Below are 55,768 nucleotides of genomic sequence, written 5' to 3' on the forward strand. Positions count from 1 at the left end.
CGCCCTCGGTGAACTCGCCCTTGAGTAGATGGGGGATGCCGATGGCGAACTCGATGACCTCGATACCGCGCTGGATGTCGCCTTTGGAGTCCGCGACGGTCTTGCCGTGCTCGAGGGACAGCAGTTCGGCGAGTTCGTCGGTGTGGGCGTTGACCAGCTCGATGAACTTCATCATCACCCGCGCTCGGCGTTGCGGGTTCCACGCCGCCCATTCCTTCTGCGCCTGCACGGCCGAGGCGACGGCGGTGTCGACATCAGCTGTGGAGGCGAGTAGCACCTGGGCTTGGACCTCGCCGGTGCTGGGGTTCATCACATCCGCGGTCCGAGTGGACGCGAGCTCGTTGCGCTTACCGTCGATGAAATGGGGGATACGCGTGATCATGAGGAGCCTTCCGCCTGGTCGATACTTGGATATCCTAGTAATGCTGGGCGGGGGTGACAAGGGTCCTGTTGTTGTCGGTGGTTCGAACTAGTGTTCGATATATGGATGTGGTTGCCGACGCGATAGGGGTGATGCGGGCTCAGTTGGCGATCCTGCGCGACGCCTCTGACGTGTTGTCGCATCGCGAGTTGGTGGCGTTGATGGCCGAGGTGACGACGCTGGTTCGCAGCGTGCCGGTCTTGGAGCATCACATCCTGGCGCGGTTTACGGCAGAGACGGAGCCGCGGCGGCTCGGGGAGGCGTCGTGGAAGAAGGTGCTGACCACTGCACTGCGAGTGTCGGAGACGGACGCGAAACGCCGCCTGGCCGAGGCGGCCGCGTTGGGTCCGCGGCAGGCCCTGACAGGGGAGGCGTTGCCACCGGTATGGGAGGCCACCGCTAGTGCGCAGGCTGCGGGCGCTCTGGATGCCGACCACGTCGCCGTCATCGCGAAATTCCACGAAAAGTTGCCGGTGTGGGTGGATGTCGACACCCGCGCCGCCGCCGACCGCCAGTTGGCGGAGTTGGGTGCGGGACTCACCCCGGAGGATCTGAAGAAGGCGGCGGATCGGTTGGCGGCGATGATCGACCAAGACGGCCCCGAACCCACCGACGCCGACCGCGCCCGCCGGCGCGGCATCCAGCTCGGTGCCCAGCAGGCCGACGGAATGAGCCGACTATCTGGGTGGCTCACCCCCGAAGCCCGCGCCCACTACGAAGCCATCCAAGCCAAACTGGCGGCGCCGGGGATGTGCAACCCCGACGACGAAACCCCCTGCGTCGAGGGCGAACCCGATGAGGAGCAAGCCCGCACTGACTCCAGGAGCGCGGCGCAGCGCAACCACGATGCATGGCTGGCGGTCGGACGGATGGCACTGTCCTCCGGAGACCTCGGTTCGCACAACGGGTTACCGGTCACCGTCATCGTCTCGACCACGCTGCAAGAACTGGAGAAGGGTGCGGGGGTGGCGGTCACCGGCGGCGGGTCGCTGTTGCCGATGGCCGATCTGATCCGCATGGCCTCCCACGCCCACCACTATTTGGCGGTGTTCGATCAGCACACCAACCAGCCGCTGTATCTGGGGCGTACCAAGAGATTGGCGAGTCCGGCGCAGCGGATCATGCTGCACTCCGCGGCCCGCGGCTGCACCCGACCCGGCTGCAGCGCGCCCGGCTACTGGACCCAGGTTCACCACGTCGAGGGCTGGAAAAGCGGCGGCGCCACCGACATCACCAACCTCACCTTGGCGTGTGGACCTGATAATCGAATGGTCGAGCAGACCGGCTGGACCACCCGCATCAACCAGCGGGGCCAGGTCGAATGGCTCCCCCCACCCGACCTCGACACCGGCCAACGACGCACGAACGGCTATCACCATCCCGAACGCCACCTCCTGCCCGAAGACGACCAGGGGCCTTAGCCGCGCTGGGTTTCGGCGAACGCCAGGCACTCCTCCCAGGTGGGAAGCAGGCCGCGATCACGCATGTCGCCAAGGCTCGGTGCCGCGCGGTCCCGGTCGGACAGGTTCAGCTCGGCCGCGGGAAGCCAGGCAGCCCAGTCGATGCCGATCTCCGGATCCAGCGGATCGATGGTGTGCTCGCGGGTGGGATCGTAGCCGGCCGAGCACAGGTAGGTGACGATCGAGTTGTCCTGCAGCGCAAGGAAAGCGTGGCCCAGCCCCTCGGACAGGTACACAGCCCGATGGGTTTCGTCGTCGAGCGTCACCGCATCCCAGGTGCCATAGGTCGGCGAACCGACCCTGATGTCGACGACGGCATCGACGACGGCGCCGCGCATGCAGGTCACGTACTTGGCCTGGCTCGGTGGCAACTGTGCGAAGTGCACGCCGCGCAGCACCCCGGCCGAAGACACCGAGCAGTTCGCCTGCCGCAGATCGAGCGAGTGCCCCGTCATCGCAGTGAAGGACGTGTCCGTGAACCACTCGAAGAACGCGCCCCTCGAGTCACCGTGCACGGTCGGCGTCAGCTCCCACGCGCCGGGAACCGCGAGCTCGCGAACCTTCATCCTTCGCGCACCAAATAGCGCGCTTCGACGGCGTCCTTCAGCGGCGCCCACCAGGATTCGTTGTCGCGGTACCACGCGATCGTCTCGCGCAGCCCCTCCTCGAAGTCGGTGTGCCGTGGCGCCCAATTCAGTTCGTCGCGCAGCGGTCCCGGATCGATGGCGTACCGGAGATCGTGTCCCGCACGGTCGACGACGTGGTCGAAATCGTCGGGGGAGCGGTCCATCAACAGCAGGATCGTGCGCAGCACCGTGAGGTTGTCACGCTCGCCGTTCGCCCCGATCAGATAGGTGCGGCCGATGTCCCCGTCGGTCAGGATGCGCCACACCGCGCTGTTGTGGTCCTCGACGTGAATCCAGTCCCGCACATTGGCCCCGGCGCCGTACAGTCGCGGCCGCCGCCCGGTGAGGATGTTGGTGATCTGGCGTGGAATGAACTTCTCCACGTGCTGGTACGGGCCGTAGTTGTTCGAGCAGTTCGACAGTGTCGCGGCCACGTTGTACGACCGCACCCAGGCGCGCACCAGCATGTCCGAGGCGGCCTTGGTCGACGAGTACGGGCTCGACGGGTTGTACGGCGTGTCCTCGGTGAACCGCACCGGATCACCCAACGGCAGGTCGCCGTACACCTCGTCGGTCGAGATGTGGTGCAGCCGAACATCATTGGCGCGCACCGCTTCGAGCACCGTGAAGGTCCCCAGCACGTTGGTGTGCACGAACGGCGTCGGATCGGCCAGCGCGTTGTCGACGTGGGTTTCGGCGGCGAAGTGCACCACCGCATCGGACTCGGCCACCAGCCGGCCGACCAGGTCGGCATCGGTGATGTCGCCCTCGACCAGGCGGATGTCGCCGGCCACCGGGTCGAGTGACTCGCGGCTGCCCGCGTAGGTGAAGGCGTCGAGCACGGTGACGCTCACGTCGTCGCGCTCACGCACGGTGGCGTGGACGAAGTTTGCGCCGATGAAGCCGGCTCCCCCGGTGACCAGCAATCGCATAGTTGCCGACTCTATCCGCCGTAATGGATCTTGACCTGCCGGCTGGTGTGCTTCCCTGATGCGCAGGACGAAGGAGGATCGCCATGCGGATACCAGCCCTGATCTGCGCCTGCGCGGCGGTGATGATCGGTTTCACCGGCTGCGGTTCGAAGGACACCTCGGACAACGTCGACCCGCCGCCAACACCGGCTCAGGCGTCAATACAGACATCAGCACAGGCAGCGCCCTCGTCGCCAGCCCCGACCATCGCCGAATACCTCAAGCAGAACAACATCACCCAGACGATGGTCACCCGCGGCGAGCCCGGCGTGCCCCAACTGAACCTGCCGATGCCGCCCGGGTGGGCGGACGTCGGCGCCGACACCCCCAAGGACGCCTACGGCGCGATCTACCTCGAAGCCGCCAAACAGGCGCCCAATCCGCCGGCGATCATCGCGCGGATGGCCCGCGTCAACGGCAGCGTCGACACGGCCAAGCTGCTCGAATACGCACCCAACGCCGTGACGCGGGCCCCCGGCTGGGACGGCCCCACCACTGGCCAGCCCAGCACCCTGGGCGGATTCGACGCCGTGCAGGTCGCGGGCACCGCCACCCTGAACGGGCAACCGACGTTCGTCGCCCGCAAAACCGTCGTGATCACCGCGCCGCAGGGCCTGTACCTGCTGGCCCTCGACGCGCAAGGACCGCTGGATCAGCAGCCCGCACTGATGGACGCGATGCGCATCATCGACGAGCAGACCACGATCAACGCCTAGCTCTGAGTGAGGCCCAGCGGGCGGGCCAACTCCTCCAGCGTCGACATCAGCTCGTCGCCGCCGCCGAGCACCTGGATCGCCACGTGGTCCGCACCGGCCTGCAGGTGCTCGTCGAGCCGCGCCGCGATCTGGTCCGGCGAGCCGTAGGCGACCACCGCGTCGATCAAGCGGTCGCTGCCCGGCCGTTCCAGGTCCTCGTCGGTGAATCCCAGCCGCTTCAAGTTCGTGACGTAGTTGGACAGCCCCAGGTAGAAGTCCACGGTCTGCCGGCCGACCTCGCGGGCGGTGGCCGCATCGTCGGTCAGGACGACCTTGTGCTCGGGCGCAATACACACCGTCGGACCGAGCAACTCGCGGGCCTGCCCGGTGTGCACCGGGGTGGTCAGATACGGGTGCGCGCCGGCGCTGCGCTGTGCGGACAACTTCAGCACCTTCGGTCCGAGCGCGGCGAGCAGGCGGCGGCTCGTGGGAACCTTCGCGGCGTCCAGCACGTCGAGATAGTCGACCAGCGCCTGATACGGCTTGGCGTACTGATCCTGGTGCTCGGGATGCCCGACACCCACGCCCAGCACGAACCGGCCGGGGAACGCCTTCTCGATGCGGTGGTACGACTCGGCCACCTCGTTCGCGTCGGCCGTCCAGATGTTGACGATGCCGGTCGCCACCTGCAGGGTCTCGGTCTTCTCCAGGATTGGCTCGACGAAGTCCAGAGCGGCAGCCGGTGAGGCGCCCACCCAGACGGTGCCGTAGCCGAGCTTCTCGATGTCGACCGCCTGCTCGGGGGTGACCGGTTGACCGGTCCACACCCCGTATCGACCCAGTGCGGGCTTCAGCGACGGGCCTTCGCTGTTGGTCATGAGTCCCCTTCAGTCGTGGTCAGCGCAATCCCAACGGGCCTGCCAGGTCGGTCAGCGCTGCCACCACCCTGTCGGGTGAGGCCAGCACCTGGACGGGCACGTGGTCGGCGCCGGCGTCGAGGTGTTCGTTCAGACGTGCGGCGATCTGGTCGGGGGTGCCGTAGGCGACCACGGCATCCACCAGTCGGTCACTACCCGGTTTGGCGACATCTTCATCGCCGAATCCGAGTCGCTTCCAGTTGTTGACGTAATTCGCCAGGTCGAGATAGATCGCCAACGCCTTGCGACCGACCTCCCGCGCGCGCTCGGCGTCCGTCGTCAGGACCACCTTGTGTTCTGGAGCCAGCAGAGCCTCGGGTCCGATCAGTTCCCGCGCGCGGGCGGTGTGCTCCGGCGTGGTCAGGTACGGGTGGGCACCCGCCGAGCGGGCAGCCGACAGCTGCAGCACCTTCGGCCCCAGCGCGGCGACAACACGGCGATCACGCGGCACGCCGTACTCGTCCAGCTTGTCCAGGTAGTCGGTCAGCGCGTCGATCGGCTTGCGGTACTCCTGGTGCGCCTCGGGGTGTCCGACGCCGATTCCGAGCACGAAGCGGTCCGGATGCGCGGCCTGGATGCGGTGGAAGGACTCGGCGACCGGGCCGGGCGCGGCCGTCCAGATGTTGACGATGCCGGTCGCGATCTGAAGCGAAGTGGTGGCGTCGAGCAGGGGCTCGACCCACTCGAGCTCGGCAGGTGGTGAGCCACCCACCCACACGGCGCCGTAGCCGAGCGCCTCGATCTCGGCTGCCTGGGCGGGGCTGACGCCGCGGCCGAACGATCCGAACCGGCCCAGCTGCGGCGTCATGCGGTGGTGGCGGTTTCGGCCGGCGCCGGTGCCTCCAGCGGCAGGCACACGATGAACCGCGTATCGCCGGGCTGCGATTGAACCGACAGGTTGCCGTGGTGCTTCTCGACAACGATCCGCCAGGCCAGGTCCAGTCCCAGACCGGTCCCTTCGCCGAACGGCTTGGTGGTGAAGAACGGGGTGAAGATCCGGTCGACGATGTCCTCGGGGATGCCGGGCCCGTCGTCGCAGATCTCCACGCGCACCATCGACTCGTTCTCGCGCATCGTCCGGATCGTCAGGTTGCCGTGGCCGTTCATGGCCTGGATCGCGTTGTCGATGATGTTCGTCCACACCTGGTTCAGATCGCCCGGATAGCACAGCAGCTCGGGCAGGGTCTTGTCCTTCTCCCAATGCAGCTCGACGGGCTTGTCTTTGCCGCCCAGCTTGTCGCCGAAGATCGTCTTGACCGTGCTGAACAGCAGCTCGTGGACGTTGGCGCTCTGGTACTCGGCCCGGTCCATCTGCGAGTACTGCTTGGCGCCGGCCAGCAGCGCGGAGATGCGCTTGCTCGCCTCGGCGATCTGGTTCATCAGCAACTCGGTGTCGATCGTGTACTTCAGCCAGCCGATCGCACCGGGCAACGTCGCCGAGCAGTCGACATCGTCGATGGTGGCCTCGACCCGCTCCAGCCAGTCGACGTCCAGACCGGCCTCCACGAACGTCGGGGCGTAATCCCAAGCGCTCGCGATGCCGTGCTCGTCGAGCCAGTCACCGATCTGGTCCTCGCGGTCGGAGGTCTCCAGCGCCGTCAGCTCCTGGGACTTCGACTTGGCCACCTGCTCAGCGACCTCGTCCTGGATGCTGACCAGCACCTTGAGCGCGGCCGGCGTGAATTTGCCGTCGGCGAGCATCGCCAGCTTGTGCCGCATCTTGCCGACGCCCTCACGTAGATCGGCGACCGCGCGCGCCGTCGCGCCCGCCGGATTGTTGAGCTGATGGGTCAGCCCCGCCGACAGCTGGCCCAGCGCCAGCAGCTTCTCCCGCTGCCCGAGGATCTGGCGCTGCCGCAAACCACCGACCATGTGCCCTTCGAGCAGATGCACGGCCATCGGGAATTCCTTCTGCATGAACTCCGCGAACGCGTTGGCGTCGAGCACGAAGAACTTCGACGGGCGGGTGACCCGCACCGACGCCTGGTAGACGTGCTCCTCGCCGGGGATGTAGGCCGACCACGCGCCGCAGTACACGCCGCGCTGCGAGGTCCGGTTGGTCTCGATGTCGACCCCACCCGAGCGTTTCGACATCACCAGTTCGCCCTCGATGAGGACGTAGAAGCAGGTCGCGGGGTCACCCTCGGCGTGGATCGGCCCAGGCTCGAAGGTGGCGATGTGGCCGTTGGCGCACAGCGTGGCGAGTTGCTCGTCGTTGAGCGCCTCGAACAGAAACAGGGTGCGCAACTCGTCGGGAAGGCACTTTTCGCCCATGTCAGGTTCCTCCTGGTGTCCCGATCGGCAGTGAAGTAATAAAACGCGTGTTGCCCGGAGTTGATTCCGCCCACAGGCTCCCGGAATGCCCGTCGACGATCCTGGCGGCGATGTCGAGGCTCAACCCCGTGCCTTCGCCGAACGGTTTGGTCGTGAAGAAGGGGTCGAAGATGCGGGCGAGCACGTCGTTGGACATGCCGGGGCCGGTGTCGCAGATCTCGACGCGGACGCGGTCGAGGTCGCGTTGTGTGCGCAGCGTCAGCGTGCCGGGGGAGACGCCGATCGCGTCGAGCGCGTTGTCGATCAGGTGCGTCCACACCTGATTCAGTTCGGCCGGGTAGCACGGCAGCGGGGGCAGGCTCGTGTCGAACTCCCGCACCACGGTGATGTGCGGGGCCAGCCGGTGCGCGCGCATCGCGAGGGTCGACTCCAGCAGCCCGTGCACATCGACGACGTCGGACGGCGCGCGGTCCAGTTGGGTGAACTGCTTGGCCTGGTCGACGAGCGTGGAGATCCGGGTGGTCGCATCGGTGATCTCGGTCAGCAGCAGCTCGGTCTCCGCGGTGCTGGCCAGCCAGCGGATCACCGGTGTCAATGAGTCCGGCGTGCCGCAGCACGGCGCCGCCGAGATGCGTTCCATCCAATCGATGTCCAGGCCGGCCTCGGCGAAGATCGCGGCATACGCCCACGCGTCGGGCACGAGGCGGCGTTCCAGCCAGTCGCCGAGCGCCTCCTCCAGATCGGCCTTCTGCACCGAGGTCAGGTCGTGCGGCTTGCCCGCGACCTCGGCGACCCGGTCCTGCAGCTCGACCAGCGATGCCATGGCCTCCGGTGGCAGGGAGCGCTCGGGCAGTTCGGCCCTGCGGTGCCGCATCCCCGCGATCTGGGTGCGCAACCCGCGCGCGGCGCGCACCGCGGCGGCGGCGGGGTTGTTCAGCTCGTGGGTCAGCCCGGCCGTCATCTGCACCAGCTGCACGAGCCGATCGTGCGGGCCGAGGATGCGGTGCTGGTGGTAACGACCGTGCGAATGACCGACCAGCAGATGGGTGGCCATCGGGAAATGCGACGTCAGGAAGGTGCCGAGGGTGGTGGCGTCGAGTTCGAAGAGCCGCGACGGTCGGGTCAGCGTCGCGGTGTTCTCGTAGGTGGTCTCTTCGTCGAGCAGGAACGCCGACCACGCGCCGCAGTACGAGCCGGGGGTGCAGGCCCGCCAGATGGGGATGTCGCGCGCACCGGATCGTTTCGACAGCGCGATCTCGCCGTCGAGCAGCACGTAGAAGAACTCGGCAGGGTCCCCCTCGCGGCACAGTTCACCGGCCGGGAACGTCGCGATCCGGCCGCCGGCGCACAGCGTCGCCAACTGCTCGTCGGTGAGGCCCTCGAAGATGAACAGATCCCGGAGTTCGCCGATGTCGCAGGAGGAGGAGGCCATACCGTCTACGCCTCGTCGCCTACGTCTCGGCCAGGTAGCGGTGCACCAGCATGACCGCCATCGACCCTTCGCCGACGGCTGCGGCAACCCGCTTGGCCGACTCCGACCGGACGTCGCCGGCGACGAACACACCCGGCACGCTGGTTTCCAGATGGTGGGGCGGGCGATCCAGGGTCCAGCCGCTGATGTCGCGTAGGTCCGGTCCGGCCACGATGAACCCGTGGTCGTCGCGCACGACGACGCCGTCGAGCCAGTCGGTGCGGGGCTCGGCGCCGATGAAGATGAACATCCGGCCGCAGGCGAACTCCTCGCGCTCGCCGGTGTCGCGATGCTCGAGGCAGATCCCTTCCAGGTGCCCGTCGCCCTTGACCGCGTGCACGACGGTGTTCGGGATCTCCTTGATGTTGTCCTGCGCCCTGATCTGCTGGATCAGGTAGTGCGACATGGAGTCTTCGAGAGTGCGACGGCTGACGATGTTCACCGACTTCGCGGTCCGCGACAGGAACATCGCGGCCTGGCCGGCCGAGTTCGCGCCGCCGATGACGTACACCTCGTCGTCGTCGCACTCCGAGGCCACCGATGTCGTCGCGCCGTAGTACACCCCGGCCCCGGTCAACGTCTCGCATCCCTCGGCCGTCAGCTGTCGGTACTCCACACCCATCGCGAGGATCACCGCCCGGGTTCCGATGGCGCGGCCGTCGGACAGGTGCACGGTGCGGGCGTTGCCGTCCACCTCGAGGGAGACGACCTCGGCGGCGGTGATCAGTTCGGCGTCGAACTTCTCGGCCTGCCGGCGCGCGCGTTCGGCGAGTTGCGCGCCGGAGAGCCCGTCGGGAAAGCCGAGGTAGTTCTCGATGCGTGAGCTTTGTCCGGCCTGCCCGCCGGTGGCGGTGCGCTCGATGAGTACGGTCTTGAGGCCCTCGGACGCGCCGTAGACCGCCGCCGCCAGCCCTGCCGGGCCGCCGCCGATGACCACCAGGTCGTAGAAGTCGCCCGACGGGGTGGTGGTCAGCCCCAACGTCGCGGCCAGCTCGGCGTCGGTGGGGTCGACGAGGGTCTCGCCCTCCTCGGTGATCACGACGGGAAGCGTCAGCCCGTCCTGGCCCGCCGCCTCGAGCAGGGCGATGCCTTTGGGCTCGTCGGAACGGAACCAGGTGTAGAAGAGCCGGTTGCGGGCGAGGAACTCGCGCACCTGCGAGGACCGGGCATTCCACGGGTGACCGATGATCTTGGTGTGCGGGATGGCGCGCTCGCCGGTGGCACGCCACGCCTCGACCAGCGCGTCGATCACCGGGTAGAGCTTCTCCTCCGGCGGGTCCCACGGCTTGAGCAGGTAGTGGTCCAGGTCGACGACGTTGATCGCGTCGATCGCGGCGTGGGTGTCGGCGTAGGCGGTGAGCAGCACGCGGCGCGCCATCGGGAAGATATCCATCGCCGCTTCGAGGAACTCGATACCGCTCATCTGGGGCATGCGGTAATCGGCGACGAACACTGCGACGGTCTCGCCGCGCAACTTCAGTTCGTTCAGGGTTTCCAGCGCGTCGGGGCCGGACTCGGCCCGAACGATGCGGAACTTCTCGCCATAGTGGCGACGCAGGTCGCGAGCCACCGCGCGGGAGACCGCGGGATCGTCGTCGACTGTCAGAATCACGGGTTTACGGGGCGCAGCGGCCGGGCCTGTCATCGACTCCAATTATGCGCCCGGTGTCCAGCGGATAGTCCGCAGTCCGGTTGACCGGGGGCGCAGACTGAGCGGCATGACGACGGCCACCATGCGGGCGTGGCAGGTTCGCTCGCCGGGAGCGATGCCCACCCACCCGCTCGAGCTGGTCACCGCGCCGGTTCCGGAACCGGCCGTCGGTGACGTCCTCGTCGCCGTTGCGGCGTGCGGCGTGTGCCGCACCGATCTGCACGTCACCGAGGGCGATCTCGCCGTGCACAAGCCGCGCGTGACCCCGGGTCACGAGGTGGTCGGCGAGGTCGTCGCGCTCGGCCCGGACACCCTGAGCGACCTGCGGCCCGGCGACCGGGTGGGGGTGGCCTGGCTGCGGCACACGTGCGGACGTTGCCGTTTCTGCGTGCGTGGCCGGGAGAACCTGTGCCCGCAGTCCCGGTACACGGGTTGGGACGCCGACGGCGGATACGCCGACTACGTCACGGCCCCTGCGGATTTCGTGCACCGCCTGCCCGTCGGCTACAGCGACGAGGAGGTGGCGCCGCTGCTGTGTGCGGGCATCATCGGGTACCGCTCGCTGCTGCGCGCCGATCTGCCGCCCGGCGGCCGGCTCGGCATCTACGGGTTCGGGGGCAGTGCGCACATCACCGCTCAGGTGGCGGTGGCGCAGGGGGCCGAGGTCCATGTGATGACGCGGGGCGCCGACGCTCGCGAGCTGGCGCTGGCCCTCGGTGCGGCCTCGGTGCAGGGCGCCTCGGACCGTCCGCCGGTGCCCCTGGATGCGGCCATTCTCTTCGCGCCGGTGGGCGAGCTGGTGCTGCCTGCCCTGGAGGCGCTCGACCGCGGCGGAACGCTGGCGATCGCCGGCATCCATCTCAGCGACATCCCGTCGCTGAACTATCAGGCGCATCTGTTCCAGGAACGCCAGGTGCGCTCGGTCACCTCCAACACCCGGGCCGACGCCCGCGAGTTCCTGGCGTTCGCCGGGCAGCACCGCATCGAGGTGACGACCCCGCGCTACCGCCTGGATCAGGCCGACGCCGCCCTCGCCGACCTGAGCGCGGGCCGCATCGCAGGCGCGGCCGTCCTGCTCGTCTGAGCCCTCTGGGACGGGTTCACACCGTCAGTCCGACCGGGCCACGATCACCGGAACCCGGGCGGCCTGCACGACCGCGCTGCTGACCGAGCCCAGCAGCGCGCTCGCGACGGCGCCGTCGCGATGGCTGCCGACCACCAGCAGCTGCGCCGACTCCGCGCGTTCGACCAAGCGGCGCGCCGGCTGATCCGGCACCGTCGCGATGTCCACGCGCACGTCCGGGTAGCGCCGCCGCCACGCCGTCAACCAGTCGGCCACCTCGGCGTCCACGCCTGCGCGCATCTCCTCGAAGTCGAATCCGGGAAAGTCGAAGGCGCCGGGTGACCACCACGCGTGCACCGCGATCAGCGGCGCGCGGCGCCGTGCCGCCTCGGCGAACGCGACGTCGAGAGCCAGGCGGGAGGTGTTCGAACCGTCGACGCCGACCACGACGGGTCCCTGATCCCGTGTCGACGCGCCCTCGTGGATGACCGCGACCGGGCCGTGTGCGCGGTGCACCAACCCGGTGCTGACGCTGCCCAACACGGTGCGCGCCAGCGCGCCGCGTCCGCGCGACCCGACGACCACGAGGCGGGCGGTCCGTGACGCGTCGACCAGCGCCGCGGTGGGTGACGCCGACGCGTACTGGGTCCGGACGTCGACCGCCCCGCCGGTCAGCTCGCGCGCCGTCTGGGCGGCGTCGTCGAGCACCTGCCGCCCCAGTTCCCGCTGCCATTCGGGCACCCCGACCGGCGTTCGCGCCGCGGGCCATGTGCCGAGCGGAGGGGCCGCGGCGTGCAGCACCGTCATCGTGGTGCCGTGCAGCATCGCGTCGTGGGCAGCCCAGGCGAGCGCCTCCCGCGACGATGCCGACCCGTCGACGCCGACGACGACGGGGGACGCGTGCTGCTGGACCGAGGTGCTCATGCCCCAACTATTGCCGCGTGATGCTGCCTTCCGCCAGGGCCATCAGGCCATACTGAAGACATGGTCCGCGTCTTCCTGGTCGACGATCACGAGGTGGTGCGGCGCGGGTTGATCGACCTACTCAGCGCTGACGAAGAGCTCGAGGTCATCGGCGAGGCGGGCACGGTCGCCGAGGCGCTCGCCCGCATCCCGGCCCTTCAACCCGACGTGGCGGTACTCGATGTCCGGCTGCCCGACGGCAACGGCATCGAACTGTGCCGTGACCTGCTGTCCCGGCTGCCGAACCTGCGCTGCCTGATGCTGACGTCGTTCACGTCCGACGAGGCCATGCTGGACGCGATCCTGGCCGGCGCCAGCGGCTACGTCATCAAGGACATCAAGGGCATGGAGCTGGCCAAGGCCGTCAGAGAGGTGGGCGCGGGACGGTCGCTGCTCGACAATCGCGCGGCCGCCGCGCTGATGGCCAAGCTGCGCAGCGCCGCCGACCGCTCTGATCCGCTCGCGGGGCTCAGCGACCAGGAGAAGGTGCTGTTGGATCTGCTGGGGGAGGGCCTGACCAACAAGCAGATCGCGGCGCGGATGTTCCTCGCCGAGAAGACGGTGAAGAATTACGTGTCGCGACTGCTGGCGAAACTGGGTATGGAGCGGCGCACCCAGGCGGCGGCGTTCGTGTCGCGGCTCGACCGCCCGCGCCGGTCGGTCTTCGACTAATACGCTGCAGATTCGGCGATTTTGGGGCAGCCTGCCGAGCGGGTAGTATGGATCGACGGTGCGGTTTCGCGCCGACTTCTTGCGTGTCCTGTCGGGAATTCCCGAGCTCCGGCCCACGTTGCTAGTCGGACCTGAGCTGTACCAACCCAGGCCAGCACGCCCATACGAAACGAAAAGCAAGGATCGCTAACCAGTATGGCCAAGAAAGACGGTGCCATCGAGGTCGAAGGCCGCGTTGTCGAACCTCTGCCCAATGCGATGTTCCGCATTGAGCTGGAGAACGGACACAAGGTCCTCGCCCACATCAGCGGCAAGATGCGGCAGCACTACATCCGCATCCTCCCTGAGGACCGCGTCGTGGTGGAGCTCTCTCCCTACGACCTGTCCCGTGGCCGCATCGTGTACCGCTACAAGTAACCGCAACCGACGAGAAGAAGGATCGACGACAGCCGTGAAGGTGAACCCGAGCGTCAAGCCGATCTGCGACAAGTGCAGGGTGATCCGCCGGCATGGGCGGGTCATGGTGATCTGCTCCGATCCCCGCCACAAGCAGCGGCAGGGCTGACCGCAAGGTCCAGCCCGCACCACAACTGAATGACGAACTCCCAGTACCACTGAGCGGATAGGCCGCTCGCACACGTCCGGCACGGAGGCCGGACCCCGGCAAGAGCCCGGGAACGGACTGGGACCAGACCTCCGCATAGAGAAGGAAACACCCCTGTGGCACGTCTCATGGGCGTCGATCTGCCGCGCGACAAGCGCATGGAGATCGCGCTGACCTACATCTACGGCATCGGCCGTACCCGCAGCCAGGAGATCCTGGAAGCGACCGGCATCAGCCGGGACCAGCGCACCAAGGACCTCACCGACGATCAGGTGAGCCAGCTGCGCGACTACATCGAGGGCAACCTCAAGGTGGAAGGTGATCTGCGCCGCGAGGTGCAGGCCGACATCCGCCGCAAGATCGAGATCGGCTGCTACCAGGGCCTGCGGCACCGTCGCGGCCTGCCGGTGCGCGGCCAGCGGACCAAGACCAACGCGCGCACCCGCAAGGGCCCGAAGCGCACCATCGCCGGCAAGAAGAAGGCCAGGTAACCCGAGATGGCACAAGCCAAGAAGGGCGCGCCCAAGAAGGGTGCCGCCAAGACCCGCCGCCGGGAGAAGAAGAACGTCCCGCACGGCGCCGCGCACATCAAGAGCACGTTCAACAACACGATCGTGTCGATCACCGATCCACAGGGCAACGTCATCGCGTGGGCCTCGTCGGGTCACGTGGGCTTCAAGGGCTCGCGTAAGTCGACGCCGTTCGCGGCCCAGCTCGCCGCCGAGAACGCTGCCCGCAAGGCGCAGGAGCACGGCGTCAAGAAGGTCGACGTGTTCGTCAAGGGCCCGGGTTCGGGCCGCGAGACCGCCATCCGCTCGCTGCAGGCCGCCGGCCTCGAGGTGGGCGCGATTTCCGACGTCACCCCTCAGCCGCACAACGGTTGCCGTCCGCCCAAGCGGCGCCGGGTCTAGGGATAGGGAGAACTAGAACTCATGGCTCGTTACACCGGACCCGTCACCCGCAAGTCGCGCCGCCTCGGCGTCGACCTCGTCGGTGGAGATCAGTCGTTCGAGAAGCGCCCCTACCCGCCCGGCCAGCACGGCCGCGCGCGGATCAAGGAGAGCGAATACCGCACCCAGCTGCAGGAGAAGCAGAAGGCCCGCTTCACCTACGGCGTCATGGAGAAGCAGTTCCGCCGCTACTACGAGGAGGCCAACCGCCTCCCCGGCAAGACCGGTGACAACCTGCTGCGCATCCTCGAAAGCCGACTGGACAACGTCGTCTACCGGGCCGGCCTGGCCCGCACCCGCCGCATGGCGCGTCAGCTGGTCAGCCACGGCCACTTCACCGTCAACGGTGTGAAGGTCGATGTGCCCAGCTACCGGGTGTCGCAGTACGACATCATCGACGTCAAGGACAAGTCGATCAACACTTTGCCCTTCGAGGTGGCCCGGCAGACCGCCGGCGAGCGCCCGATCCCGGGCTGGCTGCAGGTCGTCGGCGAGCGTCAGCGCATCCTCGTGCACCAGCTGCCTGAGCGCGCGCAGATCGACGTCCCGCTCACCGAGCAGCTGATCGTCGAGCTCTACTCGAAGTAAGCGTTCACGGCCGAACCCGGCCGCGGATCACCTAACGGCATCAAATAGCGGTTGCCGAGAAGGAGAAAAGAAACACCATGCTGATTTCACAGCGCCCCACACTCAGCGAAGAGGTCATCGCCGAGAACCGGTCCCAGTTCGTCATCGAACCGCTGGAGCCCGGATTCGGTTACACCCTCGGCAACTCGCTGCGTCGCACACTGCTGTCGTCCATCCCGGGCGCGGCGGTCACCAGCATCCGCATCGACGGTGTGCTGCACGAGTTCACCACCGTCCCCGGGGTGAAGGAAGACGTCACCGACATCATCCTGAACCTCAAGGGCCTGGTCGTGTCCTCCGAAGAGGACGAGCCGGTCACCATGTACCTGCGCAAGCAGGGCCCGGGTGCGGTCACTGCCGGCGACATCGTGCCGCCGGCCGGGGTCACCGTGCACAACCCCGACATGCACATCGCGACGCTCAACGAGAAGGGCAAGCTCGAGGTCGAACTCGTCGTCGAGCGCGGTCGTGGCTACGTGCCTGCTGTGCAGAACAAGGCCTCGGGTGCCGAAATCGGCCGTATCCCGGTCGATTCCATCTACTCGCCGGTGCTGAAGGTCACCTACAAGGTGGAGGCCACTCGTGTCGAGCAGCGCACCGACTTCGACAAGCTGATCCTCGACGTCGAGACCAAGAGCTCGATCACCGCGCGTGACGCGCTCGCCTCGGCGGGCAAGACTCTGGTCGAATTGTTCGGTCTGGCACGGGAACTCAACGTCGAGGCCGAGGGCATCGAGATCGGACCGTCGCCGGCCGAGGCCGACCACATCGCCAGCTTCGCGCTGCCGATCGACGACCTGGACCTGACGGTGCGCTCGTACAACTGCCTCAAGCGTGAAGGCGTGCACACCGTCGGCGAGCTGGTCGCCCGCACGGAGTCCGATCTGCTGGACATCCGTAACTTCGGCCAGAAGTCCATCGACGAGGTGAAGATCAAGCTGCACCAGCTGGGTCTCTCGCTCAAGGACAGCCCGGCCACGTTCGATCCGTCCGAGGTGGCCGGTTACGACGTCGCGACCGGTACCTGGAACAGCGATGCCGGGTACGAATCGTCCTACGAGGCCGACGACAACACCGACTACGCAGAAACCGAACAGCTCTAACTCGAGAAGCCGTCCCGGCCCTACCTCATACGGGGGTCGGCCCCACATAGGAGACAGTCGCAATGCCCAAGCCCACCAAGGGACCCCGCCTCGGCGGTTCGTCGTCGCACCAGAAAGCGATCCTGGCCAACCTGGCCACCTCGCTCTTCGAGCACGGCCGCATCAAGACGACGGAGCCCAAGGCTCGGGCGTTGCGTCCGTACGCCGAGAAGCTCATCACCCACGCCAAGAAGGGCACGCTGCACAACCGGCGTGAGGTGATGAAGAAGATCCGTGACAAGGACGTCGTGCACGTTCTGTTCGCCGAGATCGGGCCGTTCTTCGCCGATCGTGCCGGTGGCTACACCCGCATCATCAAGGTCGAGAACCGCAAGGGCGACAACGCTCCCATGGCGGTCATCGAGCTGGTGCGGGAGAAGACGGTGACGTCCGAGGCCAACCGGGCTCGCCGTGCCGCGTCGGCGCAGAAGGTCGCAGCGGCGGCCGCTCCGCAGGCCGCTGTCGAGCCGGAAGAGGCCGAAGGCCCGAGCGCCGACGAGGTCGACGCCGTCACCGAGACGCCGATCGCCGACGAGTCCGACGTCGAGGCCGAGGCGAAGGCCGCCGAGTCCGCCGACGAGAAGGCCGACGGAGAAACTGACGACGCCAAGTAGCAGCAGTCCCATGAACGAGCCCGTCATCGATTCCGATGGCGGGCTCGTTCGTCTGCGGCTCGACATCGCCTATGACGGAACGGATTTCGCGGGGTGGGCGACGCAGGCCGGGCAGCGCACCGTGGCTGGCGTGATCGACGAGGCGCTGACGACGGTATTCCGCATTCCGGTGCAGACCCGCGCCGCGGGGCGCACCGACGCCGGCGTGCACGCCACCGGTCAGGTCGCGCACGTCGACATCCCCGCGCACGCCGTGTCATACGCCTATCCGCGGACCTCGCGCGCGGGTGAGCCCGAGTTCGCGCCGTTGGTGCGCCGGCTCGGCCGGCTGCTGCCACAGGATGTCCGGGTGCGCCAGATCGCCCGTGCCGCACCGGGATTCGACGCACGGTTCTCGGCGCTGCGGCGCCACTACGTCTATCGGTTGTCGACGGCGCCGTGGGGTGTGCTGCCCGCACAGGCGCGCTTCGTCACGGCGTGGCCTCGCGCCCTCGACGCCGACGCGATGTCGACCGCGGCGCGACACCTGGTGGGGCTGCGGAACTTCGCGGCATTCTGTCGGCACCGCGACGGCGCGACCACGATCCGGGACCTGCAGCGGCTCGACGTGGTGCGCACCGGAGACGACATCTGGATCCACGTCAGCGCCGACGCGTTCTGCTGGAACATGGTGCGGTCACTGGTCGGGGCGCTGCTCGCCGTCGGTGAGCACCGGCGCGACGCCGCCTGGTGTGCGGCCCTGCTGACCGAGACGCGGCGGTCGAGCGATTTCGCTGCGGCACCAGCGCGCGGACTGACGTTCGTCGGTGTGGATTATCCTCCCGACGACGAACTCGCCGCCCGTACCCTGATCACTCGGGATGTCCGCACCGCGGACGAGGTGGGTTAGATCCGGCCCGAGACGAAGTCGGCAGCCTGGTTCACCATGCCGGCCTTGATGTAGGCCGGGGCGAGGTGGTCGGGCCAGTAGTCCTGCCAGTTGTTCGGGTCGGTCGGATTGCAGATCGGGTCGTCCCCGTGGCACAGCTCGATGATCTTGTCGCGCAGCGCCGGGTTGGTGAAGTTGGCGATCGGGCCGACCCACTGGCTGCCGTTGCCGAACAGCGTGATCGCGGCGATGTGAGAGTCCGCCCCGTCGGGCATCGGGTTCTTGAATCCGAAGGCGGCGATCGGTACGGCCACCACGACGTCGGTGACGGCAGCACCGAGCGAGTAGCCACCCAGCACCAGCCGGGTGTCGGGGCACGTACCCGTCATGTACGCGACGCGTCCACTCATGTCGTTGGCCCCGATGTCGACCTCGGTGTCGGCGGGGTACTTCACCGCGTAGAGGCGGATGTCCTTGCCGGTCTTGCTCCGCAGCGCCGAAGCCAGCGCGTTGCCGATCTGACCGGCACCGGGCGACTCGAGACGACCGCGGGCGAAGATCAGTTCGGCCTGCGGGCAGGACTCCGCCGACGCGGCGGGAGCCATCGGCCCCACCAAACCGGCGACCAGCGCGGCCACCACCCACGTAGCGGCACGGCGGAGCGAGACGGTCACCCTGCCGATGATAGGTCAGACTCGGGCTGCAGCGAACCCTGCGGCCTGGCCGATGAACGGCGATGACTCGTAATGGGTGTGCGCGAACGGATTTCGGCCGTCTGAGCAAATCGGATCACCGTCGGCGCACAGGTCGATCGCCTTACCGGTGAAGGAACCGGCCCCGGAGACCGGATTGCCGAACTTCGCCGCCGGGTTGCCGAACACCGCGACGGCGTCGACGTTGCCCACCAGACCGCCGGCCAGCGGAGGGGCCGAGCCGATCTCGCCGATCTTGTTGCCCAGCGGCGGGACGCCGGCGAGCATGTCGACGACCGCGGCACCCTGCGAGTACCCGCCCAGCACGATCCTCGTGCTGGGGCACTGCGCTGCCAGCGTCGCGATCCGGCCGGCGGCGTCGGTGGCGCCCACCGCGGTGTTGAGGAAGTCGTAGCTTGCCGGGTAGTTGACGCCGTAGGTGCTGATCGAGCGTCCGCCGAGCTGAGTGCTCAGCGCATCGGTCAAGGCCTGCCCGACACGCCCGATGCCGGGCGGCTCGCTGGTGCCGCGGGCAAAGATCACCTCGACGTCCGAGCAGGGCTGGGCCGACGCGGTCGGGACGGTAGGCGCAAGAACGGAGCCGGCGACGGGTAGGGCCGCGGCGGCAACGGCCGCAGCGAGGCGGCGCAGTCGGTCAGATCGCACAATGCACCGTAACGTATAGCTGAGCTACAAAAGTCCCGCGACGAATCCGGCCGCCTGGTCCGTCATCCCGGACGACGCGTAATTGCTGTGCGCGGGAATGTCGTCGCCGCCCGAGCACACCGGATCGTTGGGTGTGCACAGGTCGATCGATCGCCCTCCCCAGACGGGGCTCGAGGTCAGCGGCAGCCCGATCTTCGCCGAGGGATTACCGAACACGGCGATCGCCGCCACGTGGTCGGGAGCGTTGGGGGCCAACGGTGCGGTGAAGCCGGCGCCCGGAACGGGAACCGCGGCGATGACGTCGATCACGGCCGCGCCCTGGGAGTAGCCCCCCAGTACCAACCGGGTGTTGGGACAGTTGTCGATCATGTACTGGATGTGGCCGCTGGCGTCGTTGGCGCCGGCCGCGACCTGGAGGAAGTCGAACGACGCCGGGTAGTTCACGGCGTACGACCCGACGGAGCGTCCGCCGACTCGTCCCTCGAGGGAGTTGACGAACGCGCCTCCGACGCGGCCGAGACCGGGCGGCTCGTCGGTGCCGCGCGCGAAGACCACTTCGATGTCGGGGCAGCCCTGGGCTGCCGCCGTGGGCGCGGTGAGGGCGGGTGTCGCGATCATCGCCGCCACCGAGAGAGCGGTGGCGGCGAGTCCAGCTACCCGGCGCGCATCAAGATCGATCATCATCTAGATGATGTTAGCTCACCTAGCGGAGCATCCGGCCAGGTCGCGGCATTCACGTCGGCGAGATCCCCGCGGTCGCCCTGACGGGCCAGTGCCAATCCGGCGAGGACGATCGCGCCGCCCACGGCCTGCATCGCGGTGACCGCCTCGCCGACCAAGATCCACGCAGCCAGGACGGCGAACATGACCTCGGACAAACCCACGAGCGACGCGAACCGCGGCTTCAGCCGGGCGATGCTGACGATCCCCAAGGTGTAGGCGATCGCGGTGGGGAAGAGGGCCAGCGCGACGACCGGCAACACCCAGGACGTGGTCATGCCGGCGACCACGGTGTCATTGGCGGTGAACGTCATCGGCATCACGCCGGTGGCGCCGATCGCAGCGACCGCAGCGGCACCGACGAACAGGCCGGCCGTGGCCAGGGTGATCGGGTGCAGCGGCGTGCCGGCTGTGTCTGTGTCTGTGTCGGCACCCGACACCTTCTCCGACATCACGAAGTAGCAGGCCGCGCACACGGCGGCGGCGAGACCGAAGGCGACGCCGGCGAGGTCGAAGTCCACCGGGGAGAAGCCGTGCGGACCGACCAGCCCGAGCACCGCGGTGATGCCGGCGATCGCCAGCACCACACCGGACAGCGTCAGCGCGCTGGGACGGCGGCGTGTGGTCGCCCACAGCCAGCCCACCACCAGGATCGGCGCGGTGTACTCGAGCAACAGCGCGACACCGACCGCGAGATGGGCGACGGCGTTGTAGTAGAACAGCTGCGCACCGGCGATGGGGACGAGCCCGTAGGCCACGATTGTCCGCACGTGATGGCGTGCCTCGCGCAACCACCCGGGATGTGCAACGGTGGCGAACACGGCCATCGCCAGCGCGCCGCCGGCCAGCCGGGCGGTCACCGCGGCCGTCGGGCTCCACCCCGCGGTCATCAGGGCCTTGCCGAACGGACCTGAGCAACCGAAGGCGAATGCCGAGGCAACCGCGAAGAGGAGGCCGCTACGGAACCGCGAGCTCGGCGTCAGCACGGCCATGGGTGCACCTCCACAAGTCTGATCTGCGACGACATGAGTAAACTCAACTTTGGTCGTGACGCTACTGCCGGAAGGAGTCACGAGTCAAATGCTTTTCAGTCATGACACCGAGCTGACCCTGCGGGCAGCGGCGGTGCTGATCAACACCGATCGGGTCGACGGCGAGCAACTCGCCGAACTGCGCGCGCTCGACGAGTACCTGGACAGCTTCGGCTGGACCGGGCGCCGGGACCATGACGCCGCCGAGCTGGAATCGGTGCACCGGCTGCGTGCTCGGCTGGGCGGGATCTGGGAGATCGCCGACGACGAAGCCCGCGCGGTCGGGCAGGTAAACGCTCTGCTCGCCGACACGCGTGCGGCGCCGTGGCTGACTCGGCATCCGGAGATGCCCGAGTGGCACCTGCACCTGGCCTCCGTACACGATCCGCTGTGGCAGCGCATGGGCGCGGAATTCGCGATGGCGCTGGCGGATCTGATCCGCGCGGGCGACCTACGCCGACTCAAGATCTGCGCGGCACCGGATTGTCAGGCCGTGCTGGTCGACCTCTCACGCAACCGCTCGGGCAAGTTCTGCGACACCGGCAACTGCGGCAATCGTCAACACGTCGCCGCATACCGGGAGCGGCGCTCCAACAAGTGATCTGACCCCCGTCGGCGCATCGTTACGCTGACCCACGGGGGTGTCATGCGTCAACCGACGACACGGCTGCAGGTCAGCGGCCACCGATTCCTGATGCGCCGCATGGCCCATGCGCTGGTCCGCGGAGATGTCAGGATGCTCGACGATCCGCTTCGCGCACAGTCGCTTTCGCTCACCGTCGGTGCGGTGTTGGCGGCTGCCGGGGTCGCCGCGTGCGCTGTCATCGCGGTGTTCGGACCGGCGAGCGACATCGGGGACGCGTCGGTCGTCGTGGTCCGCGAGACCGGCGCACTCTATGTGCGGGTCGACGACACCCTGCACCCGGTGTTCAATCTGGCCTCGGCGCGGTTGATCACGGGCCGCTCCGAACCGCCGCGGGTGGTGTCGCAGACCGCGGTCGACTCGCACGCGCGCGGTGCGATGATGGGCATACCCGGAGCACCGCAACATCTTTCGGCTGCGCCGCCGCCGGATTCGGTGATGGTGTGCGACGAGGACGGTCGGACCACGGTGATCGTCGGAGCGTCCGCACCCGCCCGCGCAGCGCTCCAGCGGCCCGTGCTCGTCACGCCGCGCGGGGCCGGTCCCGCGCTGACATACCTGCTCTACGGCGCTGCGAAGGCCCGGGTCGACCTGCGCCACCCTGCCGTCGTCCGGGCGTTGCGCCTCGACGGTGTGGCGCCGCGCCCGATCTCCGAGGCGGTGCTTGCCGCGCTGCCCGAGGCGCCCCCCGTCGTGGCCCCGCACATCCCGAACCGCGGGGCCCCGGGGCCTGGCCCGCTGCACGACCATCCGGTCGGAACGGTGATCGGCGTGTCCGGCAGCGATGCGCAGTTCGTGGTTCTCAGCGGAGGTCTGCAGCGGGTCAGCACGGTCACCGCGGACCTGATTCGCTACACCGACGGTCGGGTCGGCGCGACGGTGCCGGTGGTGGCGCCCGATGTCCTCGGCACGCTTGCGGTGGTGGACTCGCTACCGGTCACCACATACCCCGACCATGCGGGCGCGACGCCCGCGCGGGTGGTGTGCGCGCGCTGGCGGCCGGAGCCCGACGCGTCCGGTCCGCACAGTGCCGTCGTGATCGCTGACGCGACAACGGAGTCCGGTGTCTCGCTGGCCCAGGCCGATGATGCTGGCCCCGCCGTCGACAGGGTCGCGCTGTCCGGTGGCGGTGCCCTGCTGGTGCGTTCGGTGGCGCTGGGTGGCGACGTCGATCCGGGCGATGACACCGGGCCGCTGTTCCTGCTCGCCGACTCCGGTGCGTTGTTCGGTATCGAGAGCGACGACACTGCAACACGATTGGGATACACGCTGCCGGGCTCACCGATTCCCTGGGTCTTCCTGGCGGGCCTGCCGCGAGGACCCGACCTCAGCGTGCCGGCCGCGTCAGTCGCCCGCGACGTCCTCGTCGCCGGGCCGTGACCGGCGCAGCGCGGCGCCGGCGACGGCCACCGCGCCGACGAGCCCGCCGCACAGCAGCACCGCGCGTACCAGCGACACCGGCTCGTGCGGGCGCTCCTCGACCGGCATACCGGAGAGTGTCGTCTCCGCACGTGGTGCCGACGGCGGCGCCACGTCGCCGACCGCGGCCAGCACGTCGACCACACCGTGCCCGACCGTCGGGGACCAGCCACCCGCCGGATGCCGCGCCGTGTCTTCGATGCGGGCCATCACCTGACGTGCGGTGAGCTCAGGATGCCGGGACCGGACCAGAGCGGCGAGCCCCGAGACCAAGGGCGCCGCGAAGCTGGTGCCGGACAGAGGGGCTCCGCTCACCGTGGAATCAACGACACCGTCGGCCGCGGCTGCCAGGGACACGACGTTCTCGCCGGGTGCGGCGACGTCGACCCACGGCCCGGCGAGGCTGAAGTCGGAGGCGGCTCCATCGGAGCCCGACGATCCGACGGTCAGCACGTAGTCGTCGTACCAGGCGGGGCTGGCGACCACGGTTGCTTCGCTGCCGTTCTGCCCGGGGCACTGGCCGGCGCCGCCCACGTTGCCCGCCGCGCTGACGACGACGGCGTTGGTGACGTCGACGGCGTAGGCCAGGGCCGCACCCAAGGCGCGGTCGTCGAGGTCGGCGTCGGCGGCCAGACAGGCCACCGAGGAGATGTTGATGACCGTGGCGCCCCGGTCCGCCGCGAGCCGGACCGCCGCGGCCAGGGTGTCGACGTCCCCTACGCCCGATCCAGCGGGTCCGCCCCCTCGGGGGTCGGTGACGTCGAACTTGTTGCTGGACTGCCGAATTGCCAACAGGGATGCATCGGGGGCCACGCCGGCGAAGCCGTCCGACGGGTCCTGGCTCGCTCCGATCAGTCCGGCGACGATCGTGCCGTGGCCGTCACAGTCCGCAGTCCCGTCTCCCGTGCTGACGAAGTCGCCACCCGGGATGAGGTGGGGAAGGCGGCGATGGCGGGCCACCCCGGTGTCGATGACCGCGACTGTCTGCCCGGCGCCACGGGTCAGCGGCCACACCAGCGGCACGTCCTCGAGGAGGTGGCCGCGTGACGTCGCCGCGCGCACGGCCACACAGTCGACCCGCTGTTCGGTGGGCCGCGGTGGTCGCGCGGACCCCGCGGCAGGGAGGCGGGTGTCGTCGATCGGCGGGGGAGAGACCGACGCGCCGGCCGGCGCGGACGGGGCGAGTCCCACGGTGAGCGCGGTGACTGCGAGAAGGCGACCGACGCGGCTCACGGCAGGTTCACTGCACGTGCCGCGTCGTAGACCCCGACGAGCCAGGCGCCCAGCGGCAGGACGGCGGCGATCGAGACATAGTCGATGGCACGGAGTACGTTGTGCACCAACGGGTTCCATGTTAGTCCCCGCAGGCGGATCAGGGCCGCACCGGCCAGCGCGACGCCGCAACACCACCACGGCGCCATGAGCGGGTGTGCGGTCACCGCGACGAACAGAGCGATTGCCAGCGCCGCGAGACCCGACCCGCCCAGTATCAGCCGCCGGACGGGATCGGAGTGGACACGGTGCCGCAGGATCAGCACGGCTCCAACGGCAATCGCGAACAGGATTGCCGCCAGCCGTGTTTCGTCGGTGTCGGCAGCGACGACCGCGACACCGGTGATCGCCGTCGCGGACCAGCCGGCCGCCAGGCCCGTGAGAAGTCGGTGCGCCGCCCGCGCCCGGCGGGGACCGACCGTGCGTCGTGCCGGCCCGATGCCGGACACCGCCACCACGAGTGAGGCGGCAGCCCCGAGGGCGGCGAGCGACACACACGCCAACAACGCGCCGACCGCCGCGGGGCCCATGGTCGCCAGCGCACCGATGGCCGAGGCCAGGAGGGTCGCGCCGCCTGCTGCGGCGCATGCGGTCATCGCAGGTGTCGCGCCGTCGTCGTTGCGGCTCATCGACATCGACAGGCACACCGCCATGGCCACGGCGGCCCCCGCCGCGAAGACCGAGACGACCGTCCAGGACGTGCCTGCTGCCGCCAGCGCTCCGGTGACTGCGGCGTGACCGACGGCCCCGATGCCCAGGGCTCCAGCCAGGGGTGCCGTGACCCATCCGGCGGTGGCGGCCACCGCGGCGCCCGCCGCGGTCGCCGCGCTCACCCACAGTGCCGAGTCCTGCCCGGTCGCCACGCCTGCCCAACCGAGCACCGCGGCCAGCGTCAGCGCCACGATGACTGCGACCGCGACGTCCCAACCGCCCGTGCGCGGAGCAGGCTCGCGGCCGACCGCGATGACCGCGTTGGTGGTCGCACCCACGCGGATTCGGGGAGGTGGCATCGGCTCGTCGGTCAGCACCATCAGATCACCGTCGTGAACCCCGTTGTCGCACAGGCTCTTCGTGGGATCGAACGGCAGTCCGACGGCCGGGCCGAGCATCCACCGGATGGGCACCGATGCGTGCATGTCGTCGCCCAGCACGGCATCCACCAGCGAGGGCAGGAGGACGGCGATCGGACACCCGGCCGGGAGCACGAGATCGGCGCTGCGTTGCTGCCGCGGCAGATGGACGGCCACCCGGCGCACCGTATCGGTCACGACAGCAACGTAACTCGGGCACGAGGGGTGCTTGCGCACCAATGTTTTCCGCCGACGGATGGAACCGCAGCGCGTGCTGGTGCGTCTGCTCCTACATGGAACCCTTGCGCCGGCCGGGCGGCCGCATCGCGCTCGACGCGCCGCCGCCGCTGCCCGAGGCGACACCGGTCAACCCGGTGGCGCGGTTGATGCCGGTCGCGATGGTCGCCGCCGTGGTGGGGATGAGTGCGCTGTACCTGCGGTCGGGTGCATCGGCCTCGCGCAGCCCGATGTTCCTGGTCCTGCCGGCGATGATGCTGGTCTCGCTGATCGGCATGCTGGCCCACGGCGGTCGCGGAGGCGCCCGAACCGCCGAGATCAACGCCCAACGTGCCAACTATCTACGCTATCTCGACACCGTCGATGCCGCCGTCCACACCGGTGCCATCACCCAGCACATGTGGCTGTATCGCCACCATCCCGACCCGGACGCGCTCTGGCCGCTCGTCGGCACACAGTCGATGTGGCAGCGCGGTGACACACATCCCGAATTGCTCTGTGCGAGGGTCGGAATCGGTGACGTGGACCCGATGACGGCGGTCGTGCTGCCCGAGCTCGCGTCCGACGACGACGCCGACCCGGTCACCGCCGCCGCGGTGCGCCGGCTCGCCGCCGCCGGGTCATCGGCCCACGAGATGCCTGTACTGGTGTCGTTGGACCAGTCGAGATCGATCACGATCACCGGCGAACCCGGCTCCTGCCGAGCGGTGGCGCGGGCGCTCGTGTGTCAGATCGCGGTCGCTCATGGGCCCGCCCTGCTCGGGATAGCGGTCGCCCCGAGCGACGGTCACGAATGGGATTGGCTTGCATGGCTTCCGCACACTCGGGCGGACCAGACGCCGCAGCACCGGGTGATCATCGCCGACGGCGCTGCGCCGCCGGTCGCCGACGGTGTGACCATTGTGCAGATCTGCGCCGCTCGGTCACCGGTGGTCGTGGCCGCCGACGGCGTGAACGTGACTGCCCGCTACGACGAGCTGTCGCTCCCAGAGGCGCTAGCCTGCGCGCGCCGGATCGCCCGCTGGACGCCGCAGCGTGCGTCGTCCCGGCGCGACGGCTGGCCGGCCTTGATGGGTATCGCCGATCCGGACGCCTTCGATCCGACCGTCCGGTGGCCGCAGCGCACCAGTGCGCCCCTGCGGGTGCCCGTCGGGGTGGGTGAGGACGGAGCCGTGGTCGAGCTCGACATCAAGGAGGCCGCGGCCGGCGGCATGGGTCCACACGGGCTCTGCGTCGGTGCGACGGGATCCGGCAAGTCGGAGTTCCTGCGCACCCTGGTGCTCGGCATGATCACCGCGCATTCCCCGGACGAACTGAACCTCATCCTCGTCGACTTCAAAGGCGGGGCGACGTTTCTCGGTCTCGACACCATCAACCACGTCTCGGCGGTGATCACGAACCTCGCCGACGAGGCGCCGCTGGTGGCGAGGATGCGCGACGCGCTCTCCGGTGAGATCACCCGCAGGCAGGAGCTGCTCAGAGCAACGGGAAACCTCGCGGACATCGCGGCGTACCGGCGAGCCCGCACTCGCGATCCGCGGTTGGCGCCGTTACCGTCCCTGTTCGTCGTCATCGACGAGTTCTCCGAACTGCTCAGCCAGCATCCCGATTTCGCCGACCTGTTCGTCGCGGTGGGCCGTCTGGGTCGCTCACTGGGCATGCACCTGTTGCTGGCCAGCCAACGCCTCGACGAGGGACGGTTGCGGGGGCTCGAAGCCCATCTGTCCTACCGCGTCTGCCTGAAGACGTTCTCGGCGGCCGACTCTCGCGCCGTCCTCGGAGCGCCCGACGCCTACCACCTTCCCGCCCGCCCCGGGGCCGCCTTCCTCAAGACCGCGACCGGGCAGGTCACCCGCTTCCAGGCGGCGTACGTCTCGGGTCGCGTGCCGATCACCGCGCCTGCCTCCGAGGACACGCGCGTCGTCGTCGAACCTCTCACACAGCGGACTCCCGCGGAGCGGCCGGCTTCGAGGCCACTGCTTGAGACGATGGTCGCCCGACTCGAAGGGCATGGTCGCCCAGCGCACCGCGTGTGGCTGCCGCCGCTGCGGCGCTCCCCGATCCTCGACGACCTGTTGAGCGGGTTCGAGCCGAGCCCTTTGCGCGTGCCGATCGGCCTGATCGACCGACCGTTCGAGCAGCGGTACGAGCCTCTCGTCGTCGACATGTCAGGGGCGGCAGGCAATGCCGCGATCGTCGGCGCGCCGCAATCGGGCAAGTCGACGACGCTGCGGACGTTGGTGGCCGCACTCGCCGCGCGCCATGACGCCGCCGCGGTGCAGTTCTACTGTCTGGACTTCGGCGGTGGTGCCCTGACTGCGCTGCGGGAGCTACCGCACGTCGGATGTGTAGCGGGCCGGCTGGAAGCCGACCTGTGCCGTCGCACCGTCGCCCACGTCGAGGCCGTCCTGCGCCGACGGGAAGAGACTTCTCGGAGCGACTCCGATCCGGACGTGTTCCTCGTCGTCGACGGATGGTCCACCGTCCGAGCCGAATTCGACGCTTTCGAGTCCGCGATCACCGCACTCGCAACGCGAGGTCTCTCCTACGGGGTACACGTGGTGCTGGCCGCGTCCCGGTGGGCCGACCTGCGTCCGGCGCTGAAAGACCAGATCGGCACACGCATCGAACTGAGGCTCGGGGAGCCTGCCGAATCGGAGATGGATCGGCGGCGCGCTCGTGAGCTGGGCACGGCCCCGGCTGGGCGCGGCCTGACCCGCGACGGTCACCAGATGGCGATCGCTTTGCCGGGAGCTGCGCAGATCCGCACCCACGCCGGCGGCCGGCGTGCCCCGCGGGTCGAATTACTGCCCACCACAGTGGATCACGAATCGATCAGCGTGGGGCCGCGGGAGCGCGATCACGTACTCGTCGGTCTGGGGGAGCGTGATCTCGGCGCCGTCAGTCTGAACGTCGCCGAGAATCCGCACCTGCTGATTCTGGGCGACGGTGAATCCGGCAAAACGGCGCTCCTGCGGACGTTGTGCATCGATCTGGTACGGACGCACGCGCCGGAGGACGTCTCGCTGGAGATCGTCGACTATCGGCGCACCCTGCTGGGCGTCGTCGAAACCGGCCATCTCGCAGGCTATTCGGCATCTCCTGTCGCGTTGGAGGCGCGGCTGAGCGCCTTGACTGCCCGGCTGACCGCCCGTATGCCCGACGAGCACGTCACCCAGCGGCAACTGCGTGCACGGTCGTGGTGGACCGGGCCCGACATCTACGTCGTCGTCGACGATTACGACCTGGTGGCCGGCGCCACCGGCAACCCGCTCACCCCGCTGGCCGATTTCCTGCCGCACGCCAAGGATCTCGGGCTACACGTCATCGTCGCGCGTCGATCCGGTGGAGCATCCCGGGCGATGTTCGATCCGGTGCTGACGCGCCTGCGGGACATGGGCTGCAGCGGCTTTCTGATGAGCGCCTCGCCGGAGGAAGGGATGCTGCTGGGCAGCACCCGTGCTGCGCCGCTGCCGGCCGGCCGTGGCGTGCTGTCGGTGCGCGGCCGCGCCGACGAACTGGTCCAGGTGGGATGGCACGATCCGCCGTGACACCCGTGGTCGTCGAGGTCGGCCCGGTGACGGTGCGGGGTCCGGGTAGCCCGCCCGCGGAATGGGCCGAAGCGGCCGTCGCGGCTGTGGGAGATCGGCTCGCCGTGGTGGAGGACCGCGTCGTCGACGTGTCAGACGTTCTGCGCGAGGTGCTCTGGGCGGCGGCGGGCGGGCCGACGCGTTCACTGGCCGTGGTGGTGCCGAGCTGGTGGCCGGTTCGCTGGACGGTGTCCGTGACCGACGCTGCGGGGGCAGTTGCCGACGACGTTCGGGTGTTCCGTCGCGGACCCCTGCTCAGCGCCGCCGGGTCGGCCTCGACCGTCGTGGAGCTCTCCGCCGACGTGGTCGCTATTGCGGAGCCCGGCCGGCCTCTCCGCGTGGTCGGCCGTGACGGTGACACCCTGCCGAGCTCTGCACTGGTCGACGTGCCACCGGGTGTCGCCAGCCCGACGTCGTCCACCGCGCGGCGCGTACAGCGCGAGGACGTCGAAGCCGCGGTGACGACGACGCTGACGGCGCGACCCCGGTTCCGCCGGCCCGCGATCGCTCTGGGCGCGGCCGTGATGGTCGCGTCCACCGTCCCCTGGGTGCTCCGCGACCCGGAGCCCGCGCAGTGGAGGGTGCTCACCGAAGGCCGGGCCGCGATCGATGTGCCCGCCGGCTGGGCGGCTGAACGCATCACCTCGGGGCCGGGCTCGGCCAGGGTGCGTGTCAGCGCGCCCGATGGGCTCCCGGCGCTGCACCTCACACAGTCCCTCGGGCCGGCGGGCCCCGACGACATCGCCGAATCCCTGCACCGCGCAATCGCATCCGCTCCTTCGGGGGTGTTCGTCGACTTCCGGCCCGACGGTGAGGTCGGCGACCGCGCCGCGGTGACCTACCGCGAGGTGCGTGACGGCAGCCAGACCTCGTGGGCGGTGGTCGGCGACGGGAATGTCCGTATCGCCGTGGGCTGTCAGAGCACGCCCGGCCACGCCGACCTGATCGCCGCGGCGTGTGCCCGCGCGGTGCGCAGCGCCCATGCGGTCGGTGGATAAGTCGACGGAACCGATCCGGTGGCCCATGCGTCCAAACATGTAGAACGCCAGGAGAAATGAACCACAAACCACATGGAAGGATCTACGATGCCGATCCCGTCAGGAGCCACTGGTGGAGCACTGGCCACCGACTTCGACCTCATGGCCGCGGTGGCGGGCAAGACCGAAGCCCGCAACGAGGAGATCCGCGCCATGCTGGCCTCGTTCATCGGCCAGATGAGCAGCGTGCCCGCCTCGGTGTGGGGCGGAGCCGCCGCGGCCCGGTTCCGGGACGTGGTCGACCGCTGGAATGCGGAGTCGCTGCGGTTGCACGCGGCGCTGCAGCGCATCGCCGAGACCATCCGCGACAACGAGCGCACCCTGCGCCAGGTCACCGACAGCCATGCCCAGGCCATCGGCTCGGCGTCAGCCCACCTGTAGGAGAACCGACATGGACCCGATGCTGTCCTACGATTTCGCCGCCATCGAGCACACGATCCGCCAGCAGATCCACGCGACCTCGTCCCGCTTCAACGCCGCGCTGGACGATCTGCGCACTCAGATCGCTCCGCTGCAACAGGTCTGGACCCGCGACGCCGCCGAGGCGTACCGGGTCGAGCAGACGCGGTGGGAGCAATCCGCGGCGGCGCTCAACGACATCCTGTTCCGTCTGGGTAATGCGGTGCGCGACGGCGCCGACGACGTCGCGGCGACCGACCGCAGTGCCGCCCACGCCTGGGGTGCGTAGGCGCCCCACCGAACGCTGTGCGACCCCCGGGAGGAGGGGAGCCGACCGGGGGTCGCACAGTGCCTCCCCGCCCGTGCTCGGTGGGATAGGGTGAGGGGCAGGTGTGATGGCGGACACAAAGGATCGCCCCGTGGCAACTGCGAAGACGACGAACGGGCGGGCTGGCTCCCGGCCGCTATCGGCGACGCTGAGTACCGTCCACGAGAAGTTCATCGCCGGCGAGGTCGACGCCAGTGACCTGAACTCGGCTGTGCGGCCGGTCGTCGCGCAGAGCTGGGAACGCAGTCGGGCAGTGGGCGTCGATCCCGACTTCCACGGTGCCCGGGCCGCCGAAGCCGTAACCGCGGTCGCGCGGCTGCGCGACACCCACCCGCTGGCGCCGGCGCTGCCGGTCATCCGTCGCCTGCTGGTCAACGATGCGGTCGACTCCGGCGTGGTGGTCGCCGTCAGTGCCGCCGACGGCACGTTGCTGTGGGTCGAGGGCGATCCCAATGCCTGCCGCCGCGCCGAGGCGATGAACTTCGTGCCCGGCGCCGACTGGAGCGAACAAGGCGCCGGCACCAACGCCCCCGGGACCGCCCTGGCCCTGGACAGGGAACTACAGATCCACGGCTCCGAGCACTTCTCCCGCATCGTCCAGCCGTGGAGTTGCACCGCCGCCCCCGTGCACGACCCGACCACCGGGGCGCTGCTCGGCGCGATCGACCTGACCGGTGACGCGCAGGTGGCGTCGTCGCAGACCCTGGCGCTGGTGCGGGCCACCGCCGTCGCCGTGGAGAACCATCTCGCGCTGCTGCGGGTCGCCGGGATCGGCCCCGAACCCGCGGCTCGCAAACCGCACCTCGTGGTCCTCGGCGGCGATCGGCCCCGCTGGGTGACCTCCGACGCGTACGGGCACCTGCAGGCCACCTACCTCACCGGCCGGCACGCGGACATCCTCGTGCTGCTGAGCAGGCATCCGGAGGGGCTGTCCGCGGACCATCTCGCGGTCCTGCTCGACGACAAGGACCTCGACGTCGTCACCGTCCGCGCGGAGATGTCGAGGTTGCGCAAGGTGATTGGCGCGGAGAACCTCGGCTCACGGCCCTACCGGCTACTCGCTCCGATCACCAGCGACATCGGCGAAGTGTTCGACGCGCTCGACGCCGGTGACGTCGACGCCGCACTAGACCGGTACTCCGGGCCGCTGCTGCGCCAGTCGGTCTCCCCGGCGGTGGCGCGTCTGCGCACCGCTCTGTCGACCACGCTGCGTGAGGCGGTGCTCGCGGAGAGTCGGCGCGGTCGGGCCGACCTCCTGCGGCGCTGGCTCGATCTGCCCGAAGGGCGCGACGACCGTGACGGTTGGCAGGCGCTTCGGGACTGCTCCGGGCTGAATGCGCTCGCGCGGGCCCAGGCGCGCGGCCATCTCGCCGGCATCGACTACGAACTCGGCTGACTCCGAGACGGTTGCAGATCTATGCAACCGTGCTGCAACGGTGGCGCGCGTAGGTTCAGTGACGCACACCACACGAGCAGGAGTACCACCATGACTGTGTATGCCCGACCGGGGACCGACGGCTCGCTGATGTCGTTCAAGCCCCGCTACGAGAATTTCATCGGCGGCCAATGGGTGCCGCCGAAAGCGGGTCGCTACTTCGAGAACCCCACGCCGGTCACCGGCCAGGCGTTCACCGAGGTGGCGCGCTCCGACGAGTCCGACATCGAGGCCGCCCTCGATGCCGCGCACGCCGCGGCGCCCGCCTGGGGTAAGACCTCGGCTGCCGAGCGTGCGGTGATCCTCAACAAGATCGCCGACCGTATCGAGGAGAACCTCGAGTCGATCGCACTGGCCGAGTCGTGGGACAACGGCAAGCCGATCCGCGAGACGCTCAACGCCGACATCCCGCTGGCCATCGACCACTTCCGTTACTTCGCCGGATGCATTCGCGCACAAGAAGGTTCGCTGTCGGAGGTCGACGACGACACCGTCGCCTACCACTTCCACGAGCCGCTCGGCGTCGTCGGCCAGATCATCCCCTGGAACTTCCCGATCCTGATGGCCGTCTGGAAGTTGGCCCCGGCACTGGCGGCAGGCAACGCGATCGTGCTCAAGCCCGCCGAGCAGACGCCCGCGTCGATCCTCTACCTGTTCGAGGTCATCGGCGACCTGCTGCCCGCCGGTGTCGTCAACATCGTCAACGGCTTCGGCGTCGAGGCAGGCAAGCCGCTGGCGTCGAGCAACCGCATTTCCAAGATCGCGTTCACCGGCGAGACCACCACCGGCCGGCTGATCATGCAGTACGCGTCGCAGAACCTGATCCCCGTCACGCTCGAGCTGGGCGGCAAGAGCCCGAACATCTTCTTCAACGATGTGATGGCCGAGGCGGACAACTACCAGGACAAGGCGCTCGAGGGCTTCACGATGTTCGCCCTCAACCAGGGCGAGGTGTGCACCTGCCCGTCGCGCTCGCTGATCCAGGCGGACATCTACGATGAATTCCTGGCACTCGCCGCGATTCGCACGAAGGCCGTTCGTCAGGGCGATCCGCTGGACACCGAGACGATGATCGGCGCGCAGGCGTCCAACGATCAGCTCGAGAAGATCCTGTCCTACATCGAGATCGGCAAGAGCGAGGGCGCGCAGCTGGTCACCGGTGGTGAGCGCGCGGAGCTCGGCGGCGACCTCAACGGCGGGTACTACGTGGCGCCGACGATCTTCACCGGCCACAACAAGATGCGGCTGTTCCAGGAGGAGATCTTCGGTCCCGTCGTCGCGGTGACCTCGTTCAGCGATTACGACGAGGCCATCAGCATCGCCAACGACACGCTGTACGGGCTGGGTGCCGGGGTGTGGAGCCGTGACGGCAACACCGCCTACCGCGCGGGCCGCGACATCAAGGCCGGCCGCGTCTGGACCAACTGCTACCACCAGTACCCGGCGCATGCCGCATTCGGCGGGTACAAGCAGTCCGGCATCGGTCGGGAGAACCACAAGATGATGCTCGACCACTACCAGCAGACCAAGAACCTGCTGGTCAGCTACAGCGACAAGGCCCTCGGCTTTTTCTGAGCCGCCCCTACCGCCAGAAGACCCCGGCGCGGAGCGATCCGTGTCGGGGTTTTTCCGGTCATCTTTTATGGTCGGATAACCGACCTTTAAAGCTCCCGAAACATACGACAGATAGAAGTAGTGATCATGCCCTCGAGTCCGCGTCAGAGCGTCGCAGAAAACCGACAGACCGACGAATACCTGGCACGGCGCCAGCTGAAACAGGGAAGTGCAGGCTGGCTGCTGCTCGCCGGGCTCGGCGTCAGCTACGTCGTTTCCGGGGATTACTCCGGCTGGAACTTCGGCCTCGGCCACGGCGGCTTCGGCGGGCTGGCGATCGCCGCGGTCATCATCGCCGCGATGTACCTGGCTCTGGTGCTCGGCATGGCCGAGCTGTCGTCGGCGCTGCCCGCAGCGGGCGGCGGCTACACCTTCGCCCGGCGCGCGCTCGGTCCGTGGGGCGGTTTCGCCACCGGCACCGCCATCCTCATCGAGTACTCGATCGCCCCCGCGGCCATCGCCACGTTCATCGGCGCCTACGTGGAATCGTTGGGGCTCTTTGGTATTCAGAACGGCTGGTGGGTGTATCTGGTCGCCTACGCGGTCTTCATCGGAATCCACCTGTCGGGCGTCGGCGAGGCGCTCAAGGTGATGTTCGTGATCACCGCCATCGCCCTGGTCGGACTGGTGGTGTTCGCCATCGCCGCGGTCGGTAGCTTCGACGCGGCGAATCTCACCGACATCGCACCGACCGACGCCGCCGGCGCGTCGTCGCTGCTGCCCTACGGTTACCTCGGCATCTGGGCGGCGATCCCGTTCGCGATCTGGTTCTTCCTGGCCGTCGAAGGCGTACCGCTGGCCGCGGAGGAGACGGCCAACCCAGAGCGCAACGTGCCGCGCGGCATCATCGCGGCGATGGGCGTGCTGCTGGTGACGTGCGTCGGGGTCCTCGTGCTGGCCACCGGCGCCGGCGGTGCGGCCGCGATGTCGGAGTCCGGCAACCCACTGGTCGAGGCGCTCGGAAGCACCACCGCTGCCACCGTTGTCAACTACATCGGGCTGGCCGGGTTGGTCGCCAGTTTCTTCTCGATCATCTACGCCTACTCCCGGCAGCTGTTCGCGCTGTCGCGGGCCGGCTACCTGCCGACCGTGCTGTCGGTGACGAACTCGCGCAAGGCGCCGACGCTGGCGTTGATCGTGCCCGGCCTGATCGGCTTCGCGTTGTCGCTGACGGGCAAGGGTGATCTGCTGCTCAACATGGCGGTGTTCGGGGCTGCGGTGAGCTACGTGCTGATGATGGTCAGCCACATCGTGCTGCGACGACGCGAGCCGACCATGCCGCGGCCCTACCGCACGCCGGGCGGCGTGGCGACCACCGGATTCGCGTTGGTCATCGCCGCGTTGGCGGTGATCGCGACGTTCCTGGTCGACACCATCGCCGCGCTGTGCTGCCTCGCGGTGTTCGCCGCGTTCCTGCTGTATTTCGCGTTCGTCAGCCGGCACCGGCTGGTGGCCAACTCGCCCGACGAAGAGTTCGCGATGCTCGCACAGGCGGAAGGGGGTCTGACGTGAAGTTCCACCAGCAGATCTCGGGAACGACTTACAGCTTCGACGGGCTGGTCGACCTGATGGCCAAGGCCACCCCGCTGCGGTCCGGTGATCAGCTCGCCGGGTGCGCCGCCGACAGCGACGCCGAACGCGCGGCGGCGGCCTGGGCGTTGGCCGACCTCCCGCTGGACACCTTTCTCACCGAGCTCGTGGTGCCCTACGAGAGTGACGAAGTCACTCGGCTGATCATCGACGGCCATGACCGCCAAGCGTTTTCGGCGATCTCCCACCTCACGGTGGGCGGGCTGAGGGACTGGCTGCTCGACGCGGCCGCGCGCGACGACGGCGCGGCAGGGATCGCGGCGATCGCGCCCGGGCTGACTCCCGAGATGGTCGCGGCGGTCAGCAAGATCATGCGCAACCAGGACCTGATCGCCGTCGCGGCCGCCACCGAGGTCCGCGCCGCGTTCCGCACCACCGTCGGCGTCCCCGGCACGCTGGCCACCCGGCTGCAGCCCAACCACCCGACCGACGACCCGCGAGGCATCGCCGCCGCCGTCCTGGACGGGCTGCTGCTGGGCTGTGGCGACGCCGTCATCGGCATCAACCCGGCGACCGATTCGCCGCACGCCACCGCCGACCTGCTGCACCTGCTGGACTCGATCCGCGCCCGCTACGACATCCCCGTGCAGTCCTGTGTGCTCTCCCACGTGACCACGACGATCGGGCTGATCGAGCAGGGCGTGCCCGTCGACCTGGTGTTCCAGTCCATCGCGGGCACCGAGGGAGCCAACAGCGCATTCGGCGTCGATCTCGCGGTGCTGCGCGAAGGCAACGAGGCGGCCCGCTCGCTCGGGCGCGGCACCGTCGGCAACAACGTCATGTACCTGGAGACGGGGCAGGGGTCCGCGCTGAGCTCGGGCACCCATCTCGGCACCGGCGGCCGGCCCGTCGATCAGCAGACCCTGGAGGTGCGGGCCTATGCGGTGGCGCGCGACCTGCAGCCGCTGCTCGTCAACACCGTGGTGGGCTTCATCGGGCCGGAGTATCTCTACGACGGCAAGCAGATCGTGCGCGCCGGGCTGGAGGACCACTTCTGCGGCAAGCTGCTCGGCCTGCCGATGGGTGTCGACGTCTGCTACACCAACCACGCCGAGGCCGACCAGAACGACATGGACACGCTGCTCACGCTGCTCGCCGCGGCCGGGGTGGCGTTCGTCATCACCGTGCCCGGCGCCGACGACGTGATGCTCGGCTACCAGAGCCTGTCGTTCCACGACGTGCTGGTGACCCGCCGCACCATGGGGTTGCGGCCTGCGCCGGAGTTCGAGGCGTGGCTGCGCACGGTCGGCATGATGGACGACGCCGGCCGGGTGATCCCGCTGGACGTGACGCGTTCGCCGCTGCGCGCGCTGGCGGCGTCATGAGTTCGCCCATGACATCGGATCAGGTTGCCGCCCAAGCATTCTGGAACGAGTTGCGGAGCACGACGCAGGCGCGGATCGGGTTGGGGCGTGCGGGGAACGCGTTGCCCAGCCGGGATGTCCTCGAGCTCGCCGCGGCGCATGCCGCGGCTCGCGATGCTGTGCACCACCCGCTCGATGTCGACACTGTCGTCGCCCAGGTGCGCGACGTCGGCATCGGCGAGCCCGCGGTGGTGTCCAGCCGCGCCACCTCCCGGGCGGAGTATCTACGCCGGCCCGACCTCGGCCGTCTGCCCGCAGACGTCGCGCACGTGCCCCGCACAGGTGCCGACATCGGTGTCGTCCTCGCCGACGGCCTGTCCCCGACGGCGCTGGGGCTGCACGGACCGAAGCTGCTGGCCGCGCTCGTCGCGCAGCTCGCGCCGCAGCACACACTGGCGCCGCCGGTCATCGCGACGCAGGCCCGGGTGGCGCTGGGCGATCACATCGCTGTGGCCGCCGGGGTCCGTACGGTGCTGGTCATCATCGGGGAGCGGCCCGGCCTGAGCGTGGTGGACAGTCTGGGGATCTACCTGACGCATCTGCCGCGGGTCGGTGGCACTGACGCGGACCGCAACTGCATCTCGAACATCCACCCGCCCGGCGGGTTGGGGTACGCCGAGGCCGCGCGCATCGCCGCCGGCCTCGTCCGCGGCGCGGTCGAACTCGGCCGCTCCGGCGTCGACCTGAAGGACACCTCGCGGGCCCTCGGCGCGCCCGACACCAGCGCCCTGACCTGATGGGAGACACCATGTTCCGCCGCATCGGCAGGATCGCCCTGTCCGCCGCAGCCACCGCGACGCTGGCCTTCACGGGATCCGTCGCCGAGATCCCGCAGGCCTCCGCGGCGCCGGCCTGCCGGATGCTGGCCGCCGACCCCGGCTGGTACGGCGACAACCGCGCGCGCATCGACGCGATGATGGCCGAGCTGGGCACGTGCGGCGGATCGGGCGACGTGGCGGCCGGGGCCCCGTTGGCGCTGTTCGACTGGGACAACACCGTCGTCAAGAACGACATCGGGGACGCCACCTTCTTCTGGATGGTGCGCAACGGCAAGCTGCGCGCCCCCGCGGACTGGGCCACCACCAGCCCGTACCTCACCCCGGCCGCCGTCGGGGCGTTGTCACGGGCGTGCGCGGCCGGGGTCCCCGGTCAGACGTTGCCCACCGACACGGACGTGGCGTGCGCCGACGAGCTGGTGTCGATCTACGGCGACGCGGAGACCACCACGAAAGAACCGGCCTTCGCCGGCTTCGACGCGCGCCGGATGGAACCCGCGTACGCGTGGGCCGCGCAGCTGCTGGCGGGGTGGCCGGAGCCGGTGCTCGTCGGGTTCGCCGAGCAGGCCCGGCAGGAGAACCTGGCCGCGCCCGAGGACACCGAGCAGAAGGTGGGTAGCACCGAGCAGACGGGCTGGGTGCGCTACTACCCGCAGATGCGTGACCTCATCGGGGCGTTGCAGGCCAACGGTTTCGACGTGCGCATCATCTCGGCCTCAGCCGAGCCCGTGGTCCGGGTGTGGGCGGCCGATCTCGGCATCCCGGCCGACAAGGTGATGGGTGTGCGCACCGAGCGCGACGGCGATGTCGTCACCTCCCGGTTGGTGCCGTGTGGCGGATCGGTCTCCATCCCCTACATCGACGGCAAGCGCTGCCGCGTCAACGAGCAGGTCTTCGGCATCACAGGCCCGGCCGCCTACGACGTTGCCGCCCCGCCGCACCGGGCCGCGTTCGGGGCGGGGGACTCCGACACCGACGTCAGCTTCCTCTCCGACGCGACCGCCCTGCGCCTGGCGATCAACCGCAACAAGACCGAGCTGATGTGCCGGGCCTACGACGACGCCGACAGTCGCTGGATCGTCAACCCGATGTTCATCGAGCCCGAGGGTCAGGCCGAGCCCTACGCCTGCGCCACCGAGGGCTACGTCGAACCCGGCGGCGGGGACGGGCCGCTGCATCGGGCAGACGGAAGTCTCGTCCCCGATCAGGTCGACCGGGTGTTCTGAGGTCGGACGGCGCTGGGGTGAGGGCCTAAGTCCCTGTCGTGCATCTCTTTCCCGCAGTGGGATGGAGTCATGACCGAGAACACGATGCGCGCCGCCGTTGTCCACCAGCTGGGTTCTCCGCTGACGATCGACGAACTCGACCTGCCCAAGCCCGACGACGGGCAGGCTCTGGTGAAGCTCGAGACATCCGGGGTCTGTCACACCGATCTGCATGCCGCACAGGGTGATTGGCCTGTGAAGCCGACGCCGCCGTTCGTTCCGGGCCATGAGGGGTACGGCACCGTGGTGGCGGTCGGCAACGGTGTGGACGACCTGAAGGTGGGGGACAAGGTCGGCAACGCGTGGCTGTGGTCGGCGTGCGGTCGCTGCGAGTACTGCCGCACCGGATGGGAGACGCTGTGCGAACACCAGCGCAACGGCGGCTACACAGTCGACGGCAGCTTCGGGTCCTACATGCTGGTCGACGCGGCGTACGCGGCGCGGATCCCCGACGGTGTCGACCCGGTGGAGGTGGCGCCGATCCTGTGTGCCGGCGTGACCGTCTACAAGGCGCTGAAGGTGACCGACACCAGGCCGGGGCAGTGGGTGGCGATCTCCGGGATCGGCGGGCTCGGACACGTCGCCGTGCAGTATGCGATCGCGATGGGGCTGCGGGTCGTCGCCATCGACGTCGACGACACCAAACTCGACCTGGCCACGCGGCTGGGCGCGGAGGTCGTCGTCAACGCCCGCACCGCCGATGTCGTCGCCGAGGTGCAGAAGGCCACCGGTGGCGCGCACGGCGTCCTGGTCACCGCGGTGCATCCGGAAGCGTTCGGTCAGGCGATCGGCCTGGCGCGCCGCGGGGGCACGATCGTGTTCGTCGGTCTGCCGCCCGGTGACTTTCCCGCGTCGATCTTCGACATCGTGCTCAAGGGGCTCACGATTCGGGGTTCCATCGTCGGAACGCGCCAGGACATGGTCGAGGCCATCGACTTCTTCGCCCGGGGTCTGATCCACCCGACCGTGCACACCGCGACGCTCGACGAGATCAACGACGTGTTCGCCCGCATGGAGCAGGGGCGCATCGACGGCCGGGTGGTCATCGACTACCGATGAGGGCGTTTTGACCTGCGGGGACACGCCCCGGTAGGCTGCCTCGTTGGCGTGCGCTGCGCTTGTCGTGTACCTCGGGTCTCCGTCGGTCGCCGAGGCAGGTGTGAGCGTGAATGCGAGAGCGTACGCCTGACCGGCACCCGGAACCCCCGGGATCCACCCGAGAGAGAAGCAGAGGTAGCGCTGTGTCTACGTACACGCCGAAGGCGGGTGACACCACACGTTCGTGGTACGTCATCGACGCCCAGGACGTGGTACTCGGCCGGCTCGCCGTCGAAGCAGCCAAGCTGCTGCGCGGCAAGCACAAGCCGACGTTCACGCCCAATGTCGACGGCGGTGACTTCGTCATCGTCATCAACGCCGACAAGGTCGCCATCAGCGGCGACAAACTGACCAAGAAGTTCGCCTACCGGCACTCGGGGTATCCCGGCGGCCTGCGCAAGCGCGCCATCGGCGAACTGCTGCTCAAGCACCCCACCCGGGTCGTGGAGAACGCGATCGTCGGCATGCTGCCGCACACCAAGCTCAGCCGTCAGGTGCAGAAGAAGCTGAAGGTGTACGCCGGCCCGAACCATCCGCACGCCGCGCAGCAGCCGATTCCGTTCGAGATCAAGCAGGTGGCCCAGTGACCGAACCCGAGTACACGACCGAGACCGTCGAGCCCGTGGAAGCCTCAGGCACCGAGACCTCCGTCGAGTCCGAGGCCGCTCCGCGCGAGCCCGTCGTCATCGACCGTCCGATCCAGACCGTCGGCCGCCGCAAGGAAGCGGTCGTCCGCGTCCGCCTGGTGCCCGGCACCGGCCAGTTCCACCTGGACGGCCGCACGCTGGAGAACTACTTCCCGAACAAGGTGCACCAGCAGCTCATCAAGGCGCCGCTGGTGACCGTCGACCGGGTGGAGCACTTCGACATCTACGCCCACCTCGATGGTGGAGGCCCCTCGGGCCAGGCCGGCGCGCTGCGTCTGGCCATCGCCCGGGCGCTCATCATCGTTCAGCCCGAGGATCGTCCCGCGCTCAAGAAGGCCGGCTTCCTCACCCGTGACCCGCGCGCCATCGAGCGCAAGAAGTACGGTCTGAAGAAGGCCCGCAAGGCGCCTCAGTACAGCAAGCGCTGATCAGTCCGTTCACAGACGCCCGGTTGCTCTTCGGAGCGGCCGGGCGTCTGTCTTTGTCCTGTGAGCGATACCCGGGCATTAGGGTGCTCGAAGACTCGTGTGAGAGGTTGTCACCATGGCTCGACTGTTCGGCACCGATGGAGTGCGCGGCGTCGCCAATCAGGATCTGACGGCCGAGCTGGCGCTGGCGCTGGGGGCGGCGGCGGCCCGTCGGTTGACCAGAACGGGCTCCGCCGGCCGGCGGCTGGCCGTGGTGGGCCGCGATCCCCGCGCCAGCGGCGAGATGCTCGAGGCGGCGGTGATCGCCGGCGTGACCAGCGAGGGTGTCGACGCGCTTCGCGTCGGCGTGCTGCCGACCCCCGCGGTCGCCTACCTGACCCGTGCCTATGACGCCGACTTCGGCGTGATGATCTCCGCCTCCCACAATCCGATGCCCGACAACGGCATCAAGATCTTCGGTCCCGGTGGTCACAAACTCGACGACGACGCCGAGGACCGCATCGAGGAACTGGTCCGTCAGGGTCCCGGCGACCGGCCCACCGGGGCCGGGGTCGGCCGCGTGCTCGACGCCCAGGATGCTCTCGAGCGCTACGTGGGGCATGTCGAGACGGCGGCGCGGACCCGACTCGACGGACTGACCGTGGTCGTCGACTGTGCGCACGGGGCGGCTTCGGTCGCCGCCCCGCTCGCCTACCGCGCCGCGGGCGCGAACGTGATCCCGATCCATGCCGACCCTGACGGGTTGAACATCAACGACGGCTGCGGCAGCACCCACATGGATTCGTTGCGCTCAGCCGTGGTGTCCTACGGCGCGGATGTGGGTCTGGCCCACGACGGTGACGCTGATCGTTGCCTGGCCGTCGACGCGCACGGGCGTGTCATCGACGGTGACGCGATCATGGTGGTGCTGGCGCTGGCCATGCAGGAGTCGGCCGAGCTGACACGCAACACGCTGGTCGCGACGGTCATGAGCAACATGGGCCTGCACCTGGCGATGCGCGAGGCCGGCATCGAGGTGCGCACCACCGGGGTGGGAGACCGGTACGTCCTCGAGGAACTCCGCGCCGGGGCGTACGCCCTGGGCGGGGAGCAGTCCGGGCACGTCGTGCTTCCGGCGTTCGGGACCACAGGAGACGGCATCGTGACCGGGCTGCTGCTGATGGCCCGGATGGCGCAGACCGGCCGCACCCTGGCCGACCTCGCGGCGCCGATGCAGACGCTGCCGCAGGTGCTGATCAACGTGGCCGTGGCCGACAAGGCGACGGTCGCCGATGCGCCCTCGGTGCGCGACACCGTCGCCGAGGTCGAGGCCGAGCTCGGCGACACCGGTCGAATCCTCCTTCGCCCCTCGGGAACCGAGCAGGTGGTGCGGGTGATGGTGGAAGCCGCCGACGAAGACACCGCACGCCAGCTCGCGGCGAAGGTCGCGCAGTCGGTCAGCGCGGAGTCGTAACGGTCGTCGATCGGCGGGGAACCGTGGCGTCGCCCCGTGCGTCCAATGAAGTATGGGGAGTACAGGCGTCGACGTGGGTGCGCTGCGCGCCGTCGCGAGGGAGTACGAGCGAGCCGGTGAGATCATCGGTCGAGCTGTGGGAGAACATCTGTCTCACGTGACCTTTGGTGGGTCGACGGCCGGGCGGGCATATGTCGCCCACGGTGAGTCATTGCAGTCCGCGCTGCGCGACCTGACGACCTCGGTGTCGTCGTGGTCCCGGGCGGCCGGTGAGATCGCGGCGGCCATGGAGGTCTCGGTCGAGAGGTACGTCGAGGCCGACGAGCGCGCGGCCGGACGGGTGGGGTAGTGGCCGAGACGTTCGACGTGTCCGGCCGGTTGGCGCAGGGCCTACCCTCGGTCGAGGCGATGTCGGCGTACGTGTGGGCGTCCCACCAGGTGGGGTTCACCGACTCCGATCTGACGCTGCATCCAGCGCAGGTGCGTGACTGGTACGGCACCGAAGAGGGCATGGATCTCGTTGTCCTGCAACGCGATTGTGCCTCTGTCGACGCGGCGGTGCGGGCGACGCGGGAGGCGCTGGCCATCCAGGATGATCAGGCCGGCGTGCTGGCGGGTGCCTGGCAGGGGTCGGGTGCGCAGGCGGCGCAGGAGTACCTTCACCGCCACGATGCGGCGTCAGCGGTGGTCGCCGACGCTTTGGCCTCTGCCGCAGCGGCGTTGCGCCGCACGCTCGAGGAACTCTGGCGCGCGGTCGATTCCAAGGTCGAGACCACCATCGCTGTCGAATCCGACGTCGGTGCGGCACGCGAGCAGTGGCTGGCCGCCGCCACGACCGTCACCTCGGGTGTGGGGGATCGAGTCGCTGCCGCCGAGCTGGTCGACGCCGAAGTCAAGCCGTTCGTGCAGAACCGAATCGGGGCGGAATGGCTGACGGCCGTGCAAGGCGCGGGTGCCGCCGTCGCCGAGGCGTATCGCACCGCCACCGCCGAGATCAGCGCACGCCCGCTCGCTGAATTCGAGATCCCGGGTGCGCTCGGGCCGAGTGCGCCGGCGCCGTCGTTCTCAGCTGCAGCGCCCACCGCGCCCACCGCGCCCGCGGCGCCCACCGCGCCCGCGGCGCCCACCGCGCCCGCCGCGCCCGCACCGACGGCGCCGGCGGCCTGGACAGCGCCACCCGCAGCGCCCGCGCAACCAGCAGCGTCGGCGCCACCGGCATTCGCATCGCCGCCCGCCCCGGCGCCCGTTGCACCGGCCGCGGCGCCGCTGCCAGATATGGGTGGGGGCGGGGCAGCGATGCCGGCGGTGGGGCAGCGTTTTGCCGACGCGTTGAGCGGGCTGCTGGGCGGTAGCGCATCCGACCCTGCGATCAATCCCCTCGACGACCTCGAGCCACCCGAGCCGCCTGAACCCGACGACGAGGACCACGAACTCGAGGAGGAGGAGCCCGAGGACGACGAATCCGAGGAAGAGGAGCCCGCCGCAGAAGATCCGGCCCAAGGCGAGCCCGCCGCGGACGAGCCAGTCGCCGAACCGATCCCGGCGGAACCGGAGCCCGAGGCCGTCGCACCACCGGCGCCCACGCCACCGCCGCCACCTGCCGAACCGCTGGCCCCACCGCCGGTCGAGGAGCGCACGCCCTGCGAGATCGCCGCCGACGAGGTCCCGCAGGTCGGCCCGCCGCCTGTTACCGAGCCAGGTGGCGGCTGATCACCAGGCGCTGAATCTGGTTGGTGCCCTCGAAGATCTGCGTGATCTTCGCTTCGCGCATGAACCGCTCGACCCGATAGTCGCGTGTGTAGCCGGCACCGCCGAACACCTGCACGGCATCGGTGGTGACCTTCATCGCCGCGTCGGTGGCGGCCAGCTTGGCGACCGACGCCTGTCGCGAATAGGCCAGCCCGGCGTCGCGGCGTCGAGCCGCATCGATGTAGGTGGCTCGCGCGGAGTCGACCGCGGCGGCCATGTCGGCCAGCAGGAACGCGAGTCCCTGGTGGTCGATGATCTTGCGGCCGAACGTCGTTCGCTCCTGGCTGTAGCCGACCGCCGCATCGAGTGCCGCCTGCGCCAGCCCGACGGCTACGGCCGCGATGCCGAGTCGCCCGGCATCCAGTGCGCTGAACGCGATCTGCAGACCCTGGCCTTCGGCGCCGATCCGTCGCTGCGCATCGACGAACGCCCCGTCGTAGTAGGCCGCGGTGGTGGGTACTGCGTGCAGGCCCATCTTCTCCTCGGGTCGGCCGAAGGTCAGGCCGTCGAGGTCGCCAGGCACCAGGAAGCACGAGATCCCCTGCGAGCCTTCGCCGGTGCGAGCGAACAGCGTGTAGAAGTCGGCGACTCCGCCGTGGGTGATCCACGCCTTCTCGCCGGTGATGCGGTAGCCGCCGTCCGCAGCGGCTGCCCGACAGGTGAGCGCGGCGGCGTCCGAGCCCGCCTGCGGTTCGGAGAGGCTGTACGCGCCGATGAGCGAACCGCCGAGCATGTCAGGTAGCCACCGCGATCGCTGCTCGTCGGTGCCGAAGGTCATCAGAGGATGGCAGGACAGACCGTGCACGCTGACCGCGACAGCCACTGTCGCCCACCGCGCCGCGAGTTCTTCGAGCACCTGCAGGTAGACCTCGTAGGGCTGACCGCCGCCGCCCCACTCCTCGGGGTACGGCAGGCTCAGCAGCCCCGCTTCCCCGAGCGTCGCGAACACGCCGTCGGGGTAGGTCTCGTCCTTCTCGTGCTTGTCGACGACCGGGTCGAGCACCTTGTCGGCGATGGTCCGGGCGAGCTCGATGAGTTCGTGCGCCTCGTCGGTGGGCAGCAGGCGATCCACAGGCATACGTCGAACAGTACTACAGGACACTCTGCAGTACTATTGACCTGTGACCACGCCTGCATTCGCCACCCGGCGGCGCACCGAGCTCTTCGATGCGCTGGTCGGTCTGTTCTTGGCGGAGGGTTTCGCGCATCTGACGCTCGATGAGATCGCGACGCGGCTGCGATGCTCCAAGTCCACGCTCTACACCCTGGCGGCGAGCAAGGAGCAGCTGGTCACGGCTGCCACCGTGCATTTCTTCCGCACGGCGACCGAATCGGTGGAACACCGTGTCGCCGCCGCGGACGGCGCTCGCGAGCGCGTGACCGCCTATCTGCAGGCGGTGGGCGAGGAACTGGATCCGGCGTCGGATCGGTTCATGGCCGATCTCGACGCGTTCGCCCCGGCGCGGGCCATCTACGAGCAGAACATCCGCATCGCGGCACAGCGGGTCCAGGAGCTGATCGCGGCCGGGGTGGCGGCCGGCGAGTTCCGCGACGTGCATGCCGCGTTCGCCGCCGAACTCGTCGCGACGATGATGGTGGGCATCCAGCAGCGGGCGGTGCGCGAGCGCACCGGGCTCGACGACGCGGCGGCCTACCGGGAGTTGGCGGCGATCCTCACCGGCGGGATCCAGGCGTGACTCAGATCGTGGTGACGTAACCCCCGTCGATGCGGACGTCGGCGCCGGTGATGTTGGTGGCGCGATCACCGGCCAGGAACACGGTGAGGTCTGCCACCTCCTGCGGGGTGGTGAATCGTCCTGTGGCTGCGCCTGCGGCGACCGCGTCCACCACCTGATCGGCGGAACCGCCACTGGCGGAAGCGAATTGGGCGGCGACGCCGTCGTCGGCCAGCCACAGGTCGGTGGCGACCGGCCCGGGGCTGATGGTGTTGACGCGAATGCCCTTGGGCCCGAACTCTTTCGACAGGCTCTTCGCGTAGTTGGCCATCGCCGCCTTGGTGGCGCTGTAGTCGATGATGTTCCATTCGGGCAGCGTCGCGTTGACCGAGCCGATCATCACGATCGCGCCACCACCGCGCGCCAGCAGAAGGGGGATGGCTTCGCGCGTCGTGCGGACGGCCGACAGGAAGTTCAGCGACCAGGCGGCGGTCCAGTCGTCGTCGGTGACGGACTGCGAACCGGCGAATCGCGGGGTGACGGCCCCGGCGTTGTTGACCAGGATGTCGACACCCCCGCGTTCCGCGGCAGCGGCGACGAGGGTCTTCGGGCCGTCCGCGGTGGACAGATCCGCGGCGACGAACCTCGCCACGCCTGCCGCTTCGAGCGCTTCGAGTCCGGGACTGTTCGTGCGGGCACCTGCGACGACGAAGGCGCCGGCGCCGGTGAGTCCCTCGCTGATGGCGAGTCCGATGCCCTTGCTCGCTCCGGTGACGACGGCGATCTTGTCGGTCAGGTCGATGCGCATGCCGGGCACTCTGCCAGAGCGCGGTCAGTTGGCCAGGTCGAACGCCTTCAGAACTTTCGTCGGGGTGACGCGGACCAACAGTTCGCCCGGTACACCGTTGCGTCGGCCGAACTCCTCGGCGCGGTCGGCGCCCATGTACCGGCCACCGATTCGGGTCGCGAAGGCGCGCACCTCGTCGAGGTCCTCGCTGGTTGCGGCGGTGCCTTGCACCTGGACGAAAGAGAACGGGGGTCGATCGTCGTCGCAGCAGATCACCACGCGGGGGTCGCGCGCCAGAGCGCGGCCTTTGGCGGTGTCCTTGCCGGTGTTGAAGACGAGTTGCCCGTCGTCGACGACGAACCACACCGGCGCGACCAGCGGCCGGCCATCGGCAGCGACGTACCCCAGTTTCGCGGTACGGGTGCCGTCGGACAGGAACGCGATGACGTCGTCGGTGAGTTCGGTCATAGCAGCGACTGTAATTGCTCCACGAAGGCCACGGACTCGCGTCGATCACCGGAGAGTGGATGCACCAGCAGCGTGGTGACGCCGGCCTCGGCGAACGCCGCGATCCGCTCGGCCACGAAGCCGCGCGGTCCCACCAGCGACACCTTGCGCACCAGCTCGTCGGGCACCGCGTCGATCGCCTCGGCCTTCTTGCCGGCCAGGTAAAGATCCTGGATGTGATCGGCCACCTCACCGAAGCCGTAGCGCGTCGCGAGGTTGTGATAGAAGTTCTTGCCGCGTGCGCCCATCCCGCCGATGTAGAGCGCCAATTGTGGCTTGGCCCAAGCCAATCGGTCCTCGACGTCGTCACCGATCGCCAGGCTGGCACTGACCATCACGTCGAGCGGACCCAGTTCCGGATCGCGCCGTGTCGCGCCGGCCCGCAGTGCCTCACCCCAGACGTCGTCGGCCTTCTCCGGATAGAAGAAGACCGGCTGCCAGCCTTCCGCGATCTCCGCGGTCAGCTCCACGTTCTTCGGACCAAGTGCTGCGATGGTGATCGGAATGCGTTCACGCACAGGCTGATTGATGATCTTCAGCGGTTTGCCCAACCCGGTGCCGCGGTCTGCCGGCAGGGGGATCTGGTAGTGCTTGCCCTCGTAGGTGAGGCGCTCGCGGCGCCACACCTGCCGGCAGATCTCGACGACCTCGCGGGTGCGTCCGAGCGGCGCGTCGAATGGCACGCCGTGGAATCCTTCGACCACCTGGGGGCCCGAGGTGCCCAGGCCGAGGCGGAACCTGCCGTCGGAGACGTAGTCCAGGCCGGCGGCTGTCATCGCCATCAGGGCCGGGGTACGGGTGTAGATCGGCACCACGCCGGTACCGAGCTCGATCCGCGACGTGCGCGCGGCGAGGAAACCCAGTTGGCTGATCGCGTCGTAGGAGTAGGCCTCGGGCACGAGCGCGATGCCGATACCGATCTTCTCGAGTTCGACGACCTCGTCGACCGCCTCGAGGAACCCACCCGCGTAGTTGAGAAAGATGCCCGTGCGCATGGCCTAGATACTCACATGCTCACGGCTTGAGGAGCGCAACCACCTTGTTCTCCAGATCCACTGGATCGTCGGAGAACGGGTCCATGATCTCGGTCTTCGGCAGCGCGCCCTCGGGATCGGCGAAGGCCTTGTACGGCCCCTTGTCCTTCTCGTTGGCCAACATGTGCAGGAGATAACCCGTCATCAGGGCCCGAACGATCCGCTGGGTGCCCTTGTCGGCGCCCGGCAACCCGACGGCGGTCGCGAGGCGTCTGCCCTCGACCAGCCCGCCGGCCTTCGTCTTCGACGTGGACCGCAGCGTCGCCGGCTTCCAGGCGCGGGCCAGCTCGACAGCATTGGAGCGCAGGGTCATCGGGTCGCCAGGATCGGCGAGGATCAGCCCAGGCACCTTCAGTCCCGCGGCGGGCTTCTCGGCGGGTGGGCTGCTGATCAGGGGATACGCGGCGACGACGGCCTTGAGCTTCGTCGGCATCCCCGCCGCGGCGAACACCGCGGCCGATGCGCCGAACCCGTGGCCGGCGACGCCGAGTTTGCCCGGATGCACGCTGATGTCGCCGCCCCCCAGCCGCACGCCGGCGATGATGTCCAGCGTGGTGCCGAGGTCGTAGGCCAGGCTGAGCACCGACGGCGCCAGCGACGTCTCGGTGTTGGGTGCGGCCGCGACGATGCCCCACGAAGCGAGGTGCTCCAGTGTTCCGCGGTAGCGATGGGCAGATGTGATCCAGTCGTGGCCGAACGCCACGCCGGGTAGGTTCGTGCCACTCGCCGGCGTGTAGACGATGCCGGGCAGACCGGCAAAGGCCAGGTCACCGCACAGAACCTTGTGCGGCCCGCGGCGGGTCAACGCGGTGAAGAGCTTCTTCGTGCTGGCCACCCGACGACCGTATCCCACCCGGCGGTCCGCGTCGTCTGCCGTACCCTGGTTGGCTATGTGCGGAATCGTCGGCTACGTGGGGCAACGTCCCGCCTGCGGCATCGTCGTCGACGCGCTGCGCCGGATGGAGTACCGCGGGTACGACTCCTCTGGAGTGGCGTTGCTCGACGGACGCGGCGGGATGACCGTGCAGCGCAAGGCGGGCCGGCTCGCCAATCTGGAGGCCGCGCTCGACGAGCAGGGCAGCGACGATCTGGTCGGCTCGACGGGGCTGGGGCACACCCGCTGGGCCACGCACGGCCGGCCGACGGACCGCAACGCCCACCCGCACCTCGACGCCCGCGGCAAGGTCGCAGTCGTGCACAACGGCATCATCGAGAACTTCGCCGCGCTGCGCGCCGAGTTGGAGGCTGCCGGGGTCGAGTTCGCCAGCGACACCGACACCGAGGTGACGGTGCATCTGGTGGCGCGCGAGTACGAGTCGGGCTCCCAGGCCGGTGATTTCCCGGCGTCGGTGCTGGCCGTGCTGCGCCGGTTGGAGGGCCACTTCACGTTGGTGTTCGCCCACGCCGACGATCCGGGCACGATCGTGGCGGCCCGCCGGTCCACGCCGTTGGTGGTCGGGGTCGGCGACGGGGAGATGTTCGTCGGCTCCGATGTCGCGGCGTTCATCGAGCACACCCGCGATGCGGTCGAGCTGGGGCAGGACCAGGCCGTCGTGGTGACCGCGGACGGGTACCGGATCACCGACTTCGAGGGCCGCGACACCCAGGATTACCGGGCCTTCCACATCGACTGGGACACCTCGGCCGCCGAGAAGGGCGGCTACGACTACTTCATGCTCAAGGAGATCGCCGAGCAGCCCGCCGCGGTGTCGGACACGCTGCTGGGCCATTTCGCCGACAACCGCATCGTGCTCGACGAGCAGCGCCTCTCCGATCAGGAGCTGCGCGACGTCGACAAGGTGTTCGTGGTGGCCTGCGGCACCGCTTACCACTCCGGGCTGCTGGCGAAGTACGCGATCGAGCACTGGACCCGGCTACCCGTCGAGGTCGAGCTGGCCAGCGAGTTCCGCTACCGCGATCCGGTGCTCGACAGCCATACCCTCGTCGTGGCGATCTCACAGTCCGGGGAGACCGCCGACACGCTCGAGGCCGTGCGCCACGCCAAGGACCAGAAGGCCAAGGTGCTCGCGGTGTGCAACACCAACGGCAGCCAGATCCCGCGTGAGTGCGACGCGGTGCTCTACACCCGCGCAGGCCCGGAGGTCGGCGTCGCCTCGACCAAGACGTTCCTGGCCCAGATCGCGGCCAACTACCTCGTGGGCCTCGCGCTGGCCCAGGCCCGCGGCACCAAGTATCCCGACGAGGTGGCCCGCGAGTACCGCGACCTGGAGGCCATGCCCGAACTGATCTCGCGGGTGCTGGCCACCAGTGCCCCGGTCACGGCGCTGGCCACCCAGTTCGCGTCGGCGCAGACGGTGCTGTTCCTGGGCCGCCACGTCGGCTACCCGGTGGCGCTCGAGGGTGCGCTCAAACTCAAAGAGCTGGCCTACATGCACGCCGAGGGGTTCGCCGCCGGCGAGCTCAAGCACGGGCCGATCGCGCTGATCGAGGACGATCTGCCGGTCATCGTGGTGATGCCCTCGCCGAAGAACGCGGCCACGCTGCACGCCAAGCTGTTGTCCAACATCCGGGAGATCCAGGCGCGCGGCGCGATCACGATCGTCATCGCCGAGGAGGGCGACGACACCGTGGCGCCGTACGCCGACCATCTCATCGAGATCCCGGCCGTCTCCACGCTGATGCAACCGCTGCTGTCCACGATCCCGATGCAGCTGTTCTCCGCCGGAGTGGCCCAGGCTCGCGGCTACGACGTCGACAAGCCCCGCAACCTCGCCAAGTCGGTTACCGTCGAGTAACCTTCTGACCAGCACGATTGTGACTCTTCCGTCAATTTAAGGAAGAATTAAGGCCACTCTGTTAACGCTGCCCTCCCCGGGGCCGATAAACGAGTAACAGCCGTTCTGCAAGCAGCGGCCGCCGGTGCCACGCGCCCGGTGTACGACGGAATTCCCCGTCACTGCGGCCCACTGCCGCACGAAACACGGACACGCACGGTCGCCATGGCTGTGCCTGGTGTCTGTCCGACCCTCGGGGGCACATGATGAACGTGCACGAACAACACCGCGGCCGCTTCGTGGTCCGTCCGCAGCGCGACGGCGCGACGGTGGTGCTGCACGTCGAGGGTGATCTCGACGTACTGACCGCTCCCACGTTGGGCACGCATCTCGACGTGGCACTGGCCGGCGACCTGACGATGCTGGTCGTCGACATCACGAAGGTGGGCTTCTTGTCGTCGGCGGGCATCAGCATGCTGGTCGAGACCCACCGTCTCACCGATCGCGCCGGCATCTCGCTGCGCGTCGTCGCCGACGGGCCGGCGACTGCCCGGCCGCTGCGCATGATGAACATCGACGAGATCATCGACCTCTATCCGACGCTGCCCGACGCGCTGAGCGGCACGAAAGCTCAGTAGTAGCAGCCCTATTGGCGGATCGTCTGCTGATACAGCGCGAGCTTCCAGCCGTCGCCGGTGCGGTGGTACACCGAGGACATGGCGCCGACGAACGGTTGGTCAGCGCCGTCTCGCCAGCCCGTCCCCATGTACACCAGCGCCGCGGCGTCGGGCGCAATCGTGATCACCCGGACGTCGTCGATCGCGTAACGCGCCCACGGCGGTGACTGGCCCAGCGCCGAGACCACCGTCGCCCGATCCATCACCGCGCCGTTGGCCAGCACCATCAGCGCGTCCTCGGTCATCACGTCGCCGTAGAAGCGGTCGCCGGTGCCCTCGCAGAGTGACCGCCAGCCGCCATGTTCGAGTGCGAGCAACTGCTCGCGCACAGAGGAATCAGTCATGGCGGGCGGGTACCCACGTACCGTTGTTCCGATGTGGCACTACTACTCCGCCCAGCAGATCCGCGACGCCGAAGCGCCACTGCTCGAGGCGCTGCCCGACGGTGTGCTGATGCGCAGGGCCGCGTTCGGTCTGGCCACCGCGATCATCCGCCAGCTGGGCACGGTGTCGGGCAAGACCGTCTGCGCCGTGGTCGGTTCCGGGGACAACGGCGGTGACGCGCTGTGGGCCGCCACGTTCCTGCGCCGTCGTGGCGCGGGTGTCTCAGCGGTCCTGCTCGACCCCTCGCGGGTCCATGCTGCGGCACTGGCCGCGTTTCGCAAGGCGGGCGGTCGGATCGTCGAAAAAGTACCGGCGGCAACTGATCTCGTGATCGACGGAGTGGTGGGCATTGGAGCCACCGGTCCGCTGCGGCCGGCCGCCGCGGACGTGTTCGCCGGAACCGACGCGCCTGTGGTCGCCGTCGACGTCCCCAGCGGGGTCGACGTCGCGACCGGTGCGGCTGACGGGCCGCATGTCAGCGCGACGGTGACGGTGACGTTCGGTGGCCTCAAGCCCGTGCACGCGCTCGGACCGTGCGGCCGTGTCGAACTCGTCGACATCGGTCTCGACCTGCCGCCCAGCGACATCCGGGGATTCGAGGCCGCCGATGTCGCTGCCCGCTGGCCGGTGCCCGGCCGCAGCGACGATAAGTACACCCAGGGTGTGACCGGCGTGATGGCCGGCTCCGCGACGTATCCGGGCGCGGCGATCCTGTGCACCGGCGCTGCCGTTGCCGCACACTCCGGCATGGTGCGTTACGCGGGAACCGCTGCAGCCGACGTGGTTTCGCATTGGCCCGAGGTGATCGCCACGAAGGATGTCCGACGCGCGGGGCGCGTGCAGGCATGGGTCGTCGGCCCGGGGCTGGGCACCGACTCCGACGGCGAGGCCGCGCTGGCCTTCGCGTTGGACACCGACCTGCCGGTCCTCGTCGACGCCGACGGCCTGACCATCCTTGCCGCCCATCCCGACCTGATCGACGGCCGAGACGCCCCGACAGTGTTGACCCCGCACGCCGGCGAGTTCGCCCGGCTGGCCGGCGGGCCGCCTGGGGAGGACCGCATCGCGGCCGCCCGCGGGCTCGCCGACCGGCTCGGCGCCACCGTCCTGCTCAAAGGCAACGTGACCGTTGTCGCGGAGCCGGGCGGCCCGGTGTACCTCAACGTGGCGGGTCAGGCGTGGGCTGCGACCGCCGGGTCGGGCGACGTGCTGTCCGGGGTCATCGGGGCGCTGCTCGCCGCCGGTCTGCCGCCCGCCGACGCCGCCGCGGCAGCGGCATTCGTGCACGCGCGCGCCGCCGACCTCGCGGCACACGATCCCGGACCGGCGCCGGCGCCGACGTCGGCCGCGCGCATCCTGGCGCATCTGCGAACGGCACTCGGCTCGATCCTCTAGAAAGGACCACATGCCCAACATGTCGCGCCACTCCTCGCTGACCCCCGCGTACTGCGGCCGCCTGTCCACCTCACCGATCCCGGCCCTACGCCTGCCCGACGAGTCGATGGAGCCCGACCAGACCTACCGCTTCATCCACGACGAGCTGATGCTCGACGGCAGCTCACGGCTCAACCTCGCCACGTTCGTCACCACGTGGATGGATCCCGAAGCCGGGCAGCTGATGTCGGAGACGTTCGACAAGAACATGATCGACAAGGACGAGTACCCGGTCACGGCCGCGATCGAGCAGCGCTGCGTGTGCATGGTGGCCGACCTGTTCCACGCCGAGAACCTGCGCGACGACGACCCGTCCAGCGCGATCGGTGTGTCGACGGTCGGCTCCAGCGAGGCGGTGATGCTCGCCGGCCTGGCGCTCAAGTGGCGGTGGCGGCAGAAGCTGGAGGCGGCAGGGCAGGACTGGAAGGGCCGCACACCGAATCTGGTGATGGGCTCCAACGTCCAGGTGGTGTGGGAGAAGTTCTGCCGCTACTTCGACGTCGAGGCGCGCTACCTTCCGATGGAGCACGGCCGCTACGTGATCACCCCGGAGCAGGTGCTCGACAACGTCGACGAGAACACGATCGGTGTCGTGGCGATCCTGGGCACCACGTTCACCGGCGAGCTGGAGCCCGTCGGCGACATCTGCGCCGCCCTGGACACACTCGCGTCCGACAAGGGACTCGACATCCCGGTGCACGTCGACGCGGCCAGCGGCGGCTTCGTGGTGCCGTTCGTGCACCCCGACCTGGTGTGGGACTTCCGGCTGCCGCGGGTGGTGTCGATCAACGTCAGCGGGCACAAGTACGGACTGACCTATCCCGGCATCGGGTTCGTGGTGTGGCGCAACGCCGACCACCTGCCCGAGGAACTCGTGTTCCGGGTCAACTACCTCGGCGGGGACATGCCGACGTTCACGCTGAACTTCTCCCGGCCCGGCAACCAGGTCGTCGGGCAGTACTACAACTTCCTGCGGCTGGGCCGCGACGGCTACACCACGGTGATGCACTGCCTGTCCGACACCGCGCAGTGGCTGGCGCGGGAGTTGGCGGGGATGGATGTCTTCGAGGTCATCTCTGACGGATCGGCGATCCCCGTCGTGGCGTTCACCCTGGTCGAAGGCACCAAATACACGGTGTTCGACGTGTCGGCGCTGCTGCGCAGCTACGGCTGGCAGGTACCGGCCTACACGATGCCCGACAACGCCACCGACGTCGCGGTGCTGCGCATCGTGGTGCGGGAGGGCTTCTCGGCGAACCTGGCCCGCGCGCTGCGCGACGACATTGTCGAGGTGCTCGGCAAGCTCGACAAGACCGGGGTGGGCGGGTTCTCGGACGAGGCGCACTTCGCCCACTGACCCGCGTCCGACGGCGGCCTGGGACAATCGGGGGCGGTGATCAACGCACTGAACACGACCCAGCACACGACCCAGCACGTGCCGACGGCGACTGTCGATCTCGACGCCATCGCGCACAACATCTCCGTGCTGCGCGAACGCGCAGGCACGGCCGCAGTCATGGCCGTCGTCAAGGCTGACGGCTACGGCCACGGCGCCACCGCCGTCGGGCGGGCGGCGCTGGCCGCGGGCGCAGCCCAGCTGGGCGTCGCGACCGTCGACGAGGCGCTGGCCCTGCGTCGCGACGGCATCACGGCGCCGGTGCTCGCCTGGCTGCACTCGCCCGGCATGGACTTCGCGCCGGCACTGTCGGCCGACGTCGAGGTCGCGGTCTCGTCGGTGCGGCAGGTCGAGGAGGTGCTGTCGGCGACCCGGCGGACCGGTCGCGCCGCGACCGTGACGATCAAGGCCGACACCGGGCTGAGCCGCAACGGTGTCGCGGCGGCCGACTATCCGGCCGTTGTCACCGCACTGCGCAATGCCGCCTCCGACGGCGCGGTGCGGGTACGCGGTCTGATGTCACACCTCGCCCACGGCGACAACCCCGGCCACCCGTTCAACAGCGTGCAGGCGCAGCGGCTCACCGACATGGCTTTGGCGGCGCGCGAGGCCGGGGTGCAGTTCGA

General features: G+C 69.2%; 56 protein-coding genes and 1 pseudogene (2 of these 57 running past the window's edge). 36 read left to right on the plus strand and 21 right to left on the minus strand.

The window, feature by feature from the left end; genetic code table 11:
- Positions 1-382, minus strand: the 5' end (the start) of a protein-coding gene (locus ACZYYX_RS09745) for a CoA-acylating methylmalonate-semialdehyde dehydrogenase (protein WP_463814191.1). It extends 1,139 nt beyond the left edge of the window; 382 of the gene's 1,521 nt are visible here — the first part of the coding sequence; it begins with the start codon at positions 380-382; the stop codon falls past the left edge of the window.
- Between the two features lie 101 nt (positions 383-483).
- Between ACZYYX_RS09745 and ACZYYX_RS09750 the strand changes: the two genes are divergently transcribed.
- A complete protein-coding gene (locus ACZYYX_RS09750; RefSeq protein ID WP_463814192.1) occupies positions 484-1,842 on the plus strand; it encodes an HNH endonuclease signature motif containing protein in 1,359 nt (452 codons plus the stop codon).
- Here the strand turns inward: ACZYYX_RS09750 and ACZYYX_RS09755 are convergent.
- The gene (locus ACZYYX_RS09755) at positions 1,839-2,447 is read right to left on the minus strand and encodes a dTDP-4-dehydrorhamnose 3,5-epimerase family protein (RefSeq protein WP_463814193.1); all 609 of its coding nucleotides are present in this window, start codon (positions 2,445-2,447) and stop codon (positions 1,839-1,841) included. The genes ACZYYX_RS09750 and ACZYYX_RS09755 overlap by 4 nt on opposite strands.
- Positions 2,444-3,439 carry a dTDP-glucose 4,6-dehydratase gene (rfbB, locus tag ACZYYX_RS09760; protein ID WP_463814194.1) on the minus strand — a complete coding sequence of 332 codons (996 nt, stop codon included), beginning with the start codon at positions 3,437-3,439 and terminating at the stop codon, positions 2,444-2,446. Before rfbB ends, ACZYYX_RS09755 begins: the two co-directional genes overlap by 4 nt.
- Positions 3,440-3,522: 83 nt before the next feature.
- On the opposite strand from rfbB, the gene ACZYYX_RS09765 reads away from it, so the two are divergent.
- Positions 3,523-4,194: an LpqN/LpqT family lipoprotein gene (locus ACZYYX_RS09765; RefSeq protein WP_463814195.1), complete on the plus strand. Its 672-nt coding sequence runs from the start codon at positions 3,523-3,525 to the stop codon at positions 4,192-4,194.
- Here ACZYYX_RS09765 and ACZYYX_RS09770 read toward each other — a convergent pair.
- Genes ACZYYX_RS09770 through ACZYYX_RS09790 form a run of 5 tightly spaced genes read right to left on the minus strand, consistent with a single transcriptional unit; the run spans position 4,191 to position 10,480 of the window.
- The gene (locus ACZYYX_RS09770) at positions 4,191-5,051 is read right to left on the minus strand and encodes an LLM class F420-dependent oxidoreductase (RefSeq protein ID WP_463814196.1); all 861 of its coding nucleotides are present in this window, start codon (positions 5,049-5,051) and stop codon (positions 4,191-4,193) included. The genes ACZYYX_RS09765 and ACZYYX_RS09770 overlap by 4 nt on opposite strands.
- 19 nt (positions 5,052-5,070) lie before the next feature.
- Complete coding sequence (locus tag ACZYYX_RS09775) at positions 5,071-5,898, minus strand: LLM class F420-dependent oxidoreductase (RefSeq protein WP_463814197.1); 828 nt, start codon at positions 5,896-5,898, stop codon at positions 5,071-5,073.
- Positions 5,895-7,364 carry an ATP-binding protein gene (locus ACZYYX_RS09780; protein WP_463814198.1) on the minus strand — a complete coding sequence of 490 codons (1,470 nt, stop codon included), beginning with the start codon at positions 7,362-7,364 and terminating at the stop codon, positions 5,895-5,897. Before ACZYYX_RS09780 ends, ACZYYX_RS09775 begins: the two co-directional genes overlap by 4 nt.
- 1 nt (position 7,365) lies before the next feature.
- Positions 7,366-8,796 (minus strand): ATP-binding protein, encoded by a 1,431-nt coding sequence (locus tag ACZYYX_RS09785; RefSeq protein WP_463814199.1) that lies wholly within the window; start codon positions 8,794-8,796, stop codon positions 7,366-7,368.
- 19 nt (positions 8,797-8,815) lie between these two features.
- Positions 8,816-10,480: an NAD(P)/FAD-dependent oxidoreductase gene (locus tag ACZYYX_RS09790; protein ID WP_463814200.1), complete on the minus strand. Its 1,665-nt coding sequence runs from the start codon at positions 10,478-10,480 to the stop codon at positions 8,816-8,818.
- 73 nt (positions 10,481-10,553) lie between these two features.
- Here ACZYYX_RS09790 and ACZYYX_RS09795 point away from each other — a divergent pair, with 73 nt between their 5' ends.
- Entirely contained in the window at positions 10,554-11,570 is a 1,017-nt protein-coding gene (locus tag ACZYYX_RS09795) for a zinc-binding alcohol dehydrogenase family protein (RefSeq protein WP_463814201.1), read from the plus strand.
- 24 nt (positions 11,571-11,594) lie between these two features.
- Here ACZYYX_RS09795 and ACZYYX_RS09800 read toward each other — a convergent pair whose 3' ends face one another.
- A complete protein-coding gene (locus ACZYYX_RS09800; protein WP_463814202.1) occupies positions 11,595-12,473 on the minus strand; it encodes a universal stress protein in 879 nt (292 codons plus the stop codon).
- Positions 12,474-12,533: 60 nt separating this feature from the next.
- Here ACZYYX_RS09800 and dosR point away from each other — a divergent pair, with 60 nt between their 5' ends.
- The 9 genes from dosR (at position 12,534) to truA (ending at position 18,010) form a co-directional block, all read left to right on the plus strand.
- Positions 12,534-13,184, plus strand: coding sequence for a hypoxia response regulator transcription factor DosR/DevR (dosR, locus tag ACZYYX_RS09805; protein ID WP_463814203.1), 651 nt, complete (start codon positions 12,534-12,536; stop codon positions 13,182-13,184).
- Between the two features lie 195 nt (positions 13,185-13,379).
- Entirely contained in the window at positions 13,380-13,601 is a 222-nt protein-coding gene (gene infA / locus ACZYYX_RS09810; protein WP_003418601.1) for a translation initiation factor IF-1, read from the plus strand.
- Positions 13,602-13,635: 34 nt separating this feature from the next.
- On the plus strand, positions 13,636-13,749 hold the full coding sequence (rpmJ, locus tag ACZYYX_RS09815) for a 50S ribosomal protein L36 (protein WP_003879483.1): 114 nt from the start codon (positions 13,636-13,638) through the stop codon (positions 13,747-13,749).
- Between the two features lie 155 nt (positions 13,750-13,904).
- Positions 13,905-14,279 carry a 30S ribosomal protein S13 gene (rpsM, locus tag ACZYYX_RS09820; protein WP_046362731.1) on the plus strand — a complete coding sequence of 125 codons (375 nt, stop codon included), beginning with the start codon at positions 13,905-13,907 and terminating at the stop codon, positions 14,277-14,279.
- A 6-nt stretch (positions 14,280-14,285) separates the two neighbouring features.
- Positions 14,286-14,699, plus strand: coding sequence for a 30S ribosomal protein S11 (rpsK, locus tag ACZYYX_RS09825; protein WP_043405918.1), 414 nt, complete (start codon positions 14,286-14,288; stop codon positions 14,697-14,699).
- A 21-nt stretch (positions 14,700-14,720) separates the two neighbouring features.
- Positions 14,721-15,326, plus strand: a complete 606-nt coding sequence (gene rpsD / locus ACZYYX_RS09830) for a 30S ribosomal protein S4 (protein WP_011778695.1) — start codon at positions 14,721-14,723, stop codon at positions 15,324-15,326.
- Positions 15,327-15,403: 77 nt separating this feature from the next.
- Positions 15,404-16,468 (plus strand): DNA-directed RNA polymerase subunit alpha, encoded by a 1,065-nt coding sequence (locus tag ACZYYX_RS09835; protein WP_463814204.1) that lies wholly within the window; start codon positions 15,404-15,406, stop codon positions 16,466-16,468.
- 62 nt (positions 16,469-16,530) lie between these two features.
- Positions 16,531-17,121 carry a 50S ribosomal protein L17 gene (rplQ, locus tag ACZYYX_RS09840; RefSeq protein WP_463814205.1) on the plus strand — a complete coding sequence of 197 codons (591 nt, stop codon included), beginning with the start codon at positions 16,531-16,533 and terminating at the stop codon, positions 17,119-17,121.
- Between the two features lie 10 nt (positions 17,122-17,131).
- Positions 17,132-18,010: a tRNA pseudouridine(38-40) synthase TruA gene (gene truA / locus ACZYYX_RS09845; RefSeq protein WP_463814206.1), complete on the plus strand. Its 879-nt coding sequence runs from the start codon at positions 17,132-17,134 to the stop codon at positions 18,008-18,010.
- On the opposite strand, the gene ACZYYX_RS09850 is transcribed toward truA, so the two are convergent.
- The 4 genes from ACZYYX_RS09850 to ACZYYX_RS09865 are packed head-to-tail and all read right to left on the minus strand — an operon-like array spanning position 18,007 to position 21,059.
- Positions 18,007-18,663, minus strand: coding sequence for a cutinase family protein (locus ACZYYX_RS09850; RefSeq protein WP_463814207.1), 657 nt, complete (start codon positions 18,661-18,663; stop codon positions 18,007-18,009). The two genes, truA and ACZYYX_RS09850, sit on opposite strands and share 4 nt — an antisense overlap.
- Positions 18,664-18,678: 15 nt before the next feature.
- Positions 18,679-19,347 carry a cutinase family protein gene (locus ACZYYX_RS09855; protein WP_463814208.1) on the minus strand — a complete coding sequence of 223 codons (669 nt, stop codon included), beginning with the start codon at positions 19,345-19,347 and terminating at the stop codon, positions 18,679-18,681.
- A gap of 24 nt (positions 19,348-19,371) precedes the next feature.
- Positions 19,372-20,031, minus strand: coding sequence for a cutinase family protein (locus ACZYYX_RS09860; RefSeq protein ID WP_463814209.1), 660 nt, complete (start codon positions 20,029-20,031; stop codon positions 19,372-19,374).
- Positions 20,028-21,059 carry an EamA family transporter gene (locus ACZYYX_RS09865; RefSeq protein WP_463814210.1) on the minus strand — a complete coding sequence of 344 codons (1,032 nt, stop codon included), beginning with the start codon at positions 21,057-21,059 and terminating at the stop codon, positions 20,028-20,030. The genes ACZYYX_RS09860 and ACZYYX_RS09865 overlap by 4 nt, the downstream gene beginning before the upstream one ends.
- An 88-nt stretch (positions 21,060-21,147) precedes the next feature.
- On the opposite strand from ACZYYX_RS09865, the gene ACZYYX_RS09870 reads away from it, so the two are divergent.
- The gene (locus ACZYYX_RS09870) at positions 21,148-21,699 is read left to right on the plus strand and encodes a CGNR zinc finger domain-containing protein (RefSeq protein WP_463814211.1); all 552 of its coding nucleotides are present in this window, start codon (positions 21,148-21,150) and stop codon (positions 21,697-21,699) included.
- A gap of 45 nt (positions 21,700-21,744) precedes the next feature.
- Positions 21,745-23,121 carry a type VII secretion protein EccB gene (eccB, locus tag ACZYYX_RS09875; RefSeq protein ID WP_463814212.1) on the plus strand — a complete coding sequence of 459 codons (1,377 nt, stop codon included), beginning with the start codon at positions 21,745-21,747 and terminating at the stop codon, positions 23,119-23,121.
- Here eccB and mycP read toward each other — a convergent pair.
- Both mycP and eccD read right to left on the minus strand, forming a co-directional pair.
- Positions 23,086-24,393 (minus strand): type VII secretion-associated serine protease mycosin, encoded by a 1,308-nt coding sequence (mycP, locus tag ACZYYX_RS09880; RefSeq protein WP_463814213.1) that lies wholly within the window; start codon positions 24,391-24,393, stop codon positions 23,086-23,088. The two genes, eccB and mycP, sit on opposite strands and share 36 nt — an antisense overlap.
- Entirely contained in the window at positions 24,390-25,700 is a 1,311-nt protein-coding gene (gene eccD, locus ACZYYX_RS09885) for a type VII secretion integral membrane protein EccD (RefSeq protein ID WP_463814214.1), read from the minus strand. The genes mycP and eccD overlap by 4 nt, the downstream gene beginning before the upstream one ends.
- Positions 25,701-25,795: 95 nt before the next feature.
- Between eccD and eccCa the strand changes: the two genes are divergently transcribed.
- The 16 genes and pseudogenes from eccCa (at position 25,796) to ACZYYX_RS09965 (ending at position 44,473) form a co-directional block, all read left to right on the plus strand.
- Positions 25,796-29,290, plus strand: coding sequence for a type VII secretion protein EccCa (gene eccCa / locus ACZYYX_RS09890; protein ID WP_463814862.1), 3,495 nt, complete (start codon positions 25,796-25,798; stop codon positions 29,288-29,290).
- Positions 29,272-30,327 carry a type VII secretion-associated protein gene (locus ACZYYX_RS09895; RefSeq protein ID WP_463814215.1) on the plus strand — a complete coding sequence of 352 codons (1,056 nt, stop codon included), beginning with the start codon at positions 29,272-29,274 and terminating at the stop codon, positions 30,325-30,327. Before eccCa ends, ACZYYX_RS09895 begins: the two co-directional genes overlap by 19 nt.
- An 87-nt stretch (positions 30,328-30,414) precedes the next feature.
- Positions 30,415-30,747, plus strand: a complete 333-nt coding sequence (locus ACZYYX_RS09900; protein ID WP_463814216.1) for a WXG100 family type VII secretion target — start codon at positions 30,415-30,417, stop codon at positions 30,745-30,747.
- A gap of 10 nt (positions 30,748-30,757) precedes the next feature.
- Positions 30,758-31,054 carry a WXG100 family type VII secretion target gene (locus ACZYYX_RS09905; RefSeq protein ID WP_463814217.1) on the plus strand — a complete coding sequence of 99 codons (297 nt, stop codon included), beginning with the start codon at positions 30,758-30,760 and terminating at the stop codon, positions 31,052-31,054.
- 106 nt (positions 31,055-31,160) lie between these two features.
- The gene (locus ACZYYX_RS09910) at positions 31,161-32,489 is read left to right on the plus strand and encodes a helix-turn-helix domain-containing protein (protein WP_463814218.1); all 1,329 of its coding nucleotides are present in this window, start codon (positions 31,161-31,163) and stop codon (positions 32,487-32,489) included.
- A 90-nt stretch (positions 32,490-32,579) separates the two neighbouring features.
- A complete protein-coding gene (gene adh, locus ACZYYX_RS09915) occupies positions 32,580-34,103 on the plus strand; it encodes an aldehyde dehydrogenase (protein ID WP_463814219.1) in 1,524 nt (507 codons plus the stop codon).
- Positions 34,104-34,229: 126 nt separating this feature from the next.
- The gene (gene eat / locus ACZYYX_RS09920; protein ID WP_463814220.1) at positions 34,230-35,654 is read left to right on the plus strand and encodes an ethanolamine permease; all 1,425 of its coding nucleotides are present in this window, start codon (positions 34,230-34,232) and stop codon (positions 35,652-35,654) included.
- Positions 35,651-37,057 (plus strand): ethanolamine ammonia-lyase subunit EutB, encoded by a 1,407-nt coding sequence (locus ACZYYX_RS09925; protein WP_463814221.1) that lies wholly within the window; start codon positions 35,651-35,653, stop codon positions 37,055-37,057. The genes eat and ACZYYX_RS09925 overlap by 4 nt, the downstream gene beginning before the upstream one ends.
- 8 nt (positions 37,058-37,065) lie before the next feature.
- The gene (gene eutC, locus ACZYYX_RS09930) at positions 37,066-37,833 is read left to right on the plus strand and encodes an ethanolamine ammonia-lyase subunit EutC (RefSeq protein WP_463814222.1); all 768 of its coding nucleotides are present in this window, start codon (positions 37,066-37,068) and stop codon (positions 37,831-37,833) included.
- Positions 37,833-39,098 carry a haloacid dehalogenase-like hydrolase gene (locus ACZYYX_RS09935; protein ID WP_463814223.1) on the plus strand — a complete coding sequence of 422 codons (1,266 nt, stop codon included), beginning with the start codon at positions 37,833-37,835 and terminating at the stop codon, positions 39,096-39,098. The genes eutC and ACZYYX_RS09935 overlap by 1 nt, the downstream gene beginning before the upstream one ends.
- A 69-nt stretch (positions 39,099-39,167) precedes the next feature.
- The gene (gene adhP, locus ACZYYX_RS09940; protein WP_463814224.1) at positions 39,168-40,196 is read left to right on the plus strand and encodes an alcohol dehydrogenase AdhP; all 1,029 of its coding nucleotides are present in this window, start codon (positions 39,168-39,170) and stop codon (positions 40,194-40,196) included.
- A gap of 182 nt (positions 40,197-40,378) precedes the next feature.
- Positions 40,379-40,822 (plus strand): 50S ribosomal protein L13, encoded by a 444-nt coding sequence (rplM, locus tag ACZYYX_RS09945; protein WP_463814225.1) that lies wholly within the window; start codon positions 40,379-40,381, stop codon positions 40,820-40,822.
- A 48-nt stretch (positions 40,823-40,870) separates the two neighbouring features.
- Positions 40,871-41,310: pseudogene (gene rpsI / locus ACZYYX_RS09950) on the plus strand (30S ribosomal protein S9); the annotation flags it as partial.
- Positions 41,311-41,425: 115 nt separating this feature from the next.
- The gene (glmM, locus tag ACZYYX_RS09955) at positions 41,426-42,763 is read left to right on the plus strand and encodes a phosphoglucosamine mutase (RefSeq protein WP_463814227.1); all 1,338 of its coding nucleotides are present in this window, start codon (positions 41,426-41,428) and stop codon (positions 42,761-42,763) included.
- A 52-nt stretch (positions 42,764-42,815) separates the two neighbouring features.
- A complete protein-coding gene (locus ACZYYX_RS09960; protein WP_463814228.1) occupies positions 42,816-43,112 on the plus strand; it encodes a DUF7162 family protein in 297 nt (98 codons plus the stop codon).
- Positions 43,112-44,473, plus strand: a complete 1,362-nt coding sequence (locus tag ACZYYX_RS09965) for a hypothetical protein (protein WP_463814229.1) — start codon at positions 43,112-43,114, stop codon at positions 44,471-44,473. The genes ACZYYX_RS09960 and ACZYYX_RS09965 overlap by 1 nt, the downstream gene beginning before the upstream one ends.
- On the opposite strand, the gene ACZYYX_RS09970 is transcribed toward ACZYYX_RS09965, so the two are convergent.
- On the minus strand, positions 44,451-45,590 hold the full coding sequence (locus ACZYYX_RS09970; RefSeq protein ID WP_463814230.1) for an acyl-CoA dehydrogenase family protein: 1,140 nt from the start codon (positions 45,588-45,590) through the stop codon (positions 44,451-44,453). The genes ACZYYX_RS09965 and ACZYYX_RS09970 overlap by 23 nt on opposite strands.
- A gap of 43 nt (positions 45,591-45,633) precedes the next feature.
- On the opposite strand from ACZYYX_RS09970, the gene ACZYYX_RS09975 reads away from it, so the two are divergent.
- Positions 45,634-46,209 carry a TetR/AcrR family transcriptional regulator gene (locus ACZYYX_RS09975; RefSeq protein WP_463814231.1) on the plus strand — a complete coding sequence of 192 codons (576 nt, stop codon included), beginning with the start codon at positions 45,634-45,636 and terminating at the stop codon, positions 46,207-46,209.
- A gap of 1 nt (position 46,210) precedes the next feature.
- On the opposite strand, the gene ACZYYX_RS09980 is transcribed toward ACZYYX_RS09975, so the two are convergent.
- The 4 genes from ACZYYX_RS09980 to ACZYYX_RS09995 are packed head-to-tail and all read right to left on the minus strand — an operon-like array spanning position 46,211 to position 49,351.
- Complete coding sequence (locus tag ACZYYX_RS09980) at positions 46,211-46,996, minus strand: SDR family oxidoreductase (RefSeq protein ID WP_463814232.1); 786 nt, start codon at positions 46,994-46,996, stop codon at positions 46,211-46,213.
- 24 nt (positions 46,997-47,020) lie between these two features.
- Positions 47,021-47,443: a PPOX class F420-dependent oxidoreductase gene (locus ACZYYX_RS09985; protein ID WP_463814233.1), complete on the minus strand. Its 423-nt coding sequence runs from the start codon at positions 47,441-47,443 to the stop codon at positions 47,021-47,023.
- Entirely contained in the window at positions 47,440-48,477 is a 1,038-nt protein-coding gene (locus ACZYYX_RS09990) for an LLM class F420-dependent oxidoreductase (RefSeq protein WP_463814234.1), read from the minus strand. The genes ACZYYX_RS09985 and ACZYYX_RS09990 overlap by 4 nt, the downstream gene beginning before the upstream one ends.
- A 19-nt stretch (positions 48,478-48,496) precedes the next feature.
- On the minus strand, positions 48,497-49,351 hold the full coding sequence (locus ACZYYX_RS09995; RefSeq protein ID WP_463814235.1) for a dienelactone hydrolase family protein: 855 nt from the start codon (positions 49,349-49,351) through the stop codon (positions 48,497-48,499).
- 55 nt (positions 49,352-49,406) lie between these two features.
- Here ACZYYX_RS09995 and glmS point away from each other — a divergent pair, with 55 nt between their 5' ends.
- Both glmS and ACZYYX_RS10005 read left to right on the plus strand, forming a co-directional pair.
- A complete protein-coding gene (gene glmS / locus ACZYYX_RS10000) occupies positions 49,407-51,272 on the plus strand; it encodes a glutamine--fructose-6-phosphate transaminase (isomerizing) (RefSeq protein WP_463814236.1) in 1,866 nt (621 codons plus the stop codon).
- Between the two features lie 242 nt (positions 51,273-51,514).
- Positions 51,515-51,889: an STAS domain-containing protein gene (locus ACZYYX_RS10005; protein ID WP_463814237.1), complete on the plus strand. Its 375-nt coding sequence runs from the start codon at positions 51,515-51,517 to the stop codon at positions 51,887-51,889.
- Between the two features lie 8 nt (positions 51,890-51,897).
- On the opposite strand, the gene ACZYYX_RS10010 is transcribed toward ACZYYX_RS10005, so the two are convergent.
- Complete coding sequence (locus tag ACZYYX_RS10010) at positions 51,898-52,272, minus strand: nuclear transport factor 2 family protein (RefSeq protein WP_463814238.1); 375 nt, start codon at positions 52,270-52,272, stop codon at positions 51,898-51,900.
- Positions 52,273-52,303: 31 nt separating this feature from the next.
- Here ACZYYX_RS10010 and ACZYYX_RS10015 point away from each other — a divergent pair, with 31 nt between their 5' ends.
- The 3 genes in view from ACZYYX_RS10015 to alr are tightly spaced (at most 36 nt apart) and all read left to right on the plus strand, a layout consistent with a single transcriptional unit that may run on beyond the window.
- A complete protein-coding gene (locus tag ACZYYX_RS10015) occupies positions 52,304-53,707 on the plus strand; it encodes an NAD(P)H-hydrate dehydratase (RefSeq protein ID WP_463814239.1) in 1,404 nt (467 codons plus the stop codon).
- Between the two features lie 10 nt (positions 53,708-53,717).
- Positions 53,718-55,103, plus strand: a complete 1,386-nt coding sequence (locus tag ACZYYX_RS10020; protein ID WP_463814240.1) for a glutamate decarboxylase — start codon at positions 53,718-53,720, stop codon at positions 55,101-55,103.
- Between the two features lie 36 nt (positions 55,104-55,139).
- Positions 55,140-55,768: the 5' portion of an alanine racemase gene (gene alr / locus ACZYYX_RS10025; protein WP_463814241.1), read on the plus strand. Its footprint extends 535 nt past the window's final position; only the first 629 of its 1,164 coding nucleotides appear in the window; it begins with the start codon at positions 55,140-55,142; the stop codon falls past the right edge of the window.

This window comes from Mycobacterium sp. IDUB_1, from assembly GCF_055419625.1.

Bases quoted from the DNA above. Each gene is read 5' to 3' on its own strand.
- ACZYYX_RS09750 (WP_463814192.1), top strand. From the start codon at position 484: ATGGATGTGGTTGCCGACGCGATAGGGGTGATGCGGGCTCAGTTGGCG.
- ACZYYX_RS09755 (WP_463814193.1), bottom strand. From the start codon at position 2,447: ATGAAGGTTCGCGAGCTCGCGGTTCCCGGCGCGTGGGAGCTGACGCCG.
- rfbB (WP_463814194.1), bottom strand. From the start codon at position 3,439: ATGCGATTGCTGGTCACCGGGGGAGCCGGCTTCATCGGCGCAAACTTC.
- ACZYYX_RS09765 (WP_463814195.1), top strand. From the start codon at position 3,523: ATGCGGATACCAGCCCTGATCTGCGCCTGCGCGGCGGTGATGATCGGT.
- ACZYYX_RS09770 (WP_463814196.1), bottom strand. From the start codon at position 5,051: ATGACCAACAGCGAAGGCCCGTCGCTGAAGCCCGCACTGGGTCGATAC.
- ACZYYX_RS09775 (WP_463814197.1), bottom strand. From the start codon at position 5,898: ATGACGCCGCAGCTGGGCCGGTTCGGATCGTTCGGCCGCGGCGTCAGC.
- ACZYYX_RS09780 (WP_463814198.1), bottom strand. From the start codon at position 7,364: ATGGGCGAAAAGTGCCTTCCCGACGAGTTGCGCACCCTGTTTCTGTTC.
- ACZYYX_RS09785 (WP_463814199.1), bottom strand. From the start codon at position 8,796: ATGGCCTCCTCCTCCTGCGACATCGGCGAACTCCGGGATCTGTTCATC.
- ACZYYX_RS09790 (WP_463814200.1), bottom strand. From the start codon at position 10,480: ATGACAGGCCCGGCCGCTGCGCCCCGTAAACCCGTGATTCTGACAGTC.
- ACZYYX_RS09795 (WP_463814201.1), top strand. From the start codon at position 10,554: ATGACGACGGCCACCATGCGGGCGTGGCAGGTTCGCTCGCCGGGAGCG.
- ACZYYX_RS09800 (WP_463814202.1), bottom strand. From the start codon at position 12,473: ATGAGCACCTCGGTCCAGCAGCACGCGTCCCCCGTCGTCGTCGGCGTC.
- dosR (WP_463814203.1), top strand. From the start codon at position 12,534: ATGGTCCGCGTCTTCCTGGTCGACGATCACGAGGTGGTGCGGCGCGGG.
- infA (WP_003418601.1), top strand. From the start codon at position 13,380: ATGGCCAAGAAAGACGGTGCCATCGAGGTCGAAGGCCGCGTTGTCGAA.
- rpsK (WP_043405918.1), top strand. From the start codon at position 14,286: ATGGCACAAGCCAAGAAGGGCGCGCCCAAGAAGGGTGCCGCCAAGACC.
- rpsD (WP_011778695.1), top strand. From the start codon at position 14,721: ATGGCTCGTTACACCGGACCCGTCACCCGCAAGTCGCGCCGCCTCGGC.
- ACZYYX_RS09835 (WP_463814204.1), top strand. From the start codon at position 15,404: ATGCTGATTTCACAGCGCCCCACACTCAGCGAAGAGGTCATCGCCGAG.
- rplQ (WP_463814205.1), top strand. From the start codon at position 16,531: ATGCCCAAGCCCACCAAGGGACCCCGCCTCGGCGGTTCGTCGTCGCAC.
- truA (WP_463814206.1), top strand. From the start codon at position 17,132: ATGAACGAGCCCGTCATCGATTCCGATGGCGGGCTCGTTCGTCTGCGG.
- ACZYYX_RS09860 (WP_463814209.1), bottom strand. From the start codon at position 20,031: ATGATGATCGATCTTGATGCGCGCCGGGTAGCTGGACTCGCCGCCACC.
- ACZYYX_RS09865 (WP_463814210.1), bottom strand. From the start codon at position 21,059: ATGGCCGTGCTGACGCCGAGCTCGCGGTTCCGTAGCGGCCTCCTCTTC.
- ACZYYX_RS09870 (WP_463814211.1), top strand. From the start codon at position 21,148: ATGCTTTTCAGTCATGACACCGAGCTGACCCTGCGGGCAGCGGCGGTG.
- eccB (WP_463814212.1), top strand. From the start codon at position 21,745: ATGCGTCAACCGACGACACGGCTGCAGGTCAGCGGCCACCGATTCCTG.
- eccCa (WP_463814862.1), top strand. From the start codon at position 25,796: ATGGAACCCTTGCGCCGGCCGGGCGGCCGCATCGCGCTCGACGCGCCG.
- ACZYYX_RS09895 (WP_463814215.1), top strand. From the start codon at position 29,272: ATGGCACGATCCGCCGTGACACCCGTGGTCGTCGAGGTCGGCCCGGTG.
- ACZYYX_RS09900 (WP_463814216.1), top strand. From the start codon at position 30,415: ATGCCGATCCCGTCAGGAGCCACTGGTGGAGCACTGGCCACCGACTTC.
- ACZYYX_RS09905 (WP_463814217.1), top strand. From the start codon at position 30,758: ATGGACCCGATGCTGTCCTACGATTTCGCCGCCATCGAGCACACGATC.
- ACZYYX_RS09910 (WP_463814218.1), top strand. From the start codon at position 31,161: ATGGCGGACACAAAGGATCGCCCCGTGGCAACTGCGAAGACGACGAAC.
- adh (WP_463814219.1), top strand. From the start codon at position 32,580: ATGACTGTGTATGCCCGACCGGGGACCGACGGCTCGCTGATGTCGTTC.
- eat (WP_463814220.1), top strand. From the start codon at position 34,230: ATGCCCTCGAGTCCGCGTCAGAGCGTCGCAGAAAACCGACAGACCGAC.
- eutC (WP_463814222.1), top strand. From the start codon at position 37,066: ATGACATCGGATCAGGTTGCCGCCCAAGCATTCTGGAACGAGTTGCGG.
- ACZYYX_RS09935 (WP_463814223.1), top strand. From the start codon at position 37,833: ATGGGAGACACCATGTTCCGCCGCATCGGCAGGATCGCCCTGTCCGCC.
- adhP (WP_463814224.1), top strand. From the start codon at position 39,168: ATGACCGAGAACACGATGCGCGCCGCCGTTGTCCACCAGCTGGGTTCT.
- glmM (WP_463814227.1), top strand. From the start codon at position 41,426: ATGGCTCGACTGTTCGGCACCGATGGAGTGCGCGGCGTCGCCAATCAG.
- ACZYYX_RS09960 (WP_463814228.1), top strand. From the start codon at position 42,816: ATGGGGAGTACAGGCGTCGACGTGGGTGCGCTGCGCGCCGTCGCGAGG.
- ACZYYX_RS09970 (WP_463814230.1), bottom strand. From the start codon at position 45,590: ATGCCTGTGGATCGCCTGCTGCCCACCGACGAGGCGCACGAACTCATC.
- ACZYYX_RS09980 (WP_463814232.1), bottom strand. From the start codon at position 46,996: ATGCGCATCGACCTGACCGACAAGATCGCCGTCGTCACCGGAGCGAGC.
- ACZYYX_RS09985 (WP_463814233.1), bottom strand. From the start codon at position 47,443: ATGACCGAACTCACCGACGACGTCATCGCGTTCCTGTCCGACGGCACC.
- ACZYYX_RS09990 (WP_463814234.1), bottom strand. From the start codon at position 48,477: ATGCGCACGGGCATCTTTCTCAACTACGCGGGTGGGTTCCTCGAGGCG.
- glmS (WP_463814236.1), top strand. From the start codon at position 49,407: ATGTGCGGAATCGTCGGCTACGTGGGGCAACGTCCCGCCTGCGGCATC.
- ACZYYX_RS10005 (WP_463814237.1), top strand. From the start codon at position 51,515: ATGATGAACGTGCACGAACAACACCGCGGCCGCTTCGTGGTCCGTCCG.
- ACZYYX_RS10010 (WP_463814238.1), bottom strand. From the start codon at position 52,272: ATGACTGATTCCTCTGTGCGCGAGCAGTTGCTCGCACTCGAACATGGC.
- ACZYYX_RS10015 (WP_463814239.1), top strand. From the start codon at position 52,304: ATGTGGCACTACTACTCCGCCCAGCAGATCCGCGACGCCGAAGCGCCA.
- ACZYYX_RS10020 (WP_463814240.1), top strand. From the start codon at position 53,718: ATGCCCAACATGTCGCGCCACTCCTCGCTGACCCCCGCGTACTGCGGC.